Below are 54269 nucleotides of genomic sequence, written 5' to 3'. Positions count from 1 at the left end.
ACCGCGGCTGCTCGTTGCCGATTTCGACGATCGTGACGGCCTGGTGCCCACCGCCCAGCCGCGGTTCGCCGAAGGCGCGTCCGCCGTCCGCGATGACGACGATGTGCGGAAGGTCGGGGTTCGGCTTCCGGCTGAACGGCGGACGTTCGCCGAGATCGGGTCCGAGGAGTTCGGCGAGCGCGGTCAGGTCGTCCGCGACGAGCCGCCGCTGCCCGGTCGCGTCCGAAGCGGTGGACGCGGCGGTGTGCGGCAGCCACTTCGCCCATTCCCAGTCATGCGTGCGGTCCGGGGAGACGCAGAGCGCGATCCGCAGATCGGCGGGGGAATGGAACGTGACGAGCTGGGCGAGCATCGCCCGGACCGTGCTCAGTGTGTCCGGACGGCGCCCGCTGAAGGTGACCGTCGCGAAGGACCGCAACGAGATCGCCACCGGCAGTCCGTCCACAGTGGAATAGGTGCGGATGAAATGCCGCAGGCTCGTCGACGACACCGGGTCGAGGTCCTCCAGCGGGACCGTCTGCGGCGCCTTCAACGGCGTGACGAGCCGCTGCGGCCCGGTGCCGACGCGGATCTGCACGAACTGCGTGTCATGGCGGCGGCGGTCCCACAGCCGTCGTGCTTCGATGTAGGCCCACAGGTCCGCGGGGTCGGGCTGCGCCGACGTCATCGCCGCGCGCTGCTCGTCGGCGATGTCGCGGACCTGCCCGCGCAGGCCGGACAGGTAGCGCTGGTAGTCCCGGCGCTCCTCGTTGACCGCGGCCTTCTTCGCCATGCCGCCCTTCCCGAGCGACATCACCACCATGCCGCCCATCGAACCGAGGAACAGCGCGCCGAAGATATAGGTCATCACCCCGCCGTCACGTCCGATGTAGACGAACGACATCGCGCCCATGCCCAGCATCATCGGCAGCATCATCATGAGGTGCATGAGCCCACCGGACGAGCTCTTCGGCAGCATCGGCGGGGACTGCAGGACGATTTCGCTCGGCGGTTCGCCGAGTGACGGCAGGCGGTCGCGGGTCAGGCTCATCAGCGGCTTTCCGAGGTCTCGGTGGGTACTCTTGACGATCATTTTGGCCACTGAAGGCGTGCTCGCGGTGGGTACTTTTGCCGTCTGCCCGGTGATCGGCGCGAACTTAGGGTGGTCCATCGACACGGAGCCGGACCGGAAGGAGCGTCATGGGCGGCGCGGGTGAGTACCGGGCGCAGCCCGAGGCCATGCGGTCCACTGTCGGCAACGTCGGCGGGATCATCATGCAGGGGATCAACGTCGTCGCCGATCTGGAGCGCGCGGTGGTGCCACCGACCTCGTTCGCCACCTTCGGCAGTGCGGTCGCCTCGGCCAACGTGGCTATGCAGAGCCAGCAGGTGACGGCGCTGCGGTCACTGCTGACGCTGTTGCAGCAGGTCAACGACAGTGTGAAGAAGAGCGCCGACGAGTACCAGGCGGCGGACCAAGCGGTGGCGAACGGCTATGGCGGACATCCGGCGCCGAACCCCTCACCGAGCCGGATCTGGGGGAACTCGGGCGCGGGCGCGCTCGCGACGTCGGCGATCAACGACAGCGCCGGTTCGTCGGCCGAACCCGGTTCGGTCGGCAACGTGCTGCGCTACCTCGGCGATGCCGGGCTGGGCCAGCTCGGCCGGCACCCGATCACGGACACCCGTTTTCGCGGGGTCGCCGACTTCAACGACTGGCTCGACGGCAACGCGGACAACCAGGCCAGGGTCGGGGTCATCGAGGTCTACGCGGGCACCGCGCGCGGCCTCGGCGACGTGCCGGGCGGTGTGCTCGGCGGTGACGTCGTGATCGTCGAACCGCAAGCCGGCGGTGTCCAGCCGGTCATCGGGATCGCGGGCGACGGCGGGCAGCTCTACAACCACGGCCTGGTGGACCCGGCCATCCAGGGCTTGGCGAAGGTCAGCGTCTACCGCCCGGCGACCTCGTAGTGCGGCCGGCCAGCGCTTGTGACGATGTGAAAGAGGTTCGAGCGTGATCTTCCCCAATTCCAGTGCCATGGACGCGACCGCTTCCTCCGGCGGCCCGATCACCGTGCTGCCGCAGATCTTCACCGGCTCGCCGGAGCAGATCGCCCAGCATGTCGCGGAACTGGTGAAGAAGGCGGCCGAGTGCCAGTCCATCTACACGGAGTTCACCAAGGCGGCCGGGCAGCTGGAGAAGACGTGGTCCGGTGCCGCGTCCGAGAGCGCGCTGAAGAAGATCAGCGACTCCCTTTCGTCGCTGACCAAGATCATCTCGGTGGTCGAAAAGGGCGCCGAGCTGCTGGGTATCTCCGGGACGCTGGTCAAGACCGCGCAGGAGGCCTACCGGGCGATCGTGTCGGCCGTGAACCCGACGGTCGCCGCGCTGATGTCGAACTGGTGGACCTACGGCGCGGCGGTGGCGCTGTCGACCGCGACGAGCGCGTCGCTGCGGGCGTTCATCGAGGCGATCGGCGCGCTGCTGAAGGCACTCGGCGTCGTCGACCTCGCGAACCAGATCAGCCAGCTCGCGACGATCATCACCGAGATCGAGAAGCTGTTCGGCGCGTCGTCGGCGACGACTCCTGGTACCGCTCCGACTGGCACGACCCCCACCGGCACGACCCCCACCGGCACGACTCCCGGAGCCGCGACGCCGACCAACACCACGGTCTCCGGAACCCCAGTCGCCGCACCGCAAACCCCACCGCCGGTGGCGAGCCCGGCGGGACAGCAGACAGTTAATGGGCCGACCCCGGGAGCACCGGGCACGCAGCCGGGCTTCACCGGGTACACCCCGCCCGCGCTCGCGGGTTACGGCAATGGCACGACCCCGTCGACGGACAGCTGGATCCCAGTGACTCCCGTGCCGCCGGTCGCGTCGGTCCCCACGCCGGTAACCCCAGTTCCCGCCGCGTCGAACGGGCATATCGTTGTCGACTTCGATCCGTCGACCGGCGAGACCAAGGTCGACGCGCCCGCCGGCACCCCGGTGAACCTCGACATCAGCGGCACCTACGGCGGAAAGCCGATCGACGAGCACCTCCACCTGAACGGCGCGCAGACTGGCGCCGCGACATGACCGACAGCGGAATCGTCGACTGCTCGGGCGCGGTGTCGTCGATCCTCGTGGGCTACCGGCGGGTTCTCGTCGAGTATCAGCAGCGGGTCACCGGCGACCCCGACGCGCTGACCGTCGCGGCGCAGCACCGGACGAGCCAGGCGTCGGACGTCTCGGGCCAGTCCAAGGACCTGGTCGCGGCGGCCACCAAGCTCCACACGGACTGGGACGGTGACGCGTACACCGCCTACGCCACCGCGAGCGGGAAGATCGGCACCGAACTGGGGACCGTCGGCACGCAGCTGGACGCCCAGGCGATGCTGCTCACCGGTGCGGCGACGGCGTTGCGGACGGCCAAGGCGACCGTCGACGGCGTGCTGGCGTGGTTCGACCAGAACGCGAACCGGTTGACCGCCCAGGCGCGGATGTCGGCGTCCGGTTCGGTCACGGCGTTCTACGGCGCGGCAAGGGATCTCGGCGAACAGGCCGTCGCACAGGCAAAAGCCGCCGCCGACCAGCTCAACTCCGTGCTCGGGCAGCTCGCGCCGAAGGAGCCGGAAACCGAGATCGGCAGGCTCGAGCATGAGCTCGGAAAGTACGGCTCGGGTGCGCTGCACTGGCTCAACGGCGAGCCGCTCGACGGGCGTAGCCGGCCGCGCGGAGTTCCGTCGTGGTTCGGGAACTCGGGCTGGAAGAAGATCACCGAGGACGGCCTCGAAGGCACGCGCGCGCCGAAGAAGGCCGACACGCCGTTCGGGCGGCCGGAGTCCGAGACGACGGCCGGGAAGCTCGCGAACAACACGGATATCACCTACTACAAGGACAAACACGATCAGGACGGCCTCGACCCCGAGCGCGACTTCAAGGTCTCTTCGGTAGGTGAGCAAGGAAAGATCGCCGGACACGCGCAGCTCGCGGCGTTCGACGAGACGGCGCAGACGAAGGTCGAATACGGCGTCGCCGAAGCCCACGCGAAGGTGTTGGGCTTCGTCGGTGGCGAGGTCAGCGGGTCACTCACCGGCGGAGTGAACGGCGTCGGCGCGCACGTGGACGCGTTCGTCGGCGGGAAGGTCGAGGGCGAGGTGGCAGGCGATGTCGCCGGTGTGGGGGTCGGCGCCAACGGGACCCTGCAGTACGGCGTCGGTGCCCAGCTCGACGGGCAGGCCGTCTACGACGCCGGGCACATCAAGGTCAACTTCAAGGCCGGCGCCGCACTCGGGCTCGGCTTCGGTGTCGGCGCGAAGGTCGATCTGGACCTGCCGAAGATGTACCACAGCGCCGAGCAGTACGGCGGCGCCGTGGTCGACGGCGTCAGCGGCGCGGCGCACGACGCCGCCAACGCACTCGGCCAGGCATGGTCGAACGCCGGTTCGTACGCCGGGGCGTGGTGATGACCCGAACTGACCGCATTTCGCTGCCGCTCGGGTTCGACGTGCCCGAAGGCTGGCTGGCCGTCGAACCGGAGGCGGTGGGTGCCGGGGGAGCGGCGTTCGTCGCCATTCGGCCCGACAGCGTCCAATCCTTAGGCGGCAACTTCACGCCGACGATCACAGTCAGCGTCGCGAACCGGCCGGATTCCGCGTCCTTGCTGGGCATCGCGGACGAAGCTGTGACGCGGCTCGGCAGGACGATGGCCGAACTCGACGTCCTCAGCCGTCAGGAAGGCGCCGGCGAGGTGACCCAGGTCCTGCGGATCGTCACGCCCGCCGGCCTCGAACTCGCCCAATCGCAGGTGCACCTGGTCATCCCCGGTGCCAACGGGCTCGCCGACCGTGTGGTCGTCGAGCTGGCGTGCACGTCGACGCCGCAGCAGGCCGCGTCCGCGGTGGGCGAGTTCCAGCGGTTCGTGGCGAGCTTCCATGTTCGATCCCCTGCCGCTGTGCAGCCCAGCGGGAACAACTCAGCGGAGAATAAGGAGTATCCCCAGTGACCGATCCCTACGCGGTGCCGGACATGGACAGCCTGCTCGAGCAGGTCCGCCGGCAGACCGACGAGGTGCACCGCATCCAGCGGTCCGTCGAGGCGATGGAGGTGAAGGGCCACTCGCGCGGCAACGAGGTGACCGCGATCCTGCGCGGCGACGGCCGGTTCACCGGCATCGACATCGACCCGGAAGCGATCCGCCGCTACGCCGCGCGCGACCTCGGCGAGATCGTGCTGGAGGCCGTCAACGACGGGCTGCGGAAGGTCGCCGAGGCCAGTCGGGCGAAGTTCGCTCCGGTCATCGAGTCCGCGAGGTCGCTCGAATCATGACGTCGGCGGCCGTCCACGCGGGATCGACGCGGCGGGTCACCGTGGTCACACCGCGCGCGCGGGTCGACGTCGCGCTGCCGCCGCAAAGCACTTTCGCCGAGCTCGTCCCGCAGCTCGTCCGGCTCGCCGCGGCGACCGGCCAAGCCTCCGCTGACCATCCGGGCTGGGTGCTTTCGCGGCTCGGCGGCGCGCCGCTGGCGCTCGGACTGACCGTTGCCGCCGCACAGGTGCGTGACGGCGAAGTGCTGCACCTGTCCCCGCGTGAACGGCCGCGCGGCCCGATGCTGTTCGACGATGTCGTCGACTCGATCGCGAGTGTCGCCGAGTCCGGAACCGGCGCGTGGGGGCCGAAGATCGCCCGGCGGGCGGGGATCGCCGCCGCGGTCGTCCTGCTGCTCGGCGCGGCCGTGCTGCTGCAAGCCGCGTCGGCTGGAAGTGCGCTCGCGCCGGTCGGAACAGGTCTGCTCGCAATGCTCCTGCTGCTGGGAGGCGGCGCGTTGAGCCGCGCGTACGGCGATTCCGGGGCTGGTGCGGCCGGCGCGCTGGCAGGCACCGGGGCGGCGTTGCTGGCCGGGATGTCGGCGTTCGCGCCGCACAGCCTGTTCTCGCTTTCCGCGGGTCCGCTCGGTGCCGGGCTGGCCGCGGTGACCGTGTACGCCGTACTCGCCGCCGTGACCGTCGCCGATCGATTGCCGTGGTTCGTGGCCGTCGCGGCGTCGGCGGGGCTCGGCGCGCTCGCCATCGCCGTGGTGCTGCTGGCCGACGTCCGCGCAGCGGCCGCTGCGGCGGTACTGGCCGTGCTCGCGACAGCGTTGGCCGCCGTCGCGCCGATGCTGGCACTGCGGCTCGGGCGGCTCCCGCTGCCGCGGGTTCCCGACGACATGGATTCCTTCCGCGCCAACGAACAGCCGTCACTCGGCGAAGACGTCGTCGGGCAGACTTCGCATGCGCAGGGGCTGCTGAACGCGTTGCTGATCGCGCTGGGGCTCCTGGTGAGCGCGGGTTCGGTCGTGCTCATTTCCGACGGCGGCGTCTGGGAAGCCGGGCTGCCTGCGTTGCTGGGCGTCGCGTGGATGCTGCGTTCCCGTTCGTACGCGGGCACTTTCCAGCGGATCATCCTGGTCGTCACCGGCGCCGCGGCGCTCGTCTGCGCGGGCGTCTGGCTGACCGCGCACGGCGAGCGCAACTTCCTGTTCGCCGCCGGTGTCGCCGTGCTCGTCGCCGCTGCCGTCTGCCTGGCCTACGCCACCCGCGTCGCGCGCGGTCTGCGCTCGCCGTATTGGGGCCGCCTGCTCGACATCGCGGAGTTCCTCAGCCTGCTTTCGCTTGTCCCCATGGTCGGCATGATCGCCGGCGTCTACCAAGCCGTCCGTGGCTGAGGCGTAACGATCGTTCGTTCCCTATAGTGGTGGCATGGTCGAGACGCTCTCTCCCCGCGACCGTCTACTTGAGACGGCAAGCCGGCTCTTCTACGCCGAAGGCATCCACACCGTCGGCGTCGACAAGCTGGTCACGGTTGCGAACGTCACCCGTGCGACGTTCTACCGGCACTTCCCGACGAAAGAAGACCTCGTCGTCGCCTACCTCCGGGCCAGAGATGTCGAGATGCGGGAAACCGTCGCGGAGCGGGTCGCGGCCGCGTCGCGGCAGAAGACCATGTTGGCGGTACTGGACTTCGTCGGCGATTACACGTGCAGCCCTGGGTTCCGCGGGTGCCCGTTCATCAACGCCGCGGCCGAGTACCCGGACCCGACGCATCCGGTGCGACTGGCTGTTTCGGACCATCGCCGGTGGTTCCGCGAAACCCTCGCCGGACTCGCCGCCGACGCCGGTCACCCCGAGCCCGATTACGTCGCCGACGTCCTCTTCCTCCTCCACGACGGCGCGTTGCAAGGCGGCGAACTCGACGACCCGCAAGCCGTCCGTGCCACCCTCTTCCGCGCCGCCCGCGAACTCCTCGGCCTGACCGACCCGGCCACTTCTTAGCTGCCCGCTGCGTTCCCTCCCGCCGCGGACTCGCGGTGGCGACGTGTTGGGGTTGATGGGGCAGTGGGTGCTGCTGTGGCGTTGCGGTCGGCACGCGAGTGACTCGGGGGATGTTTAGTACAAATCATTTGTATCGGGGGGACGTTGAGTACACAACGGCACCCGACCGGCCAACCCCAGCAGTCACACCGACACCACCAGCCTCACGAACGTGGCCTCTGATCCAGTCGACGTGCCCGGGCCGGCCCGGTCCTTGCCGCAGCTACCCGAGCCGCCCGACACCACGAAAGGCTGTTCGGTAGGCCGTCGGGGTCGTCGTGGCGTCGCGTGCCAGGTGCAGGCGCAGGTTGGCCGCCGTTCCCAGCCCGCAGAGCCGCGCGACTTCGTCGATGCTCAGGTCGGTGCTTTCGAGCAGCCGACGGGCTTCGAGCAGCCGTTGCGCGGTCAGCCAGCGCAACGGCGTCATCCCGATCTCCGCGCGGAAGCGCCGCGCGAACGTCCGTGGGGAGTAGCCGGCGTGCTGCGCGAGCTGGTAGACGGTGAGCGGGCGGTCGAGGTGGTCGACCGCCCAGTCGCAGGTTTCGGCCAGGCCGCCTGTCCCGGTCTCGGGCAGCGTCCTGCGCAGGTGCTGGGCCTGGCCGCCGACCCGGTGCAGGGCGACCACCATGCGCTGGGCGACTTCCGCCGCCGCGGCCGCGCCCTGGTCGTTGCGGTAGAGATGCAGGCACAGGTCGATGCCGGCGGCCACGCCCGCGCTCGTCAGGAGCTGGCCTTCGTCGACGTAGAGCACGTCGGGCGAAACCCGGACCCGGGGGAAGCGCGACGCGAGCTCGGCGGCGTCCTGCCAGTGGGTGGTCGCGGTGCGGCCGTCCAGCAGTCCGGCTCCGGCGAGCGCGAACGCGCCGGTGCAGACCGAGGCGATGCGCGCGCCCCGTTCGGCGGCGGCACGCAGGGCGCGCGCGACCCGTGGCGAGGGGTCGTCGATCGGGTGGTAACCGGGGACGATCACGGTGTCTGCGCTGGTCAAGGCGTCGAGACCGGCCGTCGCCCGCACGGCGAACCCGGTCGTGGACTGGACCGATCCGGCCCGCTCGCCGCACACGGTGAACTCGTATCGCTCGCGCTCGGTGCGGTGCCCGAAGATCTGCGCGGGGATGGAGAGGTCGAACGCGACGACGTCGCCGAGCGCGAGAGCGACCACTTTGTGCATGTCAGTATCCTAATGGATAGAGGCAGTCCTGCCACTCGTCGAAGTGCTCCGGGACCCGCAGAATGAACGCATGATCCCCCAGGAGAAGCATCTTCAGATCGGTTCGCTGCTCTTCGAAGGAGTGGACCAGATCGACTTGACCGGCCCGTTCGAGGTGCTGTCCCGAATTCCGAACTCGACCTACCGAATTTTCGGAAAGGCGGCCGAAACGGTCCGGGACCTGAACGGGCTGCGGCTGACTCCGGACGCCGTATTGGCCGACGCGCCGCAATTGGACGTGCTGCACGTGCCGGGCGGATCCGGGCAGGAGGCACTGATGGACGACGAAGAGGTGCTGGGCTGGATCCGACGTCAGGCGGCGGGCGCTACCTGCGTGTTCTCCGTGTGCACCGGTGCGCTCGTCCTCGGTGCGGCGGGGCTGTTGAAAGGCCGCCGGGCGACGTCCCACTGGTCCGCGTTCGACTTGCTGCCGTACTTCGGCGCGATTCCGGTCAATGAGCGAGTAGTGGTCGACGGTGACATGGTGTTCGCCGCCGGGGTCACCGCCGGAATCGACGGAGCATTGCGTGTCGCGGCCGAACTCAGAGGTGTCGAAGTCGCGCAAACAATTCAGCTCTACCTGGTTTACGCACCCGAGCCGCCGTTCGACGCCGGCACGCCGGAATCCGCGCCACCAGCGATTCTCGCCCGGGCGAAGAAGGCCGTCGAAGGCCTCACCACCCGACGGGAAGCCACAGCCCGCCGCGTCGCCGAACGCCTCGGCCTGACACTAACTTTCCAGGGCCAGCGGCAGGGTCCGACGGACAGCTGATGCGTGTCGCCCGTGCAGCGGCACTACGCGGGCACCGAGGTCCGTGGGCGGACGTCCGCCGCCGACTCGAAGCGTCACGTCGGCGCGTTCCTTGCCTCCGGGGGCTCGACGCAGGGTGTAGGACGCCGCGGTGAACGTCGCGTCCTTGACGAACCCGCCGAGCACGCGGGCGGCGTCGCTGCCCGAAGACGTCGTGTAGCACGTCTGCGCGGTGGGGCCGGCGGACCACGAGCTCCAGGAGTCGGTGATTTCGGCGGCCTGCCGATCGGCCCCGAGAGCGACGCGCAGTTCGTCGGCGAGCTCGCCCGCTTCGAGCACTGTGCTCTCATAGCCGGCTTCGGCGAGCAAGCCCATGAGGGCGAGCGCGGCGCAAGCGGTGCTCCGCAGCGCGCCGAGCGATCCGCCGCCCCTCGCCAATGCCGCGATCGGCGCCTCGTCAGGCCGGTAGCGAACAGTCAGCCAGTGTGCGCGCAGCGGCTCCGAACCTTCTCCGCCGGACATCGTCCACGTCAGCAACTGGGCGCTGGCGAGCGGAATGTCGACGCGCTCATAAGTCGTGCGCAGGATCGACATCAGCAGCCGTGGGTCCTCCGCGGACGACTGTCCGGTCAGGCGCACGATCGCCGACCAGCCGCCGTCGACCTCGGCCACCCCGAACCGGTTGCCCGCCCGGTCGACATGCTGCCGGACGCGGACCGCGCCGGCGATCCGGTGCAGCGGGTCCGGGCTGTCGCGGCGGTTGTCGTGCCTGCGCAACCGGAAAGCAAGCCAGATCGACGTCCAGCCCAGCAGATGGTGTCCAGCGACGCGGGCCGACGTGACGGCGAAGAGCGCCCCCGAAACAGCCACGATGGTGATCACGACTGCCGGAGCGAGATGGTGCAGCGTCAGCGCGAGCACGACCGCCAGCGCGGCGATCTCCCACACCGCGGCCTGCAGCGGCCGAATCGGCAGGATCCACCGGGCCCTCGCGGGGCGGGGTGCTGGGTGACCGGGCGCCTGCCCGACCGGGTCCCGAACGTCTACGGACACGAAACGCCCCCTTTTACAACGCGACACTGACGCTAACTCTTCGCACACCGGCAGCAGGGCGGAAAAATTACCCACACGATCGTGTGGATCCCACGCTTACCATCAGCACCCCGGTCAACGAAAACAGCGGACGCGTGGGGGGTAAGCGGCGGGTGTGGACGCAGCGTGATCAGATCCAGGCGTATCAGTTTCTGCGCCGGAGACTGGTTTCCGCGTTGGTCGCCGCCGACGCGAACCATCCCGTGTCGCCCAGCAGACGACTCGTGCTCGGCACCGTGCTCGGGGTGGTGGTGACGCTCCTGGTGACCGCGGTGTTCGGGGTGATCGGCCTGCTTAACCCGTCCGGCGGCGCGGATTGGCTCTCCGGTGGGCACGTGATCGTCGAGGAGGGCACCGGCGCGCGGTTCATCCTCGGGCAGGACAACGCGCTGCACCCCGTCCTCAACTACGCCTCCGCCCGCCTGCTCGCCGGTGGCAACGGAAACGCGACCGTCACAGTGTCGTCGAAGAACCTGGCCACCGCCCCGCGCGGCTCGAGCATCGGTATCGCCGGCGCGCCGGACTCGCTGCCCGCCGCGGACGGCCTCGCGAAACCGGTGTGGGACAGCTGTTCCCGGACGACGCACGACGCGCCGGCAAAGGCAGAGCCGACGTCGACGGTTCTGCTCGGCACCACGGCGAACGGCCGCGAACTCGGCCTGAACGACGGCCTGCTCGTCCGCACACCTGACGGCGTGCGGTACCTGATCGCGTCGGGCCACCGCTTCCGGCTCAGCGCCGAAGCCGGCACCGCGCTGCGCTACGACGCCGGCTCGCCGATCACTGTCTCGGCTCGCTGGATCGACACCGTGCCGGCCGGCCGCGACCTCGGCCCGGTGCCGGTGGACGGCGCCGGTCAGCCGGGCCCGAGGATCGGTACGAAGCCGACCGTGGTCGGGCAGATACTGGTTGTCGCCGATTCGCTCGCGGCGTCTGCTCCATCCGGGTACTACCTGGTCGGACCCGACGGCGTCCGCGTCGTCACCGAGACCGAGGCGAGCTTGATCCTCCAGACGCCCGAAAACGCCCCGGCGTATGCCGGCGCCGCGCCCGGCCCGGTGCCCGTGACCGCCGCCGACCTGGCCAAGGTGGGAATCGCCGCCGGTCCGGCCCCCGGTCCCGGCGGCGTCGACCCGGCCGGCTACCCGCCGCGGATCCCCGGCGCGGTGCGGGTCAGCGGCGACTCCGTGACCGTGTGTACGGAGGGAAACGGCGCCACGACCGCCGGAATCTTCGTCTCCGGGGAGGTACCGTTACCCGCCGGTGCGCGGACCGTGCTGGTGGCGGGGAAAGCCGATCCCAGAGTTGCCGACGAGGTGTACGTGCCGCCGTCGTCCGGTGCGGTCGTCGCCGGTACCGGGGGGACGGTCTACCTGGTGACCGATACGGGGATGAAGTATCCGGTGGTGAACGCGCAGGCGCTGGCCGCGCTCGGCTACGGCGCCGTGTCGAAGCTGCCGGTTTCGAACAGCTTGCTCGCGCTGGTGCCGACCGGGCCGGCGCTGGATCCCGCTGCCGCGGGCCGGATCGCCGGTGTCGCCGGCACCACGGGTTGACGGGGGAGAAGACGATGAAGCGAAGGGGACGCTGGTGACGATGTCGCCGCAGACAGTCGAGCTGGAGACGGACCGGATCCATGTCGGGGTGATCGAAGACCATCCGCTGTACCGGGCCGCGGTGGCACGGGTACTGGAGGAGGCCGCGGACATCGAGCTGGGCGGCGTGGCCGATTCGGTCGCGCGGTTCGCGGTGTGCGGGCAGCATCCCGGCAGCGTCGTCGTGCTCGACCTCAAGCTGCGCGGGGTCGCCGACGCGGCGGCCGTGCTCGAGGTCAACGGCATGGGGCACAAGGTGCTCGTCGTGTCCGCCCACGCGGGGAAGAACGAGGTCCTCGGGGCGATGGGGGCCGGCGCGCACGGGTACCTGTCGAAGGACGTCGACGGGGACGAACTCCTCCGCGCGATCCGGACGATCGCGGCCGGCAACACCTACGTTTCGCCGACGCTCGCGTCGATGGTCTTGGACGCGAGCCACGACCGCAACGCCGGCCCGCCGATCGAGCTGTCCGAGCGTGAGAAGCAGGTCCTGGCGCTGGTGGCGTCCGGCGAACGCGACGTCGACATCGCCGAGAACCTGGGTATCAGCGTCCGGACCGTGCGCTCCTACCTCGACCGCATCCGGGACAAGACCGGCGAGCGCCGCCGCGCCGGCCTGACCAAGATCGCCATCAAAGCCGGCCTGGTGCAGCCAGCTTCCTGACCCTGCCGCAGGACTTGTGAGCGTTCCGGCCGGTTAGAACCGGCTGTCTGAACCGGCTGTGCCATTCACGAGTCCTGAGGGGTCAGCGGTTGGCGAGGGCGCCGGTGGCGATGCGGGCATGGTCGGAGACGGTCGGGTCGACGTCGACGACGACGGTCTCCGGCCCCGCGCCCAGCCGGGCGTGGACGCGGCCGAAGCCGTCGGACGCCAGCGAGTGGCCGATCCCGGTCGGCGCCTTCGGGTTGACGTCGATGGCGGACGCCGCCGGGTCCGCCTGGCCGCAGCCGAGTACCCAGCAGCCCGAGTCGAGCGCACGGGCCCGCACGAGGACCTCCCACTGCTCGAGCTTGCCCTCGCCCGCGCCCCACGACGTCGGCATCAGGACCGCGGCGGCCCCGGCGTCGGCGAGCTCGCGGAAGAGCTCGGGGAACCGGACGTCGTAGCAGGTCGCGACGCCGAACCTGGTGCCGTCGACCTCGAAGGTGACCGCCTCCGAGCCCGGCGCGACCGTGTCGGACTCGCGGAAGCCGAAAGCGTCGTAGAGGTGGATCTTGTCGTACCCTCGGTGCTCGCCGAGCCCGGTGATCAGCAGCGTGTTGCGGACGCGGCCGTCCCCGGACGGCGTGAACATCCCCGCCACGACCAGGACCTCGTGTTCCTTCGCGATCTCCCCGACGGACGACGCCCACGGCCCGTCGAGCGGCTGCGCGATCGGTCCCAGCGGGGAGCCGAAGCGCGCCATAGTCGCCTCCGGGAAGACCACGATCCGCGCGCCACCGGCCGCCGCGGCCGCGACGCCCTCCCGGATGAGCCCGAGGTTGACCTCGGGATCGTCGCTTGAGGTCAGCTGGCACAACCCGATACGCGGCACTCTGAAACTCCTTGTTCGATACGTCGATCTCTACGTCGTCCGTACCCACCGAGTATGCCTGCCAAACCTGATAGCCCCACCTCGTACCCTTGACCCATGCTGAACCGCACCGACCTGCGCGGGCAGGTCCTTGTCCCCGCCCAACTGCGCGCGACCCTGCCGCGCGCCGAGTACGACGTGGACGCGGCGCTGCATCAGGTGCGGCCGGTGGTCGAAGCGGTCCGGGATCGCGGGGTCGAGGCCGTCCTCGAGTACACCGAGCGCTTCGACAAGGTCCGGCCGAAGACCGTGCGTGTCGCCCGCGAGGAGCTGACGCGCGCGCTCGACGAGCTGTCCCCGGCCGTCCGGTCGGCGCTCGAAGAGGCCATCACCCGCACCCGGAAGGTGCACGCCGACCAGCGCCGCACCGACGTCACGACCACGGTCGTCGAGGGCGGCACGGTCACTGAGCGCTGGGTCCCGGTCGATCGTGTCGGGCTGTACGCACCCGGCGGGCTCGCCGTGTACCCGTCGACGGTGGTGATGAACGTCGTCCCCGCCCAGGCCGCGGGGGTCGATTCGCTCGTCGTCTGTTCACCCCCGCAGGCCGAGTTCGGCGGGCTGCCGCACCCGACGATCCTGGCCGCCGCCGAACTGCTCGGCGTCGACGAGGTGTGGGCTGTCGGCGGCGCGCAGGCCGTGGCGCTGCTCGCGTACGGCGGCACGGACACCGACGGCGGCGAACTGACCCCGGTCGCGATGGTCACCGGGCCGGGCAATATCTACCTGACCGCGGCCAAGCGCCTGCTGCGCGGGTTGATCGGTATCGACAACGAAGCCGGCCCGACCGAGATCGCGATCCTCGCCGACGATACGGCGTCCGCGGTCCACGTCACGGCCGACCTGGTCAGCCAGGCCGAGCACGACCCGCTCGCCGCGAGTGTCCTGGTCACCACTTCCGAGGCGCTCGCCGACGAGGTCGACAGACTGCTCGTCCACCGCATTTCCGACACCAAGCACTCCGAGCGCGTCGGGGAAGCGTTGAGCGGTAAGCAGTCCGGCACGATCCTGGTGTCCACTGTGGAGGACGGAATCAAGGTTGTCGACGCCTACGCCGCCGAGCACCTCGAGATCCAGACGGCCGACGCGAGCGCGGTCGCGGCCAAGGTCCGCAACGCCGGCGCGATCTTCGTCGGCGCCTATTCGCCCGTTTCGCTCGGCGACTACTGCGCCGGGTCCAACCACGTGCTCCCGACCGGCGGCTTCGCCCGGCACTCCTCAGGATTGTCGGTGCAGAGCTTCCTCAAGGGGATCCACGTCGTCGACTACAGCGAGCAGGCGCTGCGCGATGTCGCGGCGAAGGTTGTCGCACTGGCTGACGCGGAAGATCTGCCGGCCCACGGCGAGGCCATTACCGCGAGGTTCGAGGGAGAGACGGAATGACACCCGACGACGTGACCCTCGCGGACCTCCCGCTGCGCGACGATCTGCGTGGCCGGACGCCGTATGGCGCGCCGCAGCTGGACGTGCCCGTCCAGCTCAACACCAACGAAAACCCCTACCCGCCACCGCCGGAGCTCGTCGCCGACATCGCCGAGGCCGTCCGCGAGGCCGCGTCCGCGCTGAACCGCTACCCCGATCGTGACGCCCTCCAGCTCCGGCGCGACCTCGCCGACTACCTGTCGGTGTCGACCCGTGTCGTGCTGCACGAGTCGAACGTCTGGGCCGCCAACGGGTCCAACGAGATCCTGCAGCAGATCTTGCAGGCCTTCGGCGGCCCTGGTCGCACGGCGCTGGGGTTCGAGCCTTCGTACTCCATGCACCCGATCATCGCCACCGGCACCCAGACCGAGTGGGTGCCGACGCCGCGGCGCGCGGACTTCTCCCTCGACGTCCTCGCGGCGGTCGCGATCATCCTCGAGCGTCGCCCGGACCTGGTCTTCGTCACCAGCCCGAACAACCCGACCGGCGGGTCGATCCCCCTCGAAGAGCTGGAACTCCTGCTCGACGCCTCGCCGGGGATCGTCGTCGTCGACGAGGCGTACTTCGAGTTTTCTTCGCAGCGCAGCGCGGTCGAGCTCATCGAGGAGTACCCGGCGAAGTTGATCGTCTGCCGGACGATGAGCAAGGCTTTCGCGTTCGCCGGCGGGCGGCTCGGTTACCTGGCCGCGGCACCGGCCATTGTGGACGCGCTGCTGCTCGTCCGGCTGCCGTACCACCTGTCCATGCTGACGCAGGCCGCCGCGCGGGCGGCGCTCAGGCACGCGGACGCCACGCTCGCGTCGGTGGCCAAGCTCGCCGCCGAGCGGGACAGGGTCGCCGATGCGTTGCAGGGGCTGGGTTTCACCCCGATTGCCAGTGATGCCAACTTCATCCTGTTCGGACTCTTCGAAAACCCGTCCGCGAGCTGGCAGTCCTATTTGGACAAGGGCGTGCTGATCCGCGAGATCGGGATCGAAGGCCACCTGCGGGTCAGTATCGGCACCCCTGAAGAGAACGACGCGTTCCTCGAAGCAACCAAGGAGATCCCCCGGTGACTCGTATCGGCAAGGTGGAACGGACCACCAAGGAGTCCGCCATCTCTGTTCAGCTCGACCTCGACGGCACCGGTGAGGTCGAGATCTCGACCGGGGTGCCGTTCTACGACCACATGCTGACCGCGTTCGGCGTGCACGGCTCGCTCGATCTCAAGGTCGAGGCGACCGGCGACATCCACATCGACGCGCACCACGTGGTCGAGGACACCGCGATCGTGCTGGGTCAGGCCCTCCGGCAAGCGCTCGGTGACAAGAGCGGCATCCGGCGCTTCGGCGACGCGTGGATCCCGATGGACGAGACCCTCGCGCATGCCGCGATCGACGTCTCCGGGCGGCCCTTCTGCGTGCACCTCGGCGAGCCCGAGCAGTTCAACTCGTTCACGATCGGTGGCAACTACCCGTTCGTGCTGACCCGGCACGTGTTCGACTCGCTGTCGTTCCACGCCCAGATCGCGCTACACGTCCGCGTGCTGCACGGCCGGGACCCCCACCACATCGCCGAAGCCGAGTACAAGGCCGTCGCCCGCGCCCTGCGCGCCGCGACCGAGCCCGACCCGCGCGCCGGCGGCATCCCCTCGACCAAGGGCGTTCTCTAGTGAGCAAGGAAATTGTCGGGCTGGTGCTGCTTGCCCTCGCGGGCATTCTCGTCGGCGGCGCGTACAGCATGTGGAAGACGGCTCGGAAGATGGCTCTTGTCGTCGGGGTCGCTTCGCTTCTCGCCGTCGGCGCCGCAGTGGCCTGGCTGGCCGGCTGACTCCCTGTCGGCTTCAGGACGGGCACTTTTGCACTTTTGTGCCCTAGTTGAGATCTCAAGCAGGGCACAAATGCACAAAGGTGCCCTCCTTTGTCGTCTGCGTGGGGTCGCGAGTGTGGAACTCGGCGCTCAGGGTGTGGAACTCGCGGCGTACGCCCGTGCTGTCGGCGAGTCCCACACTCACCGACGGCGAGTCCCACCTTGACGGAGTCGAGTCCCACATCCGGTTCCGCTACCAGTCCGCAGGCTCCCGCCACCACCGCAACTCGACGGCGAGTTGCGGTCTCTTAGAAACTAAGAGACCCCGCAAAGGCGCGAAAGTGGGAAGTCCGTGACCCCGACTCGACGGCGAGTTGCGATGGTCGGCGGCAACGACCCGCACGTACGACCGAAGAGCCGTTCTTGTGCCCTAGTTGAGATCTCAAGCAGGGCACTTTTGTACAAGAGTGCCCTGCTTGAGGTCGCCTCCACTGGGTAGGTCAGCCGACGGGCTGGAGTTCGCTCTTGTCGGGGTCGCTGTCGAGCCGCTTCGTGAGCTTCTCGCCCTCGACGTCGACGTTGGGCAGGATCCGGTCGAGCCACTTCGGCAGCCACCAGGCGCTCTTGCCCAGCAACGACATCACTGCGGGCACGATCGTCATCCGGATCACGAACGCGTCCACCAGCACGCCGAAGGCCAGCGCGAACCCGATCGACTGGATCAGCGTGGAGCCGGCCAGCACGAACCCGGCGAACACGCTGATCATGATCAGCGCCGCGGCCACGACGACCCTGGCGCCGTGCTTGAACCCGGCGACCATCGCCTCCTGCGGTTCGGCGCCGTGCACGTGTTCCTCGCGCATGCGGGTCACCAGGAAGACCTGGTAGTCCATCGCCAGCCCGAAGAGCACGCCGATCAGCAGGATCGGCAGCATGCTCATGATCGGCCCGGTCGAAGCGACCCCGAGCAGGTTGTTCAGCCAGCCCCACTGGAAGACGGCCACGACCGCACCGAAGGTCGCGACGACCGAACCGAGGAAGCCGAGCGTCGCCTTCAACGGCACGACTACCGAGCGGAACACCAGCATCAGCAGGATGAACGCGAGTCCGACGATGAGTCCCAGGTAGGGCAGCATCGCGTCGGACAGCTTCGCTGAGATGTCGATGTTCGCGGCGGTCTGCCCGGTCACCGCGATGCCGGCGCCGGTGTTCTTCTCGAGGTCGCCGGCTTGCGCACGGATCGCGCTGACGAGATCCTCGGTCTGCTTGCTGCTCGGGCCACTCTTCGGGATGACGGTGAGCAGCGCGGTGTCACCGGCCTGGTTGAACCGTGCCGGGGTGACGGCCGCGACGTCGGGCAGGCTGCTGATCTCGGCGGCCGCCTGACGGGCCGCGCCCTGCGGGTTGGTGCTGCCCGCGGTGTCCACCACGACCACGAGCGGGCCGTTCGCGCCCTCGCCGAAGCTCGAACTGACCAGGTCGTACGCCTTGTGCTGGGTGGAGTCCGCGGCGGCGGTGCTGTCGTTCGGCAGGCCGAGCTGCATGCCGGTGGCGGGCAGGGCGATCAGTGCGAGCCCTGCCAGCGACGCGACGAGCACCGGAATCCGGTGGCGTGCCACGAAACGCGCCCAGCGCTCCCCGTGGGTCGCCTTGGCCGGGTTCGCGCGGCGGATCCGGATGCGGCCGGCCTGCACCTTGCGACCGGCGAAACCGAGGATCGCGGGGAGCAGCGTGAGTGCGATCAGGACCGAGACTGCGACGGTGACCGCGGCGGCGATGCCCATCTGCGCCAGGAACGGGATCCCGATCACGGTGAGCCCGGCCAGCGCGATGATCACGGTGAGCCCGGCGAAGACGACCGCGGAACCGGCTGTTCCAGCGGCACGTCCGGCCGCTTCCTCGGGTTCCCGGCCGACGCTGAGTTCGTGTCGGAAGCGGGACACGATGAACAACGCGTAGTCGATGCCGACGGCGAGGCCGATCATCAGCGCGAGGATCGGTGTGTTCGAGTTGAGCTCGAGGAAACCGGACGTCAGCAGGATGCCCGCCATCCCGATTCCGACGCCGATGAGCGCGGTGAGCAGTGGGATACCGGCGGCGATGAGTGAGCCGAACGTAATGATGAGGACAACAGCCGCGACAGCGACTCCGAGGCCTTCGGTGGCACCCGTGGCGGGTGGAGCCTGGACTGCGTCGCCGCCGAACTCGACTTCCAGACCGGCCTGTTGGCCGATTTTCGCCGAGTTCTTCAGCGCCTCGCGGTCACTTTCAGTCAGATCGAACGCCTTGACACCATAGCTCACCTGGGCGAGGGCGACCCGGCCGTCGGGGGAGATGGCCTTCGCCTGGTACGGGTCGGCAACGGTGAGAACCTTGGGAGCGACCTTGAGTTGGGCGACCACGCGCTCGACGGCGGCCTTGCCGCTCGAGTCGGTCAGGGTCTGCCCGGGCGGGGCCGCGATGGCCACCCGTGCCGTCGCGCCACCGGCTGCTGCCTGCGGAAACTTCTGCGCGAGCTGGTCGATGGCCCGCTGCGACTCGGTGCCCGGGATGGTGACCGAGTCGGACATCTGCCCAGAGAGGGTCACCGCGCCGAGGCCGAGTGCGAGCAGCAAGGCAGCCCAAACGGCGACAACGAGCGCTCTCCGTCGAAAGGCGAACCGGCCCAGCCGGTACAGGAAGGTGGCCACGGCGAGTGACTCCGTTCGTCTGGAGAAGGGGTCTGTCATTCTTTCGGGTGCTCTTTGAACTGCTAGTGCGAAGCTAGCCGATCGGCAAGGGGATTACAAGCCGATCGGCTAGGGAGTGACTTGCCGCACGGCTAGCTCTGTCCTTGCCGATCGGCTAGCGTCCTGGCTTGCTCGGCGAGGCTTGGCGGCGTACTGTCCGGTTGCTGAACAAGGAGGTCGGATGACTACGGGGACGGCGGAAGCCGGTGCGCGAGGCGCCGCGGACACCAGGACCCGGCTGCTGGACACCGCGTTGCGGTTGTTCACCGAACACGGGGTCGAAGGCACGTCGCTGCAGATGATCGCCGACGCGCTCGGGGTGACGAAGGCCGCCGTGTACTACCACTTCAAGGCCAAGGACGAGATCACCGAGGCGGTGACCGAGCCGGCGTTACGGGAGCTGGACGCGATCGTCACCGAGGCGAGCAAGCAGCGTCGGCGCGGCGCGCAGATCGACCACCTGCTGGCCGGGTTCATTGACCTCGTCGTCCGCCACCGCGCGTTGGTCGCGTTGTTCTCCAGTGACCCCGGTGTCGCCAGAGCGGTGGAGAAGTCGATCCATGGTTCCGAGGACTTCAAACAGGGTTTGCTGGGGCTGCTGTGCGGCGACAACCCCGATACGGCCGCGATGGTGACCGCGCACGTCGCCTTGGCCGGGCTCGCGATGGCCGGCGGTTCCCCCGCGATGGCCGCGCTTGACGACGAAACCCTGCGCGAGGCTCTACTGGAAGTCGGCAGGCGCCTACTCGGCCGTCCTCGTCACCGCACCGCCTGAGCCTGACGCGCTGAGTCCGTTGTCCCCCAACGGTTTCCCAGAATTGTCGGTGCCCTCTGCTAAACCGGAAAGCAGCACAATCCGGGGAGGAAACCGATGGACAACGAACCTGCCGAATCCGCTGTCACCGCCGAGCGGTACGTCACCGCGCTGCGCGAGGAGCTGACAGAGCCGCGAGACAAGGAGTGTCTCGCCTGCTATGTCAGCCGCATGCTCGAAGAATTCGGCTGCGACAACCACTTGCGCTGGGTGCGCCGCTGGCGCGACGCCTGTGCGCCGCGCGCGACAGCGCTGGAACGAAGAATGGAAGAAAAGGGTGGCTTCTGCGACTGCGAAGTTGCGTACAACGTCTATCCGGAGCAGATGCTCTACGACGACGCAGCTGATTTGCCCCCGTGTAAGGGGGTGAGCCGTCGCGGGTCCACGTTGCCCTGCCGCGATGACGCAGGACGTTAGATTCCGCCCTCGGTCGCCGCTTTGAGTTTTGGCGCCCCTGGGCCGAATCTGGACATCTGGTCATCGGAATTGTAGAGCCCGCAACTGCGAAGGGAGAGGCAACCGCAACCCACACAACCGGTCAACCGGTCGCGCAGCCGCTGCAGCGCGTCGATCCGGGCATCCAGCTCGTCTTGCCAGCCCTTGGAAAGCCGTGCCCAGTCCGCCTTTGTCGGCGGATGGTCGTGGGGCAGGCTGGCCAAGGCCGCGTTGATGTCCTCGAGGCTCAGCCCCACTCGTTGGGCGGCACGGATGAACGCGATCTGGCGTAGCACCGAACGCGGATAGCGGCGCTGGTTACCCGCGGAGCGCTCGGAGTGGATCAGGCCGCGCTCCTCGTAGAAGCGCAACGCGGTATGCGGGACGCCGCTGCGTTCGGAGACCTGTCCGATGCTGAGGTGGTCGGCTAACTTGGTCACCCCGCCAGGCTAGCCTTGACTTCTAGTTAAGTCGAGGTTGCACGGTGGATTCATGACTACTGTTACCGAGTCCGGCTACGCGGACCTGCCCAGGTTGCTTTCGCTGATGACCGGCGACGAGAAGCACTCCGCGGCGGCCACATCCACCTTGGACGTGCTGTGGGTGCTCTACGACCGGGTGCTGAACGTGGCACCGAGCCGGGTGCGTGCGCCCGGGCGCGACAGGTTCCTGCTGTCCAAAGGCCATGGGCCGGCTTCGTACTACGCGGTGTTGGCCGCGAAGGGATTCCTCGACGAAGGCGAGCTGGCGAACTGGACGACGGCCGAATCGCGCCTGGGCATGCACCCGGACCGGATGCGGATACCGGGGGTGGAAATCGCCAGCGGTTCGCTCGGCCACGGCCTGCCGATCGCGGTGGGCACGGCTTTCGGCCTCCGCGCGCAGCGGCTGACCCAGCCCAGGGTCGTCGTGCTGGTCGGTGACGCCGAACTGGACGAAGGATCCAACCACGAGGCGATCGCGCTCGCGGGTCGCGAGTCGCTGGACCAGCTCACGGCCGTCGTGATCGACAACTCGTCGTCGACCCACGGCTGGCCGGGCGGCATCGCCGCGCGGTTCGAGGTCGAGGGCTGGGCTGCTCGCACGGTCGACGGTCGCGACCACGAAGCGTTGTACGCGGCCTTCACCGAACCGCATTCCGGCCGGCCGCTGGTCGTCGTCGCCGTCACTGAACCGAAGGAGTGAACACGTGACCACCCTGACCATGCGTGAGACTTTTGTTTCCGCAATGGACGATGCGCTGGAGGTCGATCCACGACTCGTCGTCGTACTCGCCGAAATCTCGGCCGCCCAGATCGCTACCGCGCGGACGCGGCATCCGAACCGGGTGATCAACGTCGGGATCCGGGAGCAGCTGCTGGTCAGCGTTGCCGGCGGACTGGCCTTGACCGGGCTCCGGCCGGTGGTGCACACGTTCGCGTCGTTCCTTGTCGAGCGGCCCTTCGAGCAGGTCAAACTGGACCTCGGGCACCAGGGCGTCGGCGCGGTGCTGGTGTCTTCCGGCGCGTCGTACGACATGGCATACGCGGGGCGCACCCATCAGTCGCCCGCGGACGTCGCGCTGATCGACAACCTGCCCGGCTGGACCGTCCACGTGCCGGGGCATCCGGACGAAGCTCGCCGGCTGATCCTGGAATCGTTGCCAGGGGATGGAAAGGTCTACGTCCGGCTGTCCGAGCAGTCGAATGCCGAACCGCATCTCGGCGTCGGCTTCCAGGTTCAGCGCCTGGGGCGCAGAGGAGTCGTACTGGCTGTCGGCCCCACCCTCGACGGCGTGCTGAACGCGACCGAAGGCGCCGACGTCACCGTGTTGTACGCCTCGACCATCCGCCCATTCGATGGCGCCGGACTCCGCGCCGCGATCCACGCCACCGGTGTCGCCGACGTCGTCCTTGTCGAGCCCTACAACCGCGGCACCTCAGCCCACGCCGTCGCGGAAGCCCTCGCCGAAACCCCGCACCGCCTGCTCTCCCTAGGCGTCCGGCGCGATGTCGAAGTCCGCACCTACGGCGACATGGCGGACCACGACCTCGCCCACGGCCTCGACGAAACCTCCCTGGCCGCCTCCATCAATGCCTTCCTCCCCTAAGCGCGAGTCCCACGTTCAAACCCGCGAGTCCCACGTTCGCGCGCCCGAGTTCCCCACTCGCACGGCTCAGGCGTGCCGGCTGGGATACAGCCGCCGTTTTCGCGGTGGACCCGGCGGCCTCGTGTAGTGCACGTTCGCTTGGTCATCGCCTTCCAGCAGCTTCATCAAATCCTTGTTGACGGCGCGTTCTTCCCTGGTGTCACGCGGCGGGTCGACATGGAGACTTTCATAGAGCGCGAACCGATCCAAGGTGATCACGGTGTTCACCGCCGTCGTGTACTCCTCAGCGGCCGCGATCGAAGCGCGATAGGCGAGGTAGGTGAATCCGTACGGTCCGAGCGCGACAAACAACCAAAGGCCATCAGTCAGCAGTGACGCCACCGAAAGAACGAAAGCGATTAAGGACACGACGCACAGTCTGATCGTAGTATCCAACTGCTGGCGGGAATCGCGTACGTACTGGACGCGTCGCCCCGCGGCCACGAAATTGAGCAGGGTCGTGGTCAGGATGGCGTCCAGCCCGTACTGCTCACCCGCTGTATCTTCTGCTCTCCTTAGTGCATTGCCCAGGCGGGTTGGCATAATCCTTTCGGTTGAAGGGTAAAGGCCTTCGGACTTTCTTGCTGCAGCCTCGACTGCCTGCAGAGCGGCAAAGGCGTCACCGTTTTTACTCGCAAAGAATTCCGCCATTTTGTTGGCAAAGGTCTTGGCGTCCCAACTAGCATATTCTGCGGCAGCTGCTTCATCTCTGGTGTTTGCTGCACTGAAGGCTGCTTCTTGGCGATCCTCAAAATCGCTGCGGCGTTTGGCCAACTTTAGTCGCCGCCTGCGGTGGTGGCTGATTCTGATGTGCGTAGCTGCTTCCGACACCCGGGAGCTTCCCCAATAGCCTTCGAGTACCTGGGTCATCGCATATTGCAGGGGGTGGAGGAACAACGCGATGAGGAGGGTGGCTACAAGCAGCCAAGCGACCCCGGTCAAGGACCAACTGCTCATCCTGGCTCCGAGCAGCTTGAGATCTGGCCTTGTGCGCCAAGCATCGCTACTGATGAGCACGCTGATCCAGAGTGAAAGGAATAGCGCGGGAAGCATGCCGACGATGCTGAAGTGGCGACCGATTTTGCTGCCGACTGCCAACGACATGTCGGTGAACGAGGGCGCGGCCACGGACTACCTCGCCCGCGGGCTCTCGTTGAACGAACTGCCGCACTCCAAACAGCTGTACCCGCCCTGGCTGGTCTTGCGTACAGGGCCGCCGCATCGCGTACAGCGCCGGGATCGGCCGGGGCCCTTGCGCTCGCCGGGCATGCGCGGGGACGGCTGGTCGTAGCCGAGAAAACGCCCCGCGAGCAGGACGGTGAGCAGGATCCGCCGGATCGCGCGCATCAGCTCACCCGCCCTCACGGTTGCCGCCCATCGTAGGCCAGCATGCTGCTCTGGTCGATGTCGTCGAAAGGTCGGTTTGAGGTGGTCCGCTGGGCAGGTTCGCCGTGGTTGTGGCCGGTGGTGGTCGTGGTCGCCACAGCGCTGGCTGGGCAGATCGGGCCAGTCTGGGCACTGTCTGCGGCTGCAGTCACGACGTTGGGCCTGGGAGGCAGCTTGATTCTTGCGGGTCGGATCAAGGAGCCCAGTCCGCTAACGTCGGGTCCCGTGACGACACCGGAGCAACTCGCCATCCGCCCGCTCGCGCTCGGGCTTATCAGGAACAGCGACCGAATCCTCGTGTTCGAAGGGCATGACGACGTCAAAGGGGAGACGTTTTACCGTCTGCTCGGCGGTGGGATCGAGTTCGGGGAGCAGGCGGTCGAGGCGCTGCACCGCGAGTTCCTTGAGGAACTGGGTGCCGAGCTGACGAACGCAGTGGAACTCGGGGTGCTGGAGAACATCTTCACCGTCAACGGCCGCGCCGGGCACGAGATCGTCTACGTCTTCGAGGCGACGTTGGCGGATCCGTCCTGGTACGAGCGGGAGGACTTGGGCACGATTCTCGACGAGGGCAGCCCGGTCTCGTGGCTGCTGGTGAGCGAGTTCGTGTCGGGCGAGCGGATCCTCTACCCGAGTGGACTGGTCGAGCGACTGCGTGACGGGGGCGCGTGGGCTGCCCCATCGGGCGGCGTCGACGGCGAGCGCTGACAGCGACGGTCACCTGCGGTTACCTTGGATCGTATGACCGTTGGGGAGCTGCGGGTCGCGATCGTCGGTGCCGGGATAGGCGGGCTGACGCTCGCCATCGCCCTGCGTCAGCACGGGATCCATGCCGAGATTTATGAGAAGGCATCGGAATTGCGGGAGGTCGGCGCCGCCGTCGCGTTCGCGGCCAATGGCGAGCGCCTGCTCGACAGGCTCGGCGTGACCGTGGAGCTCGCCGGCGCGTCGATGTCTCCGCCCGACCTGGTGTACCGGCATTGGCGTGACGGCCGGCTCCTGGCCGAGCATTCCATCGACGGCGGCCTGCACACCTTGCATCGGGTGGACTTCCAGCGCGCGCTGGTCAAGGTCTGGGACGACGAAGTCGAGCTCGGCGCCACGCTTGTCGACCTCGACTCCGGTGAGCACGACGTGCGCCTGAAGTTCGCCGACGGCCGGACAGCATCCGCGGAGGTCGTCATCGGTGCGGACGGGGTGCACTCGACCGTGCGGAACTGGCTGACCGGCGGCCCCGGGGACGCGATGTACTCCGGCACCAGCGGATTCCGCGGCCTGGTCCCGGTCGAACGACTGCCCAGCCTGCCTCGGCCCGACGCGGTGCAGTTCTGGCTGGGGCCCGGTGGGCACCTGCTGCACTACCCGATCGCCGACGGTTCCGTGATCAACTTCCTCGCCGTCGTCGACGCGCCTGCCGTGTGGCACGCGAAGAACTGGGTCGTCGGCACCGATCCTGGTGAGCAGGTCGCCGCGTTCGCCGGCTGGCACCCGGCCGTCACCGAGATGATCGCCGCCACGGATCTGCCGCAGCGGTGGGGATTGTTCGCCCATCCGCCGCTGAACAGCTGGAGCCGCGGCCGGGTGGCGCTGCTCGGCGACGCCGCGCACGCGATGTTGCCGCATCAGGGCCAGGGGGCGAACCAGACCGTCGAGGACGCCGTCGCGCTCGCGAATCTCCTTGCCACCGAAGAGATCCCTAACGCGTTCCGCTACTACGAGAGGCTGCGCCGCACCCGCACTCGGCAGGTGCAGCGCAGCTCCTGGGACACCTCGGCGATCCTGCACCTGCCGGACGGCCCCGAGGCCGACGAACGCGACCGGAAGCTGGCGAAGTTTCCGGAGAACTTCCGCTGGATCCACGACTACGACGTAGAACGCGCCCTGACGTAGTACCGCAACTCGCCGCCGAGTTGCGATGCTTAGCGTGCGCAAGGAGGGCGCTTTTGTACAAGAGTGCCCTGCTTGAGAGCGCAACGAGGGCACAATAGTACAAAAGTGCCCTCGTTGCGCGCGCTGGTTATTGCACGTGCAACGACCCCGCAAAAGGGCCCTCGGGCGGTTAGCGGAAGGCGGCGAGGCCGGTGACGGACTGCCCAAGGGAGAGAGCGTGCATCTCCTCGGTGCCTTCGTAGGTGAGCACGGTCTCGAGGTTCGCCATGTGCCGCATGACCGGGTACTCCAGCGAGATGCCGTTGGCGCCCAGCATGGTGCGGGCGGTCCTGGCGACCTCGATGGCCGAGCGCACGTTCGCGAGCTTGCCGAAGCTGACGTGGTTGTGGTGCAGCTTGCCGGCGTCCTTGAGCCGCCCGATCTGGCTCGCCACCAGCCCGGACCGGTTGACCTCGACGAGCATGTCCGCCAGCTTGCGCTGCGTGAGCTGGAAGCCCGCCAGCGGCTTGCCGAACTGCTCGCGCGTCATCGTGTACTCGAGCGCGGACCGGTAGCAGGCGCGCGCGGCCCCGACAACGCCGTACAGGATCCCGTAGCGCGCCTCATTGAGGCACGACAGCGGCCCGCGCAGGCCCCTGACCTCGGGGAACGCCGCGCTGTCGGGCAGCCGGACGCCTTCGAGTACCAGTTCCGCGGTCAGTGACGCGCGCAACGACAGCTTGTGCTTGACCTCGTTCGCGGTGAATCCCGGCGTGTCGGTCGGCACCACGAACCCGCGGATGCCCTCGTCGGTCTGCGCCCAGACGACGGCGACGTTCGCGACCGTGCCGTTGGTGATCCACATCTTGGTGCCGTCGAGCACCCAGTCGGCGCCGTCGCGCACCGCGCGCGTACGCATGCTGCCCGGGTCGCTGCCGGCGTCGGGCTCGGTCAGGCCGAAGCAGCCGAGTGCGTCGCCGGCCGACATCTGGGGCAGCCACTCGTTCTTCTGCTCGTCGCTGCCCCAGTGGTGGATGGCGTACATCGCGAGCGAGCCCTGGACCGACACGAAGCTGCGCAGCCCGGAGTCGACGGCTTCGAGCTCACGGCACGCGACGCCGTACGCCGTCGCGCTGGTACCCGCGCAGCCGTAGCCCTCGAGGTGCATGCCGAGCAGGCCCAGCTGGCCGAGACCCTTCGCCAGCTCAGCGGCCGGCAGTTCACCCGATTCGTACCATTCAGCGACGTTCGGCGCGAGCTGGTCGGCGGCGTACGCACGGACGGCGTCGCGGATGTCGCGTTCTTCGCCCGTCAAACCGGCATCGATGTCGAGAAAGTCCTGCGGGTCCGGCGTACTGGTCATCGTCTCAGCTTCCGATCGATCGTTACCTAGGCCGACGTTGGTCTATCACCTGACCGTAGGCGAACCAGCGATCGAATCGACAGACCTACCGGTGGTGCGAGGCCCCAGTAGGGAGACGTTTATGACCAGAATCACCATGGCCACGGCGACTGTGGCGAACATCCACGTCGCGCCGGAGCTGTCGAGGATCGGGATGAGGATGTACGGCATGGCTGCCGTCGCCAGCCGGGACAGCGAGTACCCCGACCCGGCCGCAGTGGCGCGTAGTGACGTAGGGAACAGTTCGCCCTGATACGTGTGGTACGCGTTCGAGAACAGGTTGCTGATCGCGGTGTAGCAGAAACCGAAGATCGTGATGGCGACTGCGCTCGTGGAAAGTCCGAACGCGAGTCCGAACAAGGCCATCCCCGACGCGCTGGCGACGATGAGCCATTTCCGCTGCATCCGCTCGATGATCGGGATCGACAGGGCGGAGCCGATCGGATAACCGAGGAACGTCAACGCGCTGAACGTCAGCGAGCTGGTCAGCGTGAAGCCCTTCGCGGCCAGGACGATCGGCACGAGCGACCCGAACCCGTAGTAGCCGAACGCCTGCATGAGCTGCAACACGTAGAGCATGACGGTCCGGCGCCGCCACGGCCGCTGGAACAGTGCGGAGAACTTGACACGCTCTTCGCTCACTTCCGGTTCGGCCGCGCGTTCGGGGCTGGCAACACCGGCGGAGGCCTCCAGCCGTTTCACGATGGCGTCGGCTTCGTCGTGTCTGCCTTGTGCCGCAAGCCATCGGGGCGATTCCGGCAAACCGGTGCGCAGCACCCAGATGACGGCCGCACCCAGCGCGCCGACGACGAACAGGACGCGCCAGCCGTCGATACCGAACGGCGCGTGCCCGACCAGGCCGCGGGCGAGGAAGCCGGCGGCGGGAACTCCGCAGAAGCCGATCGTGTAGGCCCACGCCGTGGCGCGGCCGCGGGACTTCCCGGGTAGCAGGTCCGCGAGGTAGGCATCGGCCAGCGGCAGCTCGGCGCCGATGCCGACACCGGCCGCGAACCGGCACACGACGAGCATCCAGACGTCGGTGCTGAACGCGCCGACCAGGGTGAAGACGGAGTAGATCCCGAGTGTCACCAGGAACGCGTTGCGCCTGCCGAACCGGTCGGCGAGCCCGCCGAGCCCGATCGCCCCGACGAACGCGCCCAGGAACGCCGACGCGAGCAGTGGTTTGAGCTCCGCGCTGGTGACGCCGAATTCCTTGCTGAGCACCGAGCTGACCGTGCTCGCGAGGAACAGGTCATAGAGGTCGAAAAACGTGGCGACCCCGACCACCGCGATGACGTATTTGTGCAAGCGGGTGACCGGAAGCCGATCAAGCCGGGCGCCGATGGTGTCGCTCATGAAAATCCCCTACCGCGTCCTGCCACCTGGGATTGATCTTCCATACCGTGGCGGCAGCATAGGCCCGGGGGAGCGGGCTTGAACACCTCTAAACGTCGGCGTGAGTCCCTTGCCCGCGGCGTCCGCGGTGCATTTCGATCGGCAGGGGCTCTCTCATCCGCGGCACCTTGACGGTCCCGGTGGGGTCACTGACCTGCGGAAACGGCACGCTGTCGATGTCCTCTCGCCAAGCGTCGAACATCTGTGTCAGTAGGTCTTCACCGGCCATCGTGGGCTCCTCCGTGGCATGCGATAGCCAGGGGTACCCACTCCTGCCGAAACTCAAACACCGCGCGTGTCCCGGTGATCGGACGTCCACCGATCGGCGGCACCCCGGGCGCGGCCGCGCCTGGCAGAATTCGCACGCCGCCGCCACGGAACCACAGTGCTGGAAAAGGACCACAACCATGCGCGAACGCGGGGCGACCACATCGATGTTGCGGCGGGCTCTCGCCGTGACCACCGTCGCGGCGATAAGCCTGCTGGGCGTCGCCGAGACGGCCTCGGCCCATCAGTCGGGACCGGTCAAGGGCTGGACCCAGATCGACCACACCACCGTCGCGAACGCGATCAGCGGTGAGGGCATCGCGACCGTCTACCCGCTTGGCGCCGCGCCCTACATCTACTACCGGGCCGGCGGCATCATCACGCAGCCGCTGAAGGATGAGGGCTGGGGCCACGTCGGCGACGCGGACTCGCGCAACGGCTACCTCTTCGACGCCTACCAGAACACCAAGGACAACCCGGCCACGAACAAGATGTTCCTGGTGACGACGCCGTCGGGGCAGGGCTTCGAGTACCCGCACACGCTGCTGCCGGAGGAGCCGGCGGTCAACGCGAACGCGTCGGTCACGGTGTCGCCGGATGGGCAGTGGATGGTCGGCAACACCCTCCAGCAGCTCCAGGAGCTGTTCGTGTACCCGACGCCGATTCTCAACCCGAAGGCCCCGAAGCCCGGCGAGAACCTGCCGATGACCGGCCGGATCAAGCTCGACCGGCCGATCCGGGACGCGCAGGGCTGCGACTTCGTGAGCTCGACGCGGCTGCTCTGCTCGACGTCGGATCCCACGAACGACCTATTCCCGACGACGTCGCAGATCCTGCAGATCGATCTCGCGCATCCCCTGCGCGGCACGGACACGAACGCCCGGGTGACGTCGCTGGGCCAGGTTCCGATGCTCAGCACCTGCACCGGCGGGTACACCACCGAGGGCATCGACTACGACGTCAACACCGGGCTGCTCCGGGTCGAGGTCGTGCCGCCGAGCCCGTGCAACGTCAACACCGACGTCTACACCTTCCGGCGAGGCTGACGCCGCCTGCGTCACCCGCTCGGCGGGCCGACTAACCTGGTGCTTGTGCCTAACGTCGTGATTCTTGACTACGGTTCCGGCAACCTCCGGTCCGCCGAGCGTGCCGTGCAGCGCGCCGGCGCCGAGGTCGAGGTGACCTCCGACTTCGACGCCGCGCTCAACGCGGATGGCCTGGTCGTGCCCGGTGTCGGGGCCTTCGCGGCCTGCGCCGAGGGCCTGCATTCGGTCAGCGGCGAGAAGATCATCGGCCGCCGCCTCGCGGGCGCCCGGCCGGTGCTGGGCATCTGCGTCGGCATGCAGATCCTGTTCGAACGCGGCGTCGAGCACGGCGTCGAGGCCGCGGGTGCCGGCGAGTGGCCGGGCACGGTCGACCGCCTGCACGCGGACATTCTGCCGCACATGGGCTGGAACACCGTGCGCGCTCCGGCGGACTCGCAACTGTTCGCCGGGCTCGATCCCGAAGCACGGTTCTACTTCGTCCACAGCTATGCCGCGCGCACGTGGGAGCTGGAATCCGGACTCGCCGGGCAGCAGCCCAAGGTGACCTGGGCCCACCACGGTGAGGACTTCGTCGCCGCGGTCGAGAACGGTCCGCTGTGGGCGACGCAGTTCCACCCGGAGAAGTCCGGCGACGCGGGCGCGCAACTGCTGAAAAACTGGCTGAGCACCCTCTGAGAGCGCGCCGACAGCGGCTCTTATAGTTGCGCGGTGACCTTCACGCTCCTTCCTGCCGTTGATGTGGCCGATGGCCAGGCCGTCCGACTCGTCCAGGGCGAGGCTGGCACCGAGACGTCCTATGGCAGCCCGCTCGAAGCGGCGCTTGCCTGGCAGCGCGACGGTGCCGAGTGGATCCATCTGGTCGATCTCGACGCCGCGTTCGGCAAGGGCTCCAACCGCGAACTGCTCGCCGAGGTCATCCGTAAGCTCGACGTCCAGGTGGAGCTCTCCGGCGGCATCCGCGACGACGCCTCGCTGGAGGCTGCGCTCGCGACCGGTGCCCGCCGCGTCAACCTCGGTACCGCGGCGCTCGAGGATCCAGAGTGGACGGCGAAGGTCGTCTCGAGCTACGGCGACCGCGTCGCGATCGGCCTCGACGTGCGCATCACCGAAGCCGGCCACCGGCTCGCCGCGCGCGGCTGGGTGACCGACGGTGGCGACCTGTGGGAGGCGCTCGACCGCCTCGACCGCGATGGCGCGCAGCGGTACGTCGTCACCGACGTCAGCAAGGACGGCACGCTGCAGGGCCCGAACATCGAGCTGCTGCGCGAGGTCGCCGCCCGCACCGACGCGCCGGTGATCGCGTCCGGCGGGGTGTCCAGTGTGGACGACCTGCGCGCACTCGCCGCGCTGGCCCGCGACGGCATCGAAGGCTCGATCGTCGGCAAGGCGCTCTACGCGGGAGCGTTTACCCTGCCCGAGGCACTGGCCGCGGTGGCTGAGTTCTGACGGGACGTGAAGGCCACCTTCACTACCGATAGGTAAATGAAGGTGGCCTTCACGTCCCGCTCGCTAGACAGGCTTGACGGCGATGCCGATGTTGCGGTCCTGGCTGCGGAAGCGGCCGAAGAACATCATCGTCCGCCCGAGCAGCCAGTACTTACGCCCGATGGCCCGGCGCACCCGCTCGAGGTCGTCGCCGTCGACCAGCCGCGCTTCGCCCGCGACCTTCGGGCCGTGTGTGCTCTTGCCCCGGACGTCACACGCCTGGAGCTCCACCCGGCCGCTGTTGCGGATGCGCTTGACCTTCCCGGAGTCGCGGACGGTCCACATCACGAGCTCGCCGTCGTCCCCGGCGGCCCAGATCGGGATGCTGACCGCGTCCCCGCTCTTCTTGAAAGTCGTGAGCATGACGTAGTTTTCGGAGAAGAGCTGCTCGAACTCGGTAGTCATACCTCTAACGCTAGTCAGGGAGTCCGACGCCGGAGGGTAGCCGCGCCGAGGATCAGCGCGAGCAGTGCGCACGCGGCCACGATCAGCAGATTCCGCAGCACCGTCGCGTCCACAGTGGCCGACGTCGTCACGCGCGTCAGGCCTTCCACCGCGTAGGACAACGGCATCACGTCGGAGAGCCAGTTCAGCACCCAGCCCATCTGCCCGCGCGGCATGAACAGCCCGCACAGCAGGATCTGCGGCAGGACGAAAACCGGCATGAACTGCACCGCCTGGAACTCGGTCCGGGCGAACGCGCTGACGAACAGGCCGAGCGCCATCCCGAGCAGCGCGTCGAGCACGGCGATGAGCAGCAGCATCGCGATCGAGCCGGTGATATTCAGCCCCAGCCAGGCCAGGGAGATCCCCGCGGCGACGCCGACCTGCACGACCGCGATCGCCCCGAACGCCAGCGCGTAGCCGAACAGGAGGTCGAGCCGCCCGATCGGCATCGTCATCAGGCGTTCGAGGGTGCCGGTAGTGCGTTCGCGCAGCGTGGTGATCGACGTGATCAGGAACATGATCAGGAATGGGAAGACGCCGAGGAGGGCAGGCGCGGCGTGGCTGAACACCGTCGCGTTGTTGAACACGAACCTGAGCAGCACCATCAGCAGCGTCGGCACCACGATCAGCATGGCCACCGTGCGCCGGTCGTGTCCGAGCTGGGTCAGGATGCGCCGTGCGGTCGCCAAGGTGAGTGCGGGATTCATGAGCGGGTCGCCTCCTCTTCGCGGACGAGTCGCAGGAAAGCCTGTTCGAGATCGGCGGAACCCGTGCGGCGTCTCAGGTTCTCGGGAGTATCGGACGCGAGGAGAATGCCCTCGCGCAACAGGAGAAGCCGGTCGCAGCGAGCTGCTTCGTCCATGACGTGGCTGGAAACCAGCAGCGTCGCGCCGGCGTCGGCGAGCCCGCGGAACAGGTCCCACAGCTCGTCGCGCAGTACCGGGTCGAGACCGACTGTCGGCTCGTCGAGCACGAGCAGTTCGGGTTTGCCGAGCAGCGCCACGGCGAGGTTCGCCCGGTTGTGCTGCCCGCCGGAGAGCGACCCGACCAGTTTTCCGGCGTGCCCCGTGAGACCCACCTCGCCGATCACCCTGTCCACATCGGACGCCGGCGCGCGCAGCACAGCGGCGAAGTAGCGCAGGACTTCCGTCACCGTCAGGTCGGCGTAGATGGCCGGATTCTGTGTGGCGTAACCGATCCGTCGACGCAGTTCGGGGCTGCCCGCCGGATGTCCGAGCACGGTGAGGTCGCCGCCTTCGACGATCTGGACGCCGACCACGGACCGCATCAACGTCGTCTTGCCGCAGCCGCTCGGACCCAGCAGCCCGGTGATCTCCCCGCGTGGCACGTCGAAGGCCACCCCGCGCAGGACTTCCCGCCCACCCCGGCGCACCCGCAAGCCTTCGGCGGCGATCGCAGAATTCATCATGCGTTTAATTCTGCGCGCGTGGAATGAGTCCGTCAAGGGGTGCGGTGGAGTTCCCTCAGGGCCATCCCTGTGGCGTTGGAAGCCACAGGGATGGCCCTGAGGGGTCTTTTGCGCGCTACCGGCCGATCCAGGAGTAGTCCGGCGAGGGGTCGATGGTCACCGCGTTCGCCACGGTGACGAGCTCGGCCTGGGTGAGCGTCCCCGAAACGACGAGCCAGCGTCCGTTCGCGAGTTGGACGGCGACCCGCGAGCCGTCCGGTCCGGTCGGCGGCAGGAAGAGCCCCTTGCGTCTCCTGACGACGACGTCCGTCGCGTTCTGGAGCGCGGGCGCGCGGGACGAAATGTCGGCACGCAGCGCGGGGACGGTCGGCCGTGCCGTCGTCGCGGCTTTGACACCGCTGTCGCCGTCGGTCGAAGAAAGGCCCTCGGCCAGCGAAGACATCGGGATCAACCCCGGCGGCAGCGGTCCGAACGCGAGTTCGCAACGCAACGGCGTCACGCCTGGCCGCACGGACTCTGCGATGTGCTGTCCGGCGTCGCGGGCGGTGGGGACATTGGCCACCTTGAGCTGCAGCACCTGCGACGAGTTAGGCATCCAGGTGAGCATCGCCGACGTCGCGGTCTCATCGGACACCATCCCGACCCGCCCGCCGACGACGATCTGATCCGGAAGCGTCGCCATCCTCAACGCCGTCCCCGACCACTCGGGGTCCTGCGCGGAGAAGGTCGACAGCGCGATCTCCGCGGAACCGACCTGCCCCTGCCGCCACCTGCGGAACTGCGTCCGGGAACCGGGGCTGACCTCGCGATACTGCTCGGTGAAGCCGTCCGGCAGCCAGCTTGGCCGGAACTGGAGCGCGAGCCCGTTCGCCGGCATCGCCGCTGACATCGTGTCGCTCGCGAGGTGCTGGACGATCGTGGGCACGCCGACCGCGACGACCATCACCACGGCGGCCACGGCCAGCATCAGCGCGACCGGACGCCGACGCGCCGATTCGGTCTTGGCTAGCGCGTTTCGCACCTCGTTGCCGTCGCGAGCACGGGCTGCCAGCCGGTTGAGACCGTCGCGGAGCAGGGCCTCGGTCTCGTCTTCGCTGAGTCGGGTCATCGGGGGGCTCCGGTGGGTAGGACGTGGTGTCGAGGTGCGGCGGACTCCCGCAGGGTGCCGAGTGCTCGGGAGATCTGGCTGCGCACGGTCGACGTGCCGCAGCGCAGGACCTCGGCGATCTCGTCGTCACTGAAGTTCTCGTAGTAGCGGAGGACGATCGCGGCGCGTTGCTTGCGGGGCAGGATCGCGAGGCGCGTCATCATCGCGTCGCGCTCGTCGTAGTCGAGGCTCGGATCGGACTGGGGCGGGCTCAGCGCGTCGAGCATCTCCGGCGTCGACGAGACCACGGAACGCACCGCCCGGCGTCTTCGCCACGACAGGTACTCGTTGGTGACCATGCGCCGGACGTACGTCGGCGGGGAATCGATCCGGGACCACTTCTGCTGCGCGCGCTCCAGCACGTTCTGGACGATGTCCTGGGCCAGGTACGGGTCGTCGGCGAGGACCGTCGCGTACCGGAGCAGCCCGTCGAGCCGCTCGGCGACGAACTCGTCGAAGCTCGGATCTCCCGTCACGCACCTATGGACGCGCGAGACCCCTCATCTGCTGCACACTGTGACCCCGGCCACGTCGCCGACTCACCGTCCGCCGTCGAAGTACAGCTGGATGCCGGGGGCGAAGAGGGCGACGATCTCGTCGTCGGAGGCATCGGCCAGCGGGGGGACGCGCACGATGTAGCGCAGCAGCGCGATGCCGATCATCTGCGCGGCCGCCGCCGCGACGCGGGCTTTCGGGATGCCGCCGGCCTCGGCGACCTTCGTGAAGAGGGTCCGGTCCAGGAACTGCCGCATCATGGTCGCGGCCTGCTCGTTGGTGGTCGCCGAGCGGATCATGGCGAGGAACGGCGTGCGGCTCTCCTGGGTGTTCCAGACGGACAGGAAGAGCCGCACGAGCCGTTCCCCGATGCTGTCGGCGGGCCCGGCGAGCAGGTCCGGGATGACGTCGCCAGGGTTGACCGGCAGGTTCATCGCCGCGACGAACAGCTGCTCCTTGGTACCGAAGAAGTGGTGCAACATGGCCGCGTTGACGCCGGCGTCCGCCGCGATCGCGCGGACGGTGGCCCCGTCGTACCCGTGCTCGGCGAACCGGTGTCTTGCCGCGTCAAGGAGTTTCTTCCTGGTCTCCGACTGTCCCGGTCGCCTTCCCGCCTGTGCCATGGCCCCGAGCTTAAGCTTCCCGCTCGACGAGTTTGACGAATTCCCGATTCGGGGCTTTCACCACCTGGTGGATCGCCTGGACCGTCGGGCACGGCCACGGACGGAAGCAGAACCGGCACCGGTCGAACTCGACGGCCTGGTGTTCGAACAGGACGGTCCGGATCGTGACCACCAGATCCGCGATCAGCCGCCGAGCCTGGTCGACGTCCTCCTCGACCCACTGCTCGCACTTCTGCGCGAGGAACTCGGCTTCGTCGAGATGGAGGAACAGATCGTCACGGAGAAATCTGAAAGCTTCGGCCTTGGCCGGTGTGAGAGGAGGCATGAGTCCAGGAAACTGTTTGCCATGGGGGACAAGCCATGCGCCTTTCCGGTGGAGTACGTCCGTCGCTGCGGAAATTGTCGCCCGGTGGGGCTATTTTCGACCCATGCAAGATCGCGAACCCACCATCCGCAGCCGCGAACTCGGTGACGGCCTGCGCAAGGCGATGGTGGCGGCAGGCTTCAACGGCAGGCAACTGGGACAGCGGCTGGACTGGCCGGACAGCAAGGTTTCCCGGCTGCTGAACGGAAAGCGCGGGGGACAGAAGCAGACGTCTCGGCGTTTCTGGCGACCTGCGGAGTGAAGGCGAAGGAACGCGACAGGCTCGTGAAGCTCTGCAGGGAGGTCGGTAAGACCGGCGGCTGGCTGCAGCAGCACGGCTCTAGGTTGCCGAAGCAGCTTCGCACGCTGATGGACCACGAGGACAAGGCGGTCGTGATTAGCGATTTTCATCCGATCGTTGTGCCTGGGCTGCTCCAGACCTGCTCCAGGCCGACCAATACGCGCGATGCTTGCTGAGCGGCACCGGGACGCTGCCGGTAGACGAGATCGACGATCGCGTCGCTGCGAGGCTGGCCAGGCAGTCGTTGTTCGGAAGTGCGAGACAGGCGCAGTTCACCTTCTTCCGGCACGAATGTGGCAGGCCTTCGTCTCGGACCTCGGACCAGGCACTACTAGTATTTGACCTATGGCTGTCGCGGTGAGGGTGATTCCGTGTCTCGACGTCGACGCGGGGCGTGTGGTGAAGGGGGTCAACTTCGCCGACCTGCGCGACGCCGGTGACCCGGTGGAGTTGGCGCGCCTCTATGACGCCGAGGGGGCCGACGAGCTGACCTTCCTCGACGTCACCGCGTCCTCGGGCGACCGCGAGACCACTTACGACGTGGTCCGGCGCACGGCTGAGCAGGTGTTCATCCCCTTGACGGTCGGCGGTGGCGTCCGGAGCAACGAGGACGTCAACCGGCTCCTGCGCACGGGCGCGGACAAGGTGAGCATCAACACTGCCGCCATCGCGCGTCCGAAGTTCCTGCAGGAGGCCTCGCGGCGCTTCGGCGCGCAGTGCATCGTGCTGTCCGTCGACGCGCGTCGCGTGCCTGAAGGCGGCGAGCCCACCGAGTCCGGCTTCGAGGTCACCACGCACGGCGGCCGCAAGGGCACCGGCATCGACGCCGTCGAGTGGGCCGCGCGCGGTGAGGAGCTCGGCGTCGGGGAGATCCTGCTGAACTCGATGGACGCCGACGGCACCAAGAACGGTTTCGACCTCGACCTGATCGCGCGAGTCCGCAAGGTCGTGCGCGTCCCGGTGATCGCCAGCGGCGGCGCAGGCGCGCTGGAGCACTTCCTGCCCGCGGTCGAAACCGGCGCCGACGCCGTGCTGGCGGCCAGCGTGTTCCACTTCGGACAGTTGAAGATCAGCGAAGTCAAAGACGCGCTGCGCGCAGGCGGAGTCGTGATCCGATGACCCTCGACCCAGCCTTGTCCTCGCGGTTGAAGCGTAACGCCGAAGGCCTGATCTGCGCTGTCGTCGTCGAGCACAGCACGTCCGACGTGCTCATGGTCGCGTGGATGGACGACGAAGCCCTCGACCGGACACTGAGGACACGACGCGCCACCTACTTCTCCCGGAGCCGCCAGGAATTGTGGGTCAAGGGCGAGACATCCGGCCACACGCAACACGTTCGTGAAGTGCGGATCGACTGCGACGCCGATACGGTCGTCCTGCGCGTGGACCAGACGGGGCCTGCGTGTCACACCGGTACCCACACCTGCTTCGATACCGACGAGCGACTGCTCCTTGCCGATGAGAGTGAGACAAGTCCGTGAACGTAGTGGCGAACATCCTGGTCGGGCTCGTTGCGCTGATCCACCTGTACATCGTCGTACTGGAGATGTTCCTCTGGACGAGCCCGCGGGCCCGCGCCGCCTTCGGCACCACCGAGGAGTTCGCCAAGGAGAGTTCCGCGCTTGCGGCGAACCAGGGGCTGTACAACGGTTTCCTGGCCCTCGCGCTGGTGTGGGGTCTCATTGCGACAGACCCGAGTGGTTACCAGCTCAAGCTGTACGGCCTGATCTGCGTGATCGTCGCCGGCCTCTACGGCGCCGCGACCTCGAGCAAGCGCATCCTGCTGGTGCAGGTCCTCCCCGGAGCCCTCGCGCTGGCCGCGGTGCTGATCGCCCGCTAAGACTCGTGAGCGTTCCGGCCGCTTACCGCGCCCTGCGGGACACCGCACCCGGGCGAGCGGGAACACTCACGAGTCCGCTAGCCGATATCGCCGTTGATGTACCGCTGGATGGTCGGGGCGACGGCCTTGACCAGCGTTTCGACATCGGCCGAGGCCAGCGGTTCGAACTTTGCGACGTAACGGGTCATGCCCAGCCCCATCAGCTGTGACGCGCAGAGGGTGGCCCGCAGATCTGTGTTTTCGACGCCCGCCGAGTCGACAATGCGCTGGAACAGCTGGTTCAGGAAGAAGTCGCGCAGCACTTGCCCGGCCTGTTCGTGTGCGGTGATGCTGCGGATGAGCGCCTGGAACAGCCCGCCGCCGGTCATGTCCCACCGGGTCAGGAAGGTGCGCACGATCCGCTCGCCGAGCTCGTCGATCGAGCCGTCGAGCAGGATCTTGAGCACTTCGCTCGGTTCGAACGGCAGCTCGAGCACCGCTTCGGCGAACAGGCCTTCCTTGCCGCCGAACCAGTGGTTGACCATCGCCGCGTCGACCCCCGCGCGGGCGGCGATCGTCCGGACCGTCGCGCCCTCGTAGCCGGACTCGCCGAACACGGTGCGGGCGGCCTCGACCAGGGCGGTCCTGGTGTCCTGCCCGGCCGGGCGGCGTCCGCGCCGCTTGCCGGGCGGTGGTCCTTGGGCGGAATCGGTGGTCACGGTGCCATCATGAACCTCCGCCGCGGGTGATTCAACACGTCGTGAATTCATGCCGTGTCCGGACTGTCGGAGTGGTGCAGCACAATGGCGGTCATGGCCAGTGTTCCCAATACCGCTCCCGGCGGCCTCGGCGCGGTGAGTCCCTCCCGCGGCGATTTCCGCGCCCTCGCCGCGGGCCGGCGGGTCATCCCCGTCGTCCGGCGCCTCCTCGCCGACGGCGAGACCCCGGTCGGCGTGTACCGCAAGCTCGCCGCCGACCGCCCCGGCACGTTCCTGTTCGAGTCAGCGGTGAACGGCGAGTCCTGGTCGCGATGGTCGTTCATCGGCGTAAACAGCCCGGCGACCCTGACCGTGCGTGACGGCAAGCCCGTGTGGCTCGGTGAGCCGCCGGTGGGCCTGCCGCTCGAAGGCGACCCGCTGACCGTCCTGCGCGAGACCGTGGCCGCCCTGCAGACCGAGCCGCTGCCCGGCCTCCCCCCGCTGACGGGCGGCATGGTCGGGTACATCGCCTATGACGCGGTGCGCTGGCTCGAACGCCTGCCCGAGCTGGCCGTCAAGGATATCGACACCCCCGAGCTGACCATGCTCTTCGCCACCGACCTGGCGGCGTTCGACCACCACGAGGGCACCGTCACGCTCATCGCCAACGCGGTGAACTGGGACGATTCGCCCGAACGGGTCGATGCCGCGTATGACGCCGCCGTCGGCCGCCTCGACGAGATGACACGGCAGCTGTTCGTCCCCGCGCCGCCGACCACGGCCGTGTTCGAGCGGCCGGAGCCGGAGTTCGTCCGCCGCCGCACCAAGGAAGACTTCCACGCCGCGATCAACAAGGCCGTCGAAGCGGTCCACGCCGGTGAAGCGTTTCAGATCGTGCCCTCGCAACGGTTCGAGATCGCGACGACGGCCGACGCGCTCGACGTCTACCGCGTGCTCCGCGCGTCCAACCCGAGCCCGTACATGTACCTGCTGCGGCTGGACGGGTTCGACATCGTCGGGTCCAGCCCGGAGGCGCTGGTCACCGTGCGGGACGGCCGTGCCACCACGCACCCCATCGCGGGCACCCGCTGGCGCGGGGTCGACGCGGAAGAGGACGCGCAGCTCGCGAAGGACCTCCTGGCCGACGAGAAGGAGCGCGCCGAGCACCTGATGCTGGTGGACCTCGGCCGCAACGACCTCGGCAAGGTGTGCAAACCCGGCACCGTGCACGTCGTCGACTTCTTCGACATCGAGCGGTACAGCCACGTCATGCACATCGTGTCCACGGTCACCGGCGAGCTGGCCGAGGGCAAGACGGCCTTCGACGCGGTCGCCGCCTGCTTCCCGGCGGGCACGCTGTCCGGGGCGCCGAAGGTCAGGGCGATGCAGCTGATCGAGGAGCTGGAGCCGACCAGGCGCGGGCTCTACGGCGGGGTCGTCGGCTACCTGGACTTCGCCGGCGACGCGGACACTGCGATCGCCATCCGCACCGCGCTGATGAAGGACGGCACGGCGTACGTCCAGGCAGGTGGCGGAGTCGTCGCGGACTCGGACGCCGACTACGAGGACACCGAATCGTTGAACAAGGCGAGGACCGTGCTCTCGGCGGTGGCGGCCGCTCAGACACTGACGCCGGCCGGCCGGCTCGACCCGAGCGGTGACACCGCTCGTGTCTGAGGAAGCCGTTGAGAGCACAGGGGATCTGCGGGAGTCCGCCGCGCCGCGGCGGCGCGGTGGTCCACTGTGGATAGTCATGCTGTCGCTGCTGCTGGCGTCGGCCGGGCTGTGGGGTGGATCCCGGCTGACCTGGTTCGCCGAGTTCCGCGACGCGGGTGTGCGCGGCATGGTGCTCTACACCGAGACAGGCGCGCAGCGGGCCGGTTCGCTCGTGCCGCTGGCGCTGCTCGCGCTGGCCGGAATGGCCGGGATGATAGCCACCGGTGGCTGGGCGAGGCGGATCCTCGGCGTCATTCTGGGCGTCGCCGGCCTGGCCGCCTGCTGGGTCGCGATCGACGGCGTGCGCTTCAGCGGCGCGGACGGCTTGCCCGTCGCCCAGATGCTGATCGCCCGTGTGCTCGCGCTGCTCGGGGGAATTCTGCTGATCATCGGGGGGTTGGCAGGTATCAAGGGCGCCAAGGTGATGCCGCGGCTCGGTGCGCGGTACTCGGCGCCGGGTGCCAAGCGGGTCGCCCGTGACCCCGATGTCGAGCTGTGGGAGGCGCTGTCCGATGGAGAGGATCCCACCGCCGGCCGATGACTTTGGCTCGACCCGGAACCCGCCGCCGTTCAGGGGCGGGTTAGCATGATTTCAGCGGGAAGGGGAAGGTTTTTGTGAGCGACCTTGCGAGTGAACCTTTGAAGACGTCGACCCTTGAGGGCGCCCGGTGACTGTGCTGGAAGACATCATCGAGGGTGTGCGTGCCGATCTCGCTGTCCGCGAGGCGGCGCTGCCCTTCGACGAGCTGAAGCGACGTGCCCTGGAAGTACCGCCCGCCCACGACGTGATGGCAGCGCTGCGTGCCGAGTCCGGCATCGGCGTCATCGCCGAGGTCAAGCGCCGTAGCCCGTCGAAGGGCGACCTGGCCGAGATCGCCGATCCGGCCGCGCTGGCCAAGGACTACGCCGACGGCGGAGCCCGGGTCATCAGCGTGCTCACCGAGCAGCGCCGCTTCGGCGGTTCGCTGGCCGACCTCGACGCGGTGCGCGCCGCGGTCAACATTCCGATCCTGCGCAAGGATTTCGTGGTCGGCCCGTACCAGGTGCACGAAGCGCGCCTGCACGGCGCGGACCTGGTGCTCCTGATCGTCGCGGCGCTCGAGCAGAACGCGCTCGTCTCCTTGCTGGACAGGGTCGAGTCGCTCGGCATGACGGCGCTGGTCGAGATCCACAACGCCGAAGAGGCCGATCGCGCGCTGGAAGCCGGCGCGCAGGTCATCGGCGTCAACGCCCGCAACCTGCACACCCTCGAGGTCGATCGCGACGTGTTCTCCCGGCTCGCCCCTGGGCTGCCGATGGACGTGTTCAAGGTCGCCGAGTCCGGGGTCCGCGGCCCGGGTGATCTGATGTCCTATGCCGGTCACGGTGCCGACGCGGTGCTGGTCGGTGAGGGGCTTGTCGCCTCGGGTGACCCGAAGGGCGCCCTGGTCAAGCTGGTCACGGCCGGTTCGCACCCCGCTTGCCCAAGGCCGTCGCGGTGACGGACGAAAAGTCCGAGACCAGGGCACACGAACACACCCCGCACGATCCCGACCTGCGCGGGCATTTCGGTCCGTACGGCGGCCGGTTCATGCCGGAGGCGCTGATCGGCGCCATGGACGAGCTGTCCGCCGAGTACGACAAGGCCCGGCTCGACCCGGAGTTCACGAACGAGTTCGCCCGGCTGCTGCGGGACTACGCGGGCAGGCCCTCGTTGTTGACCGAGGCTCCGCGGTTCGCCAAGCACGCCGGTGGCGCGCAGATCTTCCTCAAGCGCGAGGACTTGAACCACACCGGTTCACACAAGATCAACAACGTGCTGGGCCAGGCGTTGCTGACCAAGCGGATGGGCAAGAAGCGGGTCATCGCCGAGACCGGCGCCGGCCAGCACGGGGTCGCCACGGCGACGGCGTGCGCGCTGCTCGACCTCGACTGTGTCGTCTACATGGGCGAGGTCGACACCGAGCGCCAGGCGCTCAACGTGGCTCGGATGAAGCTCCTCGGCGCCGAGGTGATCCCGGTGAAGACCGGCTCCCGCACGCTGAAGGACGCGATCAACGAGGCGTTGCGCGACTGGGTCGCCAACGTCGACTCCACGCACTATCTGCTGGGCACGGCGGCCGGCGGCCACCCGTTCCCGCTGATGGTCCGCAACTTCCACAAGATCATCGGCGAAGAGGCCCGTCGGCAGATCCTCGAGCAGACCGGGCGGCTGCCGGACGTGGTCGCCGCGTGTGTCGGCGGCGGGTCCAACGCGATCGGCATCTTCCACGGTTTCATCGACGATCCGGACGTCCGCCTGGTCGGCCTCGAGCCCGCGGGCAAGGGGCTCGATTCCGGCGAGCACGGCGCGACGCTGACCCAGGGCACCCCCGGCATGCTGCACGGCGCGATGTCGTACCTCCTGCAGGACGAGGACGGCCAGACCATCGAGGCGTACTCGATCTCGGCCGGGCTCGACTATCCCGGTGTCGGCCCGGAGCACTCGTGGCTCAAGGACACCGGGCGGGCGGAGTACCGCGCGGTGACCGACGCCGAGGCCATGGAAGCGATGAAGCTGCTGTCGCGGACCGAGGGAATCATCCCGGCGATCGAGTCCTCGCACGCGCTGGCCGGGGCACTCGTGCTCGGCCAGGAACTGGGTCCCAAGGGCCTGATCGTGGTCAACCTCTCCGGTCGCGGGGACAAGGACATGGACACCGCCGCGAAGTACTTCGACCTGGTGGACGAGGAGAAACTGTGAGCCTCGACGAGCTCTTCACCAAGACTCGCAGCGAAGGCCGCGGCGCGCTCATCGCCTACCTGCCGGCGGGGTATCCCACGGTCGAGGGCTCGAAGGACCTGCTCGCCGCGACCCTCGACGGCGGTGCGGACCTGGTCGAGGTCGGCGTGCCGTACTCGGACCCGGTGATGGACGGCCCGACGATCCAAGCCGCCGCCGTGGAGGCGCTGAAGAACGGCTTCCGCCTGCGGCAGCTGTTCGAGGTCGTCGAGTCGGTGTCCGCCCGCGGTGGCCAGGCCGTCGTGATGACGTACTGGAACCCGGTCTACCACTACGGCGTCGACAGGTTCGCCCGTGACCTTGCTTCGGCCGGTGGCCTCGGCATGATCACCCCGGACCTGACGCCCGACGAGGGCGAAGACTGGATGGCGGCCTCCGAGGCACACAACCTGGACCGCATCTTCCTGGTCGCGCCGTCCTCCTCGGAGGAGCGCATCGTCCGGACGGTCGACGCGAGCTCCGGCTTCGTCTATGCGACCGCCGTCATGGGCGTGACAGGCGCCCGCGACACCGTCGGCTCCCACGCGGAGAGCCTTGTCGCCCGCACCCGAGCGCACACGAAGCTGCCGATCGGTGTCGGCCTGGGTGTCCGCTCCGGCGCCCAAGCCGCCGAGGTCGCCTCCTTCGCCGACGCCGTGATCGTCGGATCCGCGTTGGTCACCGCCGCCGCCAGCGGCACCGAGGCCGTCCGCGTCCTCTCCGCCGAACTCGCCGACGGCGTCCGTAAAGCCGTCACCCCCGCCTGATTCCTGCCTGGCCCCTGTGGCAGGTGGGGTTCCTGTGGCGTTCCGTGAAGGCCACCTTCACGGCGTAAGGCGTACTCAACCAGGCCTTGACGACGTCTCTGCCCTGCCGAAAGTGCTTCAGGAGCCCCAGCAGTCACATCGCCATCACCAGCACCACCTGCACGACGCGACTGGCCCTCAACTCCTCAACCAGCATCCACTAGCCCCGGTCCTTGCTGATCTGCACAGAACCGACCACCCCGACCCCGTAAGTTCCAGGCTGTGGCGTTCAACGCCACCAGGGTGGCCCCAGTCCGTCCCCGGGCTAACTCACGTTGCGTGCCCACACGGACAGCGGAACGTCGCCAGCCCGGGGAATCCGAGTTCGCGGACACGAGCGCCCAGGGCTTCGGCGGTGCTGTAAAAAGCGGCGACAACCTGCTCAATCGTCAGTTCTCCGTGGTTTGCGGGCTCGTCTCGCAGTGACCAGGTATTCGTCCGCGCTTCGGCGTCGTGATCAGTGCCGTCGAGCAGGAGGTCCTCGTCGGCGATCTCGGCGATCCAAGTCACCAACACGCGACGATTATCGCCGCCCGGGCCAGTTCCGTGAGCGTGAAACTGTCGGTGCTTGGCTGGATACTCCCAGTGTGTTCACGTACTACTGGGGGTTCTCATGTCACACTCGGGGTCAACGATCTTTCTACGCCCGGATGGAGGTGAAGCAGCATGGCCGCGCCGGTTGAGCACGGGACCCTGTTGTCGGCGCACCGCGGTGAGTGGACGGTCGACGAGGTACTCGCGCTGGCTGAGGACCAGACAACGGGTCAGCGGATCGAACTCCTTGACGGGGCTCTGCTGATGAGCCCCGCGCCCACCTCCGCACACCAGCGGGTTCTTCAGGAGGTCCAGTACGGCTTCCGAGGCAAGCTGCCGGCCGGAACCGAGCTTCTTCCCGGGGTGAATGTCAGGCTCGCCGACAGAAGGCTGCTCATTCCCGACTTCGTCGTGCTCACCTGCGCAGGGACGGACACGACCTACTACGACTGCTCGGAAGTCCCCCTCGCCGGCGAGATCGAATCGCCGTCGACGAAGGTATTCGACCGGACGTTGAAGCGGCAGGTGTACGCCGAGGCAGGGGTGCCGTTCTACCTCCTGGTCGATCCAGCCAAGAAACCTGCCGAAGCGCTGCTGTTCGAGTTGGTCGACGGCGTCTACGTCCTGCTCGCGAAGAGTGAGTCAGGTCGGATCGAGTTCACACGGCCGTTCCAGGTCACACTCGATTTGGCTCCCTGACCGGGAATCAGCCCCGGATGTCGAGATCGGCGAAGCGGCTACGACGTCTCCGGTGAAAGCACCTCAAGCATCGATGGAGACGACCATGAGCAAGTCCCCCGAGATCGACCTGAAGCCGGCCTGTCGCCGCATGATCGACGTGCTGGCAGGCGTGGCCGATGGCCAGCTCACCGATCCCACGCCCTGCGCCGAATACACCGTGCGCGAACTCATCGACCACATCAACCTGGTGTCCCAGGGGTTCGCTGCCGTCGCCCGGAAGGAGGACCCCGCGCCGGCAAAAGAGTGGGACAACCTCGCCCAGCACGTCCAAGCGCTCGGCGAGGCGTGGGACGATCCGGCGGCCTGGCAGGGGATGACCGACGCGGGCGGGTCGGAGCTGCCGAACCGGCTCTGGGGCAGGATCGCTTTCACTGAGATGGTCGTGCACGGCTGGGACCTCGCGAAGGCCACCGGCCAGCCCTTCGACCTGCCGGACGAGACAGTGCGGGCTTGTCTGGACCACGTGACCGAGTTCGTTCCGAACGCCCCGGTCCCCGAGCTGTGGGGGCCCGTGGTCGAGGTCACGGCTGCCGCCTCGCTGCTCGACAGGGTCGTTGCCATCACCGGCCGTACGCCCTGACCTGCGTTTTGTAGGAATCCTGTACGCGCCGCGCGCACAGTCCGCGCATGGCTATCGACTTCAAAGGTCTCGACCGCCGGACATTCCTGCGGGGTACTGGGTTGCTGGTGGCGGCTGGTGCGGCCGGGCTCGTCCTGCCTGGCATGGCGAGCGCTGCCACGGTCCCGCGCATTTACAGCTGTGCCGAGTGGAACGCGCGGCCGCCGGCGGATCCGCTGGTCACGCTCAACAACAAGGCCAACCGGATTCTCGTCCACCACATCGCGAGCGCCAACAGCACGGACTACTCGCTCGCGCACGCGTTCCAGATCTGTCGCGACAACCAGGCCGATCACATCGACAACAACGGGTGGTCCGACACCGGTCAGCACTTCACCGTCAGCCGGGGTGGCTACCAGCTCGAAGGTCGCCACGGCAGCCTCAGCACGCTTCGTGGCGGTAAGCAGATGATCCGCGGCGCGCACTGCCCCGGCCAGAACGACAACTCGATCGGCATCGAGAACGAAGGCACGTACACCAGCGTCGAGCAGCCCGCGGCGCAGTACAAGGGACTCGTCGCCCTCTGCGCGTACGTCTGCAAGCAGTACGGCATCCCGGTCGCCGAGATCAAGGGCCATCGCGACTACTACAACACCGAGTGCCCCGGCGACAAGCTGTACGCCAGGCTCCCGCAGCTGCGCAAGGACGTCGCAGCGGCCATGGCAGCCTGACGTTCCACGTGGTGGGAGCGGGAATCTGCGGCGTCGTCCCCGGGTTGGTACCGGGGACGACGGGAGATCAGTGATGACCACCAACACAGACACAGCCACCGGCTTCGTCAGGGACTGGCAGCAGTGGAAGAGCGAACGCGAGGGCACCCTGGCCGAGCCCTACGGCTGGCTTGCGCTCGTGTCGTTGGATTGGCTGGAAGAGACACCCCGCAGCTACCCGGGACTGCCCGGGTTGTGGTGGCAGGACAGCGACGCCGCGTACCTCGATCCGCAGGGCGCCGACGTCACGCACGAGGGCGAGGCCGTCACCGGTGTACGCCGGATCGAGCTGGTCAACAGCGGAGCCGGCACGCGGATCGTGGCCGGCGACGTCGAGATCGAGGTCGCCCGTCGCTCGGGATACCTGATTCGCGTCCATGACCCGAAAGCGTTGGTACTGAAGGACTTCCACGGCGTGCCGTCGTACGAGCCCGAGGAGGACTGGGTTCTGCGAGGGCGGTTCGAGCCGTTCGACGAGCCGCGCCCGACAACCGTCGGCGCGGTGGTGGAGGGGCTTACGCATGTCTACACCGCGCTCGGAGTGGCCCGGTTCGAGCACGACGGCGTCGAGCACACGCTGACGGCGTTCAACGGCAAGGTCGGCGGCGGACTGAGCATCCTGTTCAACGACGCCACCAGCGGCGTGACGACGTACGCCGCGAACCGCTCACTCCAGGTCGCCGCTCCGGACGAGGACGGCGCTGTCGTCCTCGACTTCAACCGCGCGACGAACCTGCCGTGCGCGTTCACCGACTTCGCCACCTGCCCGCTGCCTCCGGAAGGCAACCGGCTCCCGTTCGCTGTCGAAGCAGGTGAAAAGCTGCCGTACGAACGTCGGTAAGCGCACTCGGCCGGTCTCCCGCTGCGCGCGAGTGCGCAGGAAGTGCGCACGCGGTCAGTGGGCCCAGCGGTAGGCGGCGGTGATCTGGTCCGGGGTCGAGCCGGCGAAGCGCTGGATCTCGGCTTTGCGGACGTCCATCAACGTCGTCGCGAGCGGGGCACCGAAGCAGTCGTGCAGCACGATGTCGGCTTCGAAGGCGGATACGGCGTCAGCGAGCGTAGCGGGTAGGCGGCGGATGCCGAGCCCGTGGCGTTCGTCATCGCTGAGTGAGCCCGGGTCGACGTCGATCGGGTCCGGCAGCGCGGTTTCCCCGGCCATTCCGGCGAACAGAAGCGCGGCCACGACCAGGTACGGGTTGGCTGTGTGGTCGAAGCACTTCACTTCGAGATTGGGCGAGGTCCCGGCGATGAGCCGGACTGCGGCCTCGCGGTTTTCCAGCCCCCACACCGCAAACGCCCCGGCCCACCGGTGGGGCTCGAGCCGCAGGTAGCTCACCACTGACGGCGCGCCGACGGCCAGCAATGCGGGCAGCCTGTCCAGGATGCCCGCGCTGAACGTCTCTGCGGTAGCGGTCATCCCGAACTGCCCGTCGCCGCCGCCGAACAGGTTCCGTTCGCCGTCCCACACACTCAGATGCACGTGCCCGCCGTTGCCCACGCCGCCCACCGAGAACTGCGGCGTGAACGACGCGCGCAGTCCGTGCATGCCGCTCACCACGCGGATCGTTTCCCGGACCAGCACCGAAGTGTCCGCCGCGCCGACCGGGTCCTCCGCGCCGACCGACAGCTCGAACTGGCCGGCCGCGTACTCCGGATGGATCTGCTCCACCGCGACGCCCTGATTGTCCAAAGCGGACACGATCGCGCGCAGATAGTCCGAATGCCGGGAAAGTCTCGCGTAGCCGTAAGCCGGACCGCGACCGGCCAGCTCGTCCGGCGCGTTTTCGGCCGTCACCACCCACTCGACCTCGAAGGCCAGTTTCGCGGTAAGCCCGCGCTCGGCGAGCTGCCGGACCGCTTCCTTCGCCAGGCTCCGCTGGTCCATCGGGTGGACAGCGCCGTCCTGGTCGCGACGGTCCGCCGGCGCCCAGGCCCAGCCGGGCTGCGCGGCGAGCACGGTCAGCCGCTCCAGGTCCAGGTGCAGCCGCAGGTCTCCTACCGGCCCCGAGGAGTACTTGCCCGTGCAGATCGAGTCGTCGAAGCCGAAGAAGTCGAACGAGTTCGACGCGCCGATCCCCGACGCGGCCGCGGCGGCCAGCCTGCGCAACGGGACTGCCTTCGTCCGGACGACCCCGCTGTTGTCCACAAAGGTCATCGCCACCACTTCGACGCCCTGTGCGGCCAGCCCGGGTAACAATTCATCGGCCCGTGCTCCGATCACCTGGCGGTCAAGCTCGCTCATCCGGCCTCCGTCCCTGTTAACTGCACATCCGCGTAGGAAACGAGGTGCGCATCATGTCAGACACCGGACTCCGCCGGTCGCTGTCGGTGTGGCAGGCCGTGGGCCTGTCCGTGGCGCTGATGGCGCCGAGTATGGCGGCCAACATCAACCCCCAGCAGACGGCGTCGGCGGCAGGTCGTGCCGTTCCGCTGGCGTTCCTGCTCTCCGCCGTGGGCGTGCTGCTCGTGGCGTACGGGTTCGTCCGCCTGTGCCAGTACTACGAGCACGCTGGCTCGGTGTACGCCTTCGTCGGCGCGACGCTCGGCCCACGCGCCGGCGTCGTTTCCGGGATCGGGCTACTGGGGACGTACACGTTCTACGCCGTCGTGACGTCGTCAGCCGCCGGAACGCTGGGTACCGCGTTCCTCACCCAGGTCGGTATCTGGCCGAACCCGCCGTCCTGGGGGCCGTTCGTGCTCGTCGGTGTCGCGCTGGTCGCCGCGTGGCTGCTGGCCGTCGTCCCGGCGAAGCGCGGTACGAGCCTGCTGCTGCTCGTCGAGGGCGCGACGATCGCCCTGATCCTGCTGATCACCGCGGTCATCGCCGTTCGGCTGATCTCGGGCTCGGCGCCGGGCGGACGTCATTTCACGATGTCGGTGTTCACCTACACCCCGGACGTCGGCGTGTCCGGCGTGTTCCTCGGGGCCGTGTTCGGCTTCCTGTCCTTCGCCGGGTTCGAGGCCGCGGCGACCCTCGGCGAGGAGACACGCGAGCCGAAACGCAACATTCCCAGGGCGATCCTCGGCACGGCGGTTTTCGGTGGCGCGTTCTTCGTGGTCGTCACGGCCATCGAGATGATGGCCTTCGGCTCGGACGCGGGCGCGTTCCACGATTCGCCGTCGCTGCTGGGTGATCTCAGCACCAGCTACGTCGGTGCGTGGCTGGGCGACGTCATCACGCTCGGCGCGGCAATCAGTGCTTTCGGCTGCTGCCTGGCCTGCGTCGTCGGTGGCTCCAGGCTGCTCTTCGCACTCGGCCGGGACGCCGTGGGCGACAGGGGGATCGGCAAGACGTCCGCGCAGGGCGCACCGGCCGTCGCCGCGACCGTGGTCTCCGCGCTGGCGGTACTGATCATCGTTGTCTGCGCGGTGTTCTTCGGCGCCACAGCGTCGGACACCTTCGCCTGGAGTGGGTCGATCGGCACGTTGATCTTGCTGGTGATCTACCTGCTGACGACGATTGGTTCGATCCTGCTCGTGTTCGTCCGCCGCAAGATGGACGTCCCGCGCTGGCAGATCGTGTTCCCGCTCGGCGCGCTCGCGCTGCTGGGCTACACCGTCTACGTCAACGTGATCCCGTACCCGACCTCCGGACCTGCGCGGTGGTTCCCGGTAGTCGCTGCGGCCGTATTGCTGCTGGCCGTCGTCGCGGTCCTCGCCGCGCCTGGGTATGCGCGTCGGGTGGGGGAGCGGCTGGCGGTTTCGGACTCGTGAGCGTTCCGGCCGCCTAGAACCGGCGGGAACGCTCACGAGTCCTAGACTCCGCACGTGCTGTCGTTTGTGGAGGATCTCCGCCTGGTCGACCATCACTGTCACGGCCTGGTCGGCGTCGAGTTGGACCGCCCGGCCTTCGAAGAGATGCTCACCGAGGCCGACACCGTGTCGGCGCTGGGCACCACCCTGTTCGACTCGCTGATCGGGCTCGCCGTCCGCCGCTGGTGCGCGCCGGTGCTCGACCTCGAGCCGCACGTCTCGGCCGACGACTACCTTGCCCGGCGCGCGGAGTTGGGGGCGGACGAGGTCAACCGCCGTTTCCTGCGCTCGACGGGTACGGGCGACTTCGTCGTCGACGGCGGGTTCATGCCGGACAAGCTCACCAGCTCCGCGGAGTTGGCGACGCTGGCCGGTGCGCGTGCGCACGACATCGTCCGGCTTGAACAGGTCGCCGAGAACGTGGCGCGGGACGGCACCAGCGCGGTCGGGTTCGCCGAGGCCTGTGCGGTCGAGCTGGCGAAACGGACGGTGAACGCGGTCGGCGTCAAGTCCATCGCGGCGTATCGCGTCGGCCTGGACCTCGCCGGTGAACGGCCGTCCGACGCCGAAGTCACGTTGGCGGCGGGAGACTGGCTGTCCGACGTCGAAGGCGGCAAGCCGGTCCGGCTGGCGAACGAGGTCCTCCACCGGTTCCTCATCTGGACCGGTATCGAGCTGCGGCTGCCCGTGCAGTTCCACGTCGGCTACGGCGATTCCGACGTCGACCTGCACCGCTGTGACCCGTTGCTGCTGACCGGCCTGCTGCGCGCCACTCGGAAGACCGGCGTGCCGATCCTGCTGCTGCACAACTACCCGTTCCACCGCCAGGCCGCGTACCTCGCGCAGGTCTTCGAGCACGTGTTCGTCGACGTCGGCCTCGCGACGCACAACGCGGGCAGCCGGGCGCCCGCGCTCATTGCCGAAACCCTGGAACTCGCGCCGTTCGGCAAGTTCCTGTTCTCCACGGACGCCTTCGGCCTCGGCGAGCTCTACCACCTCGGAACGCTCCTGTTCCGGCGCGGCCTTTCGGACTTCCTGCGGGCCGGTCTGGACGCCGGGGAGTTCTCGACGCCGGACGCGGAACGTCTCGCAGTGCTTGCTGGGGCGGAAAACGCCCGGCGTGTCTACGGTTTGGAGCCGTTGTGAGTTCATCCGAGCTGTGGGCCGACTGGCTCGCCGCGATCAACGCGGAGCTGCCCGCCGCGGCGGAACTGCGTCACCGCCTGCATGCCGATCCGCGCGCTTCCGGCGACGAGGACGACACCACCCGCATCGTCGTCGAAGCGCTCGAGGCCGGTGACGGTGTCCGCGTGGCGAAGACCGGACGCGCGGTGCTGATCGACGGCGCGTCCCCGGGCGGGACCATCGCGTTGCGCGCCGAGCTCGACGCGCTGCCGGTCATCGAGCGGACGGGTGTGCCGTGGACGTCCACCAGCGCGTTGATGCACGCGTGCGGACACGATGTCCACCTCGCGGCACTTGTCGCGGTGTGCCGCGCGGCGATGAAGATCGGTGTGCCGCGCTCGATCCTCGCGGTGCTGCAACCTCGGGAGGAGACGTCGCCTTCGGGCGCCCTGGACATCGTCGAGGCCGGTACGCTGGCCGAGTACGGCGTCAGCGCGATCATCGCCGCCCACGTCCAGCCTCGGCTGGCGGCCGGGGTCATCTCCGCGGTGCCGGGGCCGATCAACGCCTCGACCGACGAGTTCGAGGTCGTCGTAACCGGCCACGGCGGCCACGCGGGCTATCCCCACCTCCTGCGCGACCCGATCCTGGCGCTCGCGCAGATCGTGGTCAGCCTGCAGCAGATCGCCAGCCGCCGGATCGACCCGATCTTCGGTGCGGTGTGCTCGGTCGGCCGGATCCAGGCGGGTACGGCCGCGAACGTCGTCCCGTCGCAGGCCACCGCGCTCGGCTCGCTGCGGCTGATGCGCGACTCGGACCGGGACGCGATCCTCGAGACGTTGCGGGAGATCGTGCAAGCCACCGCCAAGGCCCACGGCTGCGACGCCGAGGTGCGGATCATGCCGTGCGAGCCGGTGCTGTTCAACGACGCCGGGCTCGCGGCCGGGGCGCAGGAGTGGCTCGCGCGCGGCGGCATCACGCTCGACACCGAGTTCCGTTCGTTCGGGGCCGACGACTTCGCGCACTACTGCGGCGCCACGCGCGGGCTCATGATGTTCGCCGGTCTCGGTGACACCGCCGGTGCCCGGAGCCTGCACGACGAACGATTCCTGCCGCCGGACTCCGCGATCGAGTTCGTCGCCGGGGCGTTGGTCGCGGGCTACCTGGCGGCCATCCAGTAGGCCGTGCACGAGGCAATGGGTAGTCACTCGCACACCGGTGACGGACGTCCCTCACCGGGCTTCACACCGGGCAGGTTACGGTGACCCCGTGATTTCCGCGTCGGTGCAGTTCCTCGCGTCCTTCCCCAGCCCTGACCGCGGCGTCTGGCACATCGGGCCGATCCCGATTCGCGCCTACGCGCTGTGCATCATCGCCGGGATCATCGTGGCCCTCTGGTGGTCCGAGCGCCGCTGGGTCGCCCGTGGCGGCACGAAGGGCACGGTCATCGACGTCGCCGTGTTCGCGGTGCCGTTCGGCCTGGTCGGCGGCCGTCTCTACCATGTCATCACCGATCACCAGCTCTACTTCGGCGAGGGCAAGAACCCGATCAACGCGTTGAAGATCTGGGACGGCGGGCTCGGCATCTGGGGCGCCGTGGCACTCGGCGGGCTCGGCGCGTACATCGCGTGCCGCCGCAAGGGCATCCCGCTGCCGGCGATGGCGGACACCATGGCCCCCGCACTGGTCACCGCGCAGGCGATCGGGCGCATCGGCAACTACTTCAACCAGGAGCTCTACGGCGCGCATACCACGCTGCCGTGGGGCCTGGAGATCTACCAGCGCATCAACCCCGACAACCCGGGCGACACCCTCGGCGGCATCGCGACCGGGCACATCCCGCTGCCCGACAGCCCGGTGCAGCCCACATTCCTCTACGAGCTCATCTGGGACCTGCTGGTCGCGCTGCTCGTGGTCTGGGCGGACAAGAAGTTCAAGCTCGGCCACGGCCGCGCGTTCTGCGTGTACGTCGCGGGCTACACCCTCGGCCGGACGTGGATCGAGCTGCTGCGCGCCGACGAGGCGAACCACATCCTTGGCGTCCGCGTGAACGTCTGGGTCGCGATCCTGGTGTTCCTCGGCGCGATCATCGCGTTGTACGTCACCCGGAACCTCGGCCCCCGCGAAGCGCCCGAGCTGCTGCGGGGCCCGGTCTTGGCCACCGACGACTCGCCGGAACCCGCTGCTGACGACGACACCCCGGGCGAACCAGCCGAAGTCTCCGTCTCCGCCGACTCCTCCGAGTCTTCGGGGTCGTCCTCCGACAGCTCCCCACCCCCCACCGAAGACCCCAAGCCCTAACGGGCACAAATCCACAAAAGCGCCCTGCGCTGGATCGCAAGTCGCCGTCGAGTTGCGGTCGTTGGTATGGGCAACGATCGCAAGTCGACGGCGACTTGCTGTTTTAGCGGAGGAGGGGGGCTCTTTCGCGTGGAGCCGCTCTCAATCGACAACAGCAAAGTGCCGCGTAAGATATTCCCACATTCCTTTCTG

Annotated in this window: 63 protein-coding genes (1 of these 63 running past the window's edge); 42 read left to right on the top strand and 21 right to left on the bottom strand. The window is 68.4% G+C overall.

What is annotated here, in order from left to right; translation table 11 throughout:
- Positions 1-1030, bottom strand: partial view of a type VII secretion protein EccCa gene (gene eccCa / locus JWQ81_RS22765; protein ID WP_297544578.1) — the beginning only. 2906 nt of this gene lie to the left of the window's left edge; the window shows 1030 of its 3936 coding nt (coding positions 1-1030); it begins with the start codon at positions 1028-1030; its stop codon lies off the left edge, out of view.
- A 149-nt stretch (positions 1031-1179) separates the two neighbouring features.
- On the opposite strand from eccCa, the gene JWQ81_RS22760 reads away from it, so the two are divergent.
- From JWQ81_RS22760 to JWQ81_RS22730, 7 genes are all read left to right on the top strand, one after another.
- A complete protein-coding gene (locus tag JWQ81_RS22760; protein ID WP_297544514.1) occupies positions 1180-1950 on the top strand; it encodes a WXG100 family type VII secretion target in 771 nt (256 codons plus the stop codon).
- Positions 1951-2017: 67 nt separating this feature from the next.
- Positions 2018-3064 (top strand): hypothetical protein, encoded by a 1047-nt coding sequence (locus JWQ81_RS22755; protein ID WP_297544577.1) that lies wholly within the window; start codon positions 2018-2020, stop codon positions 3062-3064.
- Positions 3061-4434, top strand: a complete 1374-nt coding sequence (locus JWQ81_RS22750; RefSeq protein ID WP_297544513.1) for a WXG100 family type VII secretion target — start codon at positions 3061-3063, stop codon at positions 4432-4434. The genes JWQ81_RS22755 and JWQ81_RS22750 overlap by 4 nt, the downstream gene beginning before the upstream one ends.
- The gene (locus JWQ81_RS22745; RefSeq protein WP_297544512.1) at positions 4434-4973 is read left to right on the top strand and encodes a hypothetical protein; all 540 of its coding nucleotides are present in this window, start codon (positions 4434-4436) and stop codon (positions 4971-4973) included. Before JWQ81_RS22750 ends, JWQ81_RS22745 begins: the two co-directional genes overlap by 1 nt.
- Positions 4970-5296, top strand: a complete 327-nt coding sequence (locus JWQ81_RS22740) for a YbaB/EbfC family nucleoid-associated protein (RefSeq protein ID WP_297544511.1) — start codon at positions 4970-4972, stop codon at positions 5294-5296. Before JWQ81_RS22745 ends, JWQ81_RS22740 begins: the two co-directional genes overlap by 4 nt.
- Positions 5293-6675 (top strand): type VII secretion integral membrane protein EccD, encoded by a 1383-nt coding sequence (gene eccD / locus JWQ81_RS22735; protein WP_297544510.1) that lies wholly within the window; start codon positions 5293-5295, stop codon positions 6673-6675. The genes JWQ81_RS22740 and eccD overlap by 4 nt, the downstream gene beginning before the upstream one ends.
- A 34-nt stretch (positions 6676-6709) precedes the next feature.
- Positions 6710-7282 carry a TetR/AcrR family transcriptional regulator gene (locus JWQ81_RS22730; RefSeq protein ID WP_297544509.1) on the top strand — a complete coding sequence of 191 codons (573 nt, stop codon included), beginning with the start codon at positions 6710-6712 and terminating at the stop codon, positions 7280-7282.
- Positions 7283-7544: 262 nt separating this feature from the next.
- On the opposite strand, the gene JWQ81_RS22725 is transcribed toward JWQ81_RS22730, so the two are convergent.
- The gene (locus JWQ81_RS22725; protein WP_297544508.1) at positions 7545-8492 is read right to left on the bottom strand and encodes a helix-turn-helix domain-containing protein; all 948 of its coding nucleotides are present in this window, start codon (positions 8490-8492) and stop codon (positions 7545-7547) included.
- Positions 8493-8562: 70 nt separating this feature from the next.
- On the opposite strand from JWQ81_RS22725, the gene JWQ81_RS22720 reads away from it, so the two are divergent.
- Entirely contained in the window at positions 8563-9303 is a 741-nt protein-coding gene (locus tag JWQ81_RS22720) for a DJ-1/PfpI family protein (protein WP_297544507.1), read from the top strand.
- Here the strand turns inward: JWQ81_RS22720 and JWQ81_RS22715 are convergent.
- Positions 9262-10260, bottom strand: a complete 999-nt coding sequence (locus JWQ81_RS22715) for a type VII secretion protein EccE (protein ID WP_297544576.1) — start codon at positions 10258-10260, stop codon at positions 9262-9264. The genes JWQ81_RS22720 and JWQ81_RS22715 overlap by 42 nt on opposite strands.
- Positions 10261-10418: 158 nt before the next feature.
- Here JWQ81_RS22715 and eccB point away from each other — a divergent pair, with 158 nt between their 5' ends.
- Both eccB and JWQ81_RS22705 read left to right on the top strand, forming a co-directional pair.
- Positions 10419-11930, top strand: a complete 1512-nt coding sequence (gene eccB, locus JWQ81_RS22710) for a type VII secretion protein EccB (protein WP_297544506.1) — start codon at positions 10419-10421, stop codon at positions 11928-11930.
- Between the two features lie 40 nt (positions 11931-11970).
- Positions 11971-12633, top strand: coding sequence for a response regulator transcription factor (locus JWQ81_RS22705; RefSeq protein ID WP_297544505.1), 663 nt, complete (start codon positions 11971-11973; stop codon positions 12631-12633).
- A gap of 82 nt (positions 12634-12715) precedes the next feature.
- On the opposite strand, the gene JWQ81_RS22700 is transcribed toward JWQ81_RS22705, so the two are convergent.
- Positions 12716-13504 (bottom strand): carbon-nitrogen hydrolase family protein, encoded by a 789-nt coding sequence (locus JWQ81_RS22700; protein ID WP_297544504.1) that lies wholly within the window; start codon positions 13502-13504, stop codon positions 12716-12718.
- 96 nt (positions 13505-13600) lie between these two features.
- On the opposite strand from JWQ81_RS22700, the gene hisD reads away from it, so the two are divergent.
- Genes hisD through JWQ81_RS22680 form a run of 4 tightly spaced genes read left to right on the top strand, consistent with a single transcriptional unit; the run spans position 13601 to position 16774 of the window.
- Complete coding sequence (hisD, locus tag JWQ81_RS22695) at positions 13601-14926, top strand: histidinol dehydrogenase (RefSeq protein ID WP_297544503.1); 1326 nt, start codon at positions 13601-13603, stop codon at positions 14924-14926.
- Positions 14923-16020, top strand: coding sequence for a histidinol-phosphate transaminase (locus JWQ81_RS22690; RefSeq protein ID WP_297544502.1), 1098 nt, complete (start codon positions 14923-14925; stop codon positions 16018-16020). Before hisD ends, JWQ81_RS22690 begins: the two co-directional genes overlap by 4 nt.
- Positions 16017-16616 (top strand): imidazoleglycerol-phosphate dehydratase HisB, encoded by a 600-nt coding sequence (hisB, locus tag JWQ81_RS22685; protein WP_297544501.1) that lies wholly within the window; start codon positions 16017-16019, stop codon positions 16614-16616. Before JWQ81_RS22690 ends, hisB begins: the two co-directional genes overlap by 4 nt.
- On the top strand, positions 16616-16774 hold the full coding sequence (locus JWQ81_RS22680; RefSeq protein WP_297544500.1) for a hypothetical protein: 159 nt from the start codon (positions 16616-16618) through the stop codon (positions 16772-16774). Before hisB ends, JWQ81_RS22680 begins: the two co-directional genes overlap by 1 nt.
- 479 nt (positions 16775-17253) lie before the next feature.
- On the opposite strand, the gene JWQ81_RS22675 is transcribed toward JWQ81_RS22680, so the two are convergent.
- Positions 17254-19443: an MMPL family transporter gene (locus JWQ81_RS22675; RefSeq protein WP_297544499.1), complete on the bottom strand. Its 2190-nt coding sequence runs from the start codon at positions 19441-19443 to the stop codon at positions 17254-17256.
- 220 nt (positions 19444-19663) lie between these two features.
- Between JWQ81_RS22675 and JWQ81_RS22670 the strand changes: the two genes are divergently transcribed.
- Both JWQ81_RS22670 and JWQ81_RS22665 read left to right on the top strand, forming a co-directional pair.
- Positions 19664-20257 (top strand): TetR family transcriptional regulator, encoded by a 594-nt coding sequence (locus tag JWQ81_RS22670; protein ID WP_297544498.1) that lies wholly within the window; start codon positions 19664-19666, stop codon positions 20255-20257.
- Positions 20258-20353: 96 nt separating this feature from the next.
- Positions 20354-20713 (top strand): DUF2695 domain-containing protein, encoded by a 360-nt coding sequence (locus JWQ81_RS22665; protein ID WP_297544497.1) that lies wholly within the window; start codon positions 20354-20356, stop codon positions 20711-20713.
- On the opposite strand, the gene soxR is transcribed toward JWQ81_RS22665, so the two are convergent.
- Positions 20710-21171, bottom strand: coding sequence for a redox-sensitive transcriptional activator SoxR (gene soxR, locus JWQ81_RS22660; protein ID WP_297544496.1), 462 nt, complete (start codon positions 21169-21171; stop codon positions 20710-20712). The two genes, JWQ81_RS22665 and soxR, sit on opposite strands and share 4 nt — an antisense overlap.
- Before the next feature lie 52 nt (positions 21172-21223).
- Here soxR and JWQ81_RS22655 point away from each other — a divergent pair, with 52 nt between their 5' ends.
- Both JWQ81_RS22655 and JWQ81_RS22650 read left to right on the top strand, forming a co-directional pair.
- Complete coding sequence (locus tag JWQ81_RS22655; protein WP_297544495.1) at positions 21224-21916, top strand: thiamine pyrophosphate-dependent enzyme; 693 nt, start codon at positions 21224-21226, stop codon at positions 21914-21916.
- Between the two features lie 13 nt (positions 21917-21929).
- Positions 21930-22820, top strand: a complete 891-nt coding sequence (locus JWQ81_RS22650) for a transketolase (protein ID WP_297544575.1) — start codon at positions 21930-21932, stop codon at positions 22818-22820.
- Positions 22821-22886: 66 nt separating this feature from the next.
- Here JWQ81_RS22650 and JWQ81_RS22645 read toward each other — a convergent pair whose 3' ends face one another.
- Together JWQ81_RS22645 and JWQ81_RS22640 are read right to left on the bottom strand one after the other, a co-directional pair.
- Complete coding sequence (locus tag JWQ81_RS22645) at positions 22887-23987, bottom strand: hypothetical protein (protein ID WP_297544494.1); 1101 nt, start codon at positions 23985-23987, stop codon at positions 22887-22889.
- Positions 23988-23990: 3 nt separating this feature from the next.
- Positions 23991-24224 carry a hypothetical protein gene (locus tag JWQ81_RS22640; RefSeq protein WP_297544493.1) on the bottom strand — a complete coding sequence of 78 codons (234 nt, stop codon included), beginning with the start codon at positions 24222-24224 and terminating at the stop codon, positions 23991-23993.
- A gap of 246 nt (positions 24225-24470) precedes the next feature.
- On the opposite strand from JWQ81_RS22640, the gene JWQ81_RS22635 reads away from it, so the two are divergent.
- Complete coding sequence (locus JWQ81_RS22635; protein ID WP_297544492.1) at positions 24471-24953, top strand: NUDIX domain-containing protein; 483 nt, start codon at positions 24471-24473, stop codon at positions 24951-24953.
- A gap of 33 nt (positions 24954-24986) precedes the next feature.
- Positions 24987-26135, top strand: coding sequence for an FAD-dependent monooxygenase (locus JWQ81_RS22630; protein WP_297544491.1), 1149 nt, complete (start codon positions 24987-24989; stop codon positions 26133-26135).
- A 169-nt stretch (positions 26136-26304) separates the two neighbouring features.
- Here the strand turns inward: JWQ81_RS22630 and JWQ81_RS22625 are convergent, their stop codons facing one another.
- From JWQ81_RS22625 to JWQ81_RS22615, 3 genes are all read right to left on the bottom strand, one after another.
- The gene (locus tag JWQ81_RS22625; protein WP_297544490.1) at positions 26305-27477 is read right to left on the bottom strand and encodes an acyl-CoA dehydrogenase family protein; all 1173 of its coding nucleotides are present in this window, start codon (positions 27475-27477) and stop codon (positions 26305-26307) included.
- Between the two features lie 45 nt (positions 27478-27522).
- Positions 27523-28872, bottom strand: a complete 1350-nt coding sequence (locus tag JWQ81_RS22620; protein WP_297544489.1) for an MFS transporter — start codon at positions 28870-28872, stop codon at positions 27523-27525.
- Between the two features lie 88 nt (positions 28873-28960).
- A complete protein-coding gene (locus JWQ81_RS22615; protein WP_297544488.1) occupies positions 28961-29140 on the bottom strand; it encodes a hypothetical protein in 180 nt (59 codons plus the stop codon).
- Positions 29141-29318: 178 nt separating this feature from the next.
- Between JWQ81_RS22615 and JWQ81_RS22610 the strand changes: the two genes are divergently transcribed.
- From JWQ81_RS22610 to priA, 3 genes are read left to right on the top strand one after another with little or no spacing between them, the layout of a single operon-like run.
- On the top strand, positions 29319-30224 hold the full coding sequence (locus JWQ81_RS22610) for a hypothetical protein (RefSeq protein WP_297544487.1): 906 nt from the start codon (positions 29319-29321) through the stop codon (positions 30222-30224).
- Between the two features lie 39 nt (positions 30225-30263).
- A complete protein-coding gene (gene hisH / locus JWQ81_RS22605; protein ID WP_297544486.1) occupies positions 30264-30899 on the top strand; it encodes an imidazole glycerol phosphate synthase subunit HisH in 636 nt (211 codons plus the stop codon).
- 33 nt (positions 30900-30932) lie between these two features.
- Positions 30933-31670 carry a bifunctional 1-(5-phosphoribosyl)-5-((5-phosphoribosylamino)methylideneamino)imidazole-4-carboxamide isomerase/phosphoribosylanthranilate isomerase PriA gene (priA, locus tag JWQ81_RS22600; protein ID WP_297544485.1) on the top strand — a complete coding sequence of 246 codons (738 nt, stop codon included), beginning with the start codon at positions 30933-30935 and terminating at the stop codon, positions 31668-31670.
- A gap of 63 nt (positions 31671-31733) precedes the next feature.
- Here the strand turns inward: priA and JWQ81_RS22595 are convergent, their stop codons facing one another.
- The 7 genes from JWQ81_RS22595 to JWQ81_RS22565 all read right to left on the bottom strand — a co-directional run bounded on the left by JWQ81_RS22595 (position 31734) and on the right by JWQ81_RS22565 (position 36175).
- Positions 31734-32114 carry a PPOX class F420-dependent oxidoreductase gene (locus tag JWQ81_RS22595; protein ID WP_297544484.1) on the bottom strand — a complete coding sequence of 127 codons (381 nt, stop codon included), beginning with the start codon at positions 32112-32114 and terminating at the stop codon, positions 31734-31736.
- A gap of 14 nt (positions 32115-32128) precedes the next feature.
- Positions 32129-32863, bottom strand: coding sequence for an ABC transporter permease (locus JWQ81_RS22590; protein WP_297544483.1), 735 nt, complete (start codon positions 32861-32863; stop codon positions 32129-32131).
- Positions 32860-33585, bottom strand: coding sequence for an ABC transporter ATP-binding protein (locus JWQ81_RS22585; protein WP_297544482.1), 726 nt, complete (start codon positions 33583-33585; stop codon positions 32860-32862). Before JWQ81_RS22585 ends, JWQ81_RS22590 begins: the two co-directional genes overlap by 4 nt.
- Before the next feature lie 115 nt (positions 33586-33700).
- A complete protein-coding gene (locus JWQ81_RS22580; protein ID WP_297544481.1) occupies positions 33701-34693 on the bottom strand; it encodes a hypothetical protein in 993 nt (330 codons plus the stop codon).
- Complete coding sequence (locus tag JWQ81_RS22575; protein ID WP_297544480.1) at positions 34690-35208, bottom strand: SigE family RNA polymerase sigma factor; 519 nt, start codon at positions 35206-35208, stop codon at positions 34690-34692. The genes JWQ81_RS22580 and JWQ81_RS22575 overlap by 4 nt, the downstream gene beginning before the upstream one ends.
- Before the next feature lie 63 nt (positions 35209-35271).
- On the bottom strand, positions 35272-35850 hold the full coding sequence (locus JWQ81_RS22570) for a TetR family transcriptional regulator (RefSeq protein ID WP_297544479.1): 579 nt from the start codon (positions 35848-35850) through the stop codon (positions 35272-35274).
- Positions 35851-35860: 10 nt separating this feature from the next.
- The gene (locus tag JWQ81_RS22565; RefSeq protein ID WP_297544478.1) at positions 35861-36175 is read right to left on the bottom strand and encodes a hypothetical protein; all 315 of its coding nucleotides are present in this window, start codon (positions 36173-36175) and stop codon (positions 35861-35863) included.
- A 103-nt stretch (positions 36176-36278) separates the two neighbouring features.
- Here JWQ81_RS22565 and JWQ81_RS22560 point away from each other — a divergent pair, with 103 nt between their 5' ends.
- The 6 genes from JWQ81_RS22560 to JWQ81_RS22540 are packed head-to-tail and all read left to right on the top strand — an operon-like array spanning position 36279 to position 38355.
- The gene (locus tag JWQ81_RS22560) at positions 36279-36476 is read left to right on the top strand and encodes a helix-turn-helix domain-containing protein (RefSeq protein WP_297544477.1); all 198 of its coding nucleotides are present in this window, start codon (positions 36279-36281) and stop codon (positions 36474-36476) included.
- Positions 36473-36691, top strand: coding sequence for a hypothetical protein (locus JWQ81_RS22555; protein ID WP_297544476.1), 219 nt, complete (start codon positions 36473-36475; stop codon positions 36689-36691). Before JWQ81_RS22560 ends, JWQ81_RS22555 begins: the two co-directional genes overlap by 4 nt.
- Positions 36685-36876 (top strand): hypothetical protein, encoded by a 192-nt coding sequence (locus JWQ81_RS45055; RefSeq protein WP_366942325.1) that lies wholly within the window; start codon positions 36685-36687, stop codon positions 36874-36876. Before JWQ81_RS22555 ends, JWQ81_RS45055 begins: the two co-directional genes overlap by 7 nt.
- Positions 36861-37634 carry an imidazole glycerol phosphate synthase subunit HisF gene (gene hisF / locus JWQ81_RS22550; protein ID WP_297544475.1) on the top strand — a complete coding sequence of 258 codons (774 nt, stop codon included), beginning with the start codon at positions 36861-36863 and terminating at the stop codon, positions 37632-37634. The genes JWQ81_RS45055 and hisF overlap by 16 nt, the downstream gene beginning before the upstream one ends.
- Complete coding sequence (gene hisI / locus JWQ81_RS22545; RefSeq protein ID WP_297544474.1) at positions 37631-37996, top strand: phosphoribosyl-AMP cyclohydrolase; 366 nt, start codon at positions 37631-37633, stop codon at positions 37994-37996. Before hisF ends, hisI begins: the two co-directional genes overlap by 4 nt.
- Entirely contained in the window at positions 37993-38355 is a 363-nt protein-coding gene (locus JWQ81_RS22540) for a DUF1304 domain-containing protein (RefSeq protein ID WP_297544473.1), read from the top strand. The genes hisI and JWQ81_RS22540 overlap by 4 nt, the downstream gene beginning before the upstream one ends.
- A 77-nt stretch (positions 38356-38432) precedes the next feature.
- Here JWQ81_RS22540 and JWQ81_RS22535 read toward each other — a convergent pair whose 3' ends face one another.
- Positions 38433-39053 (bottom strand): TetR family transcriptional regulator, encoded by a 621-nt coding sequence (locus JWQ81_RS22535; protein WP_297544472.1) that lies wholly within the window; start codon positions 39051-39053, stop codon positions 38433-38435.
- A gap of 93 nt (positions 39054-39146) precedes the next feature.
- Here JWQ81_RS22535 and JWQ81_RS22530 point away from each other — a divergent pair, with 93 nt between their 5' ends.
- From JWQ81_RS22530 to trpA, 5 genes are all read left to right on the top strand, one after another.
- Positions 39147-40709, top strand: coding sequence for an anthranilate synthase component I (locus tag JWQ81_RS22530; RefSeq protein ID WP_297544471.1), 1563 nt, complete (start codon positions 39147-39149; stop codon positions 40707-40709).
- A 76-nt stretch (positions 40710-40785) separates the two neighbouring features.
- Entirely contained in the window at positions 40786-41289 is a 504-nt protein-coding gene (locus tag JWQ81_RS22525) for a Trp biosynthesis-associated membrane protein (RefSeq protein WP_297544574.1), read from the top strand.
- A gap of 127 nt (positions 41290-41416) precedes the next feature.
- Positions 41417-42229: an indole-3-glycerol phosphate synthase TrpC gene (gene trpC / locus JWQ81_RS22520; protein WP_297544470.1), complete on the top strand. Its 813-nt coding sequence runs from the start codon at positions 41417-41419 to the stop codon at positions 42227-42229.
- On the top strand, positions 42226-43470 hold the full coding sequence (gene trpB / locus JWQ81_RS22515; RefSeq protein ID WP_297544469.1) for a tryptophan synthase subunit beta: 1245 nt from the start codon (positions 42226-42228) through the stop codon (positions 43468-43470). The genes trpC and trpB overlap by 4 nt, the downstream gene beginning before the upstream one ends.
- Entirely contained in the window at positions 43467-44255 is a 789-nt protein-coding gene (gene trpA / locus JWQ81_RS22510; protein ID WP_297544468.1) for a tryptophan synthase subunit alpha, read from the top strand. The genes trpB and trpA overlap by 4 nt, the downstream gene beginning before the upstream one ends.
- 309 nt (positions 44256-44564) lie before the next feature.
- Here trpA and JWQ81_RS22505 read toward each other — a convergent pair whose 3' ends face one another.
- Positions 44565-44810: a hypothetical protein gene (locus JWQ81_RS22505; RefSeq protein WP_297544467.1), complete on the bottom strand. Its 246-nt coding sequence runs from the start codon at positions 44808-44810 to the stop codon at positions 44565-44567.
- 150 nt (positions 44811-44960) lie between these two features.
- Here JWQ81_RS22505 and JWQ81_RS22500 point away from each other — a divergent pair, with 150 nt between their 5' ends.
- The 4 genes from JWQ81_RS22500 to JWQ81_RS22485 all read left to right on the top strand — a co-directional run bounded on the left by JWQ81_RS22500 (position 44961) and on the right by JWQ81_RS22485 (position 47739).
- Complete coding sequence (locus JWQ81_RS22500; protein WP_297544466.1) at positions 44961-45527, top strand: Uma2 family endonuclease; 567 nt, start codon at positions 44961-44963, stop codon at positions 45525-45527.
- 85 nt (positions 45528-45612) lie between these two features.
- Positions 45613-46149 carry a TIGR03086 family metal-binding protein gene (locus tag JWQ81_RS22495; RefSeq protein WP_297544465.1) on the top strand — a complete coding sequence of 179 codons (537 nt, stop codon included), beginning with the start codon at positions 45613-45615 and terminating at the stop codon, positions 46147-46149.
- Between the two features lie 47 nt (positions 46150-46196).
- Positions 46197-46859 (top strand): N-acetylmuramoyl-L-alanine amidase, encoded by a 663-nt coding sequence (locus tag JWQ81_RS22490; protein WP_297544464.1) that lies wholly within the window; start codon positions 46197-46199, stop codon positions 46857-46859.
- 73 nt (positions 46860-46932) lie between these two features.
- On the top strand, positions 46933-47739 hold the full coding sequence (locus tag JWQ81_RS22485) for a DUF1684 domain-containing protein (RefSeq protein WP_297544463.1): 807 nt from the start codon (positions 46933-46935) through the stop codon (positions 47737-47739).
- Positions 47740-47793: 54 nt separating this feature from the next.
- Here the strand turns inward: JWQ81_RS22485 and JWQ81_RS22480 are convergent, their stop codons facing one another.
- The gene (locus JWQ81_RS22480) at positions 47794-49140 is read right to left on the bottom strand and encodes a glutamine synthetase family protein (RefSeq protein ID WP_297544462.1); all 1347 of its coding nucleotides are present in this window, start codon (positions 49138-49140) and stop codon (positions 47794-47796) included.
- Positions 49141-49193: 53 nt separating this feature from the next.
- On the opposite strand from JWQ81_RS22480, the gene JWQ81_RS22475 reads away from it, so the two are divergent.
- From JWQ81_RS22475 to lgt, 4 genes are all read left to right on the top strand, one after another.
- Entirely contained in the window at positions 49194-50612 is a 1419-nt protein-coding gene (locus JWQ81_RS22475) for an APC family permease (protein WP_297544461.1), read from the top strand.
- 54 nt (positions 50613-50666) lie between these two features.
- Positions 50667-51797: an amidohydrolase family protein gene (locus JWQ81_RS22470; RefSeq protein WP_297544460.1), complete on the top strand. Its 1131-nt coding sequence runs from the start codon at positions 50667-50669 to the stop codon at positions 51795-51797.
- Complete coding sequence (locus tag JWQ81_RS22465) at positions 51794-52957, top strand: M20 family metallopeptidase (protein ID WP_297544459.1); 1164 nt, start codon at positions 51794-51796, stop codon at positions 52955-52957. Before JWQ81_RS22470 ends, JWQ81_RS22465 begins: the two co-directional genes overlap by 4 nt.
- 88 nt (positions 52958-53045) lie before the next feature.
- Positions 53046-54077 carry a prolipoprotein diacylglyceryl transferase gene (lgt, locus tag JWQ81_RS22460; RefSeq protein WP_297544458.1) on the top strand — a complete coding sequence of 344 codons (1032 nt, stop codon included), beginning with the start codon at positions 53046-53048 and terminating at the stop codon, positions 54075-54077.
- Positions 54078-54269: the final 192 nt, after the last annotated feature.

The sequence above is a fragment of the Amycolatopsis sp. genome, assembly GCF_025464955.1.
Classification (GTDB): domain Bacteria; phylum Actinomycetota; class Actinomycetes; order Mycobacteriales; family Pseudonocardiaceae; genus Amycolatopsis.
Note: the sequence above shows the minus strand (reverse complement) of the source record. Positions and strands in the feature narration are given on the sequence as shown.

Excerpts from the sequence above, each read along its gene's own strand:
- JWQ81_RS22760 (WP_297544514.1), top strand. The coding sequence starts at position 1,180 with ATGGGCGGCGCGGGTGAGTACCGGGCGCAGCCCGAGGCCATGCGGTCC.
- JWQ81_RS22755 (WP_297544577.1), top strand. The coding sequence starts at position 2,018 with ATGGACGCGACCGCTTCCTCCGGCGGCCCGATCACCGTGCTGCCGCAG.
- JWQ81_RS22750 (WP_297544513.1), top strand. The coding sequence starts at position 3,061 with ATGACCGACAGCGGAATCGTCGACTGCTCGGGCGCGGTGTCGTCGATC.
- JWQ81_RS22745 (WP_297544512.1), top strand. The coding sequence starts at position 4,434 with ATGACCCGAACTGACCGCATTTCGCTGCCGCTCGGGTTCGACGTGCCC.
- eccD (WP_297544510.1), top strand. The coding sequence starts at position 5,293 with ATGACGTCGGCGGCCGTCCACGCGGGATCGACGCGGCGGGTCACCGTG.
- JWQ81_RS22730 (WP_297544509.1), top strand. The coding sequence starts at position 6,710 with ATGGTCGAGACGCTCTCTCCCCGCGACCGTCTACTTGAGACGGCAAGC.
- JWQ81_RS22725 (WP_297544508.1), bottom strand. The coding sequence starts at position 8,492 with ATGCACAAAGTGGTCGCTCTCGCGCTCGGCGACGTCGTCGCGTTCGAC.
- JWQ81_RS22720 (WP_297544507.1), top strand. The coding sequence starts at position 8,563 with ATGATCCCCCAGGAGAAGCATCTTCAGATCGGTTCGCTGCTCTTCGAA.
- JWQ81_RS22705 (WP_297544505.1), top strand. The coding sequence starts at position 11,971 with ATGTCGCCGCAGACAGTCGAGCTGGAGACGGACCGGATCCATGTCGGG.
- hisD (WP_297544503.1), top strand. The coding sequence starts at position 13,601 with ATGCTGAACCGCACCGACCTGCGCGGGCAGGTCCTTGTCCCCGCCCAA.
- JWQ81_RS22690 (WP_297544502.1), top strand. The coding sequence starts at position 14,923 with ATGACACCCGACGACGTGACCCTCGCGGACCTCCCGCTGCGCGACGAT.
- JWQ81_RS22670 (WP_297544498.1), top strand. The coding sequence starts at position 19,664 with ATGACTACGGGGACGGCGGAAGCCGGTGCGCGAGGCGCCGCGGACACC.
- JWQ81_RS22665 (WP_297544497.1), top strand. The coding sequence starts at position 20,354 with ATGGACAACGAACCTGCCGAATCCGCTGTCACCGCCGAGCGGTACGTC.
- JWQ81_RS22655 (WP_297544495.1), top strand. The coding sequence starts at position 21,224 with ATGACTACTGTTACCGAGTCCGGCTACGCGGACCTGCCCAGGTTGCTT.
- JWQ81_RS22630 (WP_297544491.1), top strand. The coding sequence starts at position 24,987 with ATGACCGTTGGGGAGCTGCGGGTCGCGATCGTCGGTGCCGGGATAGGC.
- JWQ81_RS22625 (WP_297544490.1), bottom strand. The coding sequence starts at position 27,477 with ATGACCAGTACGCCGGACCCGCAGGACTTTCTCGACATCGATGCCGGT.
- JWQ81_RS22620 (WP_297544489.1), bottom strand. The coding sequence starts at position 28,872 with ATGAGCGACACCATCGGCGCCCGGCTTGATCGGCTTCCGGTCACCCGC.
- JWQ81_RS22615 (WP_297544488.1), bottom strand. The coding sequence starts at position 29,140 with ATGGCCGGTGAAGACCTACTGACACAGATGTTCGACGCTTGGCGAGAG.
- JWQ81_RS22610 (WP_297544487.1), top strand. The coding sequence starts at position 29,319 with ATGCGCGAACGCGGGGCGACCACATCGATGTTGCGGCGGGCTCTCGCC.
- JWQ81_RS22595 (WP_297544484.1), bottom strand. The coding sequence starts at position 32,114 with ATGACTACCGAGTTCGAGCAGCTCTTCTCCGAAAACTACGTCATGCTC.
- JWQ81_RS22590 (WP_297544483.1), bottom strand. The coding sequence starts at position 32,863 with ATGAATCCCGCACTCACCTTGGCGACCGCACGGCGCATCCTGACCCAG.
- JWQ81_RS22585 (WP_297544482.1), bottom strand. The coding sequence starts at position 33,585 with ATGATGAATTCTGCGATCGCCGCCGAAGGCTTGCGGGTGCGCCGGGGT.
- JWQ81_RS22580 (WP_297544481.1), bottom strand. The coding sequence starts at position 34,693 with ATGACCCGACTCAGCGAAGACGAGACCGAGGCCCTGCTCCGCGACGGT.
- JWQ81_RS22570 (WP_297544479.1), bottom strand. The coding sequence starts at position 35,850 with ATGGCACAGGCGGGAAGGCGACCGGGACAGTCGGAGACCAGGAAGAAA.
- JWQ81_RS22565 (WP_297544478.1), bottom strand. The coding sequence starts at position 36,175 with ATGCCTCCTCTCACACCGGCCAAGGCCGAAGCTTTCAGATTTCTCCGT.
- JWQ81_RS22560 (WP_297544477.1), top strand. The coding sequence starts at position 36,279 with ATGCAAGATCGCGAACCCACCATCCGCAGCCGCGAACTCGGTGACGGC.
- hisF (WP_297544475.1), top strand. The coding sequence starts at position 36,861 with ATGGCTGTCGCGGTGAGGGTGATTCCGTGTCTCGACGTCGACGCGGGG.
- hisI (WP_297544474.1), top strand. The coding sequence starts at position 37,631 with ATGACCCTCGACCCAGCCTTGTCCTCGCGGTTGAAGCGTAACGCCGAA.
- JWQ81_RS22530 (WP_297544471.1), top strand. The coding sequence starts at position 39,147 with ATGGCCAGTGTTCCCAATACCGCTCCCGGCGGCCTCGGCGCGGTGAGT.
- JWQ81_RS22525 (WP_297544574.1), top strand. The coding sequence starts at position 40,786 with ATGCTGTCGCTGCTGCTGGCGTCGGCCGGGCTGTGGGGTGGATCCCGG.
- JWQ81_RS22500 (WP_297544466.1), top strand. The coding sequence starts at position 44,961 with ATGGCCGCGCCGGTTGAGCACGGGACCCTGTTGTCGGCGCACCGCGGT.
- JWQ81_RS22495 (WP_297544465.1), top strand. The coding sequence starts at position 45,613 with ATGAGCAAGTCCCCCGAGATCGACCTGAAGCCGGCCTGTCGCCGCATG.
- JWQ81_RS22490 (WP_297544464.1), top strand. The coding sequence starts at position 46,197 with ATGGCTATCGACTTCAAAGGTCTCGACCGCCGGACATTCCTGCGGGGT.
- JWQ81_RS22485 (WP_297544463.1), top strand. The coding sequence starts at position 46,933 with ATGACCACCAACACAGACACAGCCACCGGCTTCGTCAGGGACTGGCAG.
- JWQ81_RS22480 (WP_297544462.1), bottom strand. The coding sequence starts at position 49,140 with ATGAGCGAGCTTGACCGCCAGGTGATCGGAGCACGGGCCGATGAATTG.
- JWQ81_RS22475 (WP_297544461.1), top strand. The coding sequence starts at position 49,194 with ATGTCAGACACCGGACTCCGCCGGTCGCTGTCGGTGTGGCAGGCCGTG.